We start from the raw sequence: 57,671 nt of genomic DNA on the forward strand, positions 1-57,671 counted from the left end.
ATCTCAGCCGCGAAGACCTTGAGTTGGTTTTGGCGACCGCCGCTAAACTGAAAGCGAATCCACAGCCGGAACTGCTGAAGCACAAGGTTATCGCCAGCTGCTTCTTCGAGGCCTCGACGCGCACCCGTCTGTCTTTTGAAACCTCCATGCATCGCCTGGGCGCCAGCGTGGTCGGCTTCTCCGATAGCGCCAACACGTCGCTTGGCAAAAAAGGAGAAACCCTGGCTGACACCATTTCGGTCATCAGTACCTACGTCGATGCCATCGTCATGCGTCACCCGCAGGAAGGGGCAGCACGTCTGGCAACTGAATTCTCCGGCGGTATTCCGATTCTGAATGCGGGCGACGGTGCCAACCAGCACCCAACCCAGACGTTGCTCGACCTGTTTACCATTCAGGAAACTCAAGGAACACTCGAAAACCTGAACATCGCCATGGTCGGCGACCTGAAATATGGCCGCACCGTGCATTCACTGACCCAGGCGCTGGCAAAGTTTAACGGCAACCGTTTCTACTTTATCGCTCCAGACGCGCTGGCAATGCCGCAATACATCCTCGATATGCTCGATGAGAAAGGCATTGCCTGGAGCCTGCACAGCGCCATTGATGAAGTGATGGCAGAGGTTGATATCCTGTACATGACCCGCGTGCAGAAAGAGCGCCTCGACCCGTCCGAATACGCCAACGTGAAGGCGCAGTTCGTACTGCGTGCCGCAGACCTGGAAGGCGCACGCGACAACATGAAAGTGCTGCACCCGCTGCCGCGTATTGATGAGATCACCACCGATGTCGATAAAACGCCGCACGCCTGGTACTTCCAGCAGGCCGGTAACGGCATCTTCGCGCGCCAGGCGTTACTGGCACTGGTACTCAATAGCGAACTGGCTTAAGTAAGGGAGGGAATGACGATGACACACGATAACAAATTGCAGGTAGAAGCCATTAACCGTGGCACCGTGATTGACCATATCCCGGCGCAGGTCGGCTTTAAGCTACTGACGCTGTTCAAACTGACCGAAACCGACCAGCGCATCACCATCGGCCTGAACCTGCCGTCGGGTGAAATGGGTCGTAAAGATCTGATTAAAATTGAGAATACCTTCCTGACCGACGAGCAGGTTAACCAACTGTCCCTGTACGCACCACAAGCGACGGTCAACCGTATCGACAACTATGAAGTGGTGGGAAAATCCCGCCCGAGCCTGCCAGAGCGTATTGAGCGCGTACTGGTGTGCCCAAACAGCAACTGTATCAGCCATGCTGAGCCGGTTTCGTCGAGCTTTGCAGTGAAAAAACGCGCCGATGACATTGCTCTCAAATGCAAATACTGTGAAAAAGAGTTTTCCCATTATGTGGTGCTGGCCAACTAATTGCGGTTGGTATTGGTATTACGCCTCCCTATAATGGCTAAGACCTAATTATTGCAGTTCAACTGGAGATATCATGAGCAAGACTATTGCGACGGAAAAGGCACCAGCAGCCATCGGCCCATACGTTCAGGGCGTTGACCTGGGCAGCATGGTTATCACTTCCGGTCAGATCCCGGTCGACCCGAAAACCGGTAGCGTAGCGGATGACGTATCCGCTCAGGCTCGTCAGTCACTGGAAAACGTAAAAGCTATCGTTGAAGCCGCTGGCCTGAAAGTGGGCGATATCGTTAAAACGACCGTTTTCGTGAAAGATCTGAATGACTTCGCGACCGTTAACGCTACTTACGAAGCGTTCTTCACCGAGCACAATGCCACCTTCCCAGCGCGTTCTTGCGTCGAAGTGGCGCGTCTGCCAAAAGACGTGAAGATTGAAATCGAAGCGATTGCCGTGCGTCGCTAGTTTCAAGCAGGATGAAGAAAAGGCAGCCAATGGCTGCCTTTGTTGTTTTTGTGCGGCGGGTTTCCCCGGCGGCGCTGCGCTTGGCCGGGCTACGTTCGTGCATATTTGTTGCCCGGGGTTACGTACATGTTTGTCGCCCGGGATTTCGTGCATATTTGTTGCCCGGGGTTACGTGCATATTTGTCGCCCGGGATTTCGTGCATATTTGTTGCCCGGGATTTCGTGCATGTTTGTTGCCCGGGGTTACGTGCATGTTTGTTGCCCGGGGTTACGTGCATGTTTGTCGCCCGGAATTTCGTGCATGTTTGTCGCCCGGGGTTACGTGCATGTTTGTCGCCCGGGGTTACGTGCATATTTGTTGCCCGGGGTTACGTGCATATTTGTTGCCCGGGGTTACGTGCATATTTGTCGCCCAGGATTTCGCGCTCCTTTGTAGCCCGGCCAAGCGCAGCGCCGCCGGGGTCATTGCCGATTACTGCCAGCCGTAACGACGGGTGAAGAACCCTTTCACCATCTGCGTCAGCGTCATGTAACCCACCAGAATCGCCACCAGCCATGGGAAGTAGCTCAATGGCAATGGCTGCAATTGCAGGTAGCTTGCCAACGGCGAGAACGGTAACGCAATACCCGCCGCCATCACCAACAGCGTCATGGCAAACAGCGGCCACGCGGCACGGCTTTGCACGAACGGAATACGGCGAGTACGGATCATATGCACAATCAGCGTCTGCGACAGCAGCCCTTCAATAAACCAGCCGGATTGGAACAGCGTCTGCATTTCCGGCGTATTAGCCTTAAATACCCACCACATCAGGCAGAAGGTTAGAATGTCGAATATGGAACTTATCGGCCCGAAGAACACCATAAAGCGGCCCAAATCTGCCGGATTCCAGCGCTGCGGTTTTTGGATCTGTTCGTCATCAACGTTATCAAACGGCAGCGCCACCTGGGACACATCGTACAGCAGGTTCTGAATCAGTAAGTGTAACGGTAGCATTGGCAGGAACGGCAGGAAGGCGCTGGCCACCAGCACGCTAAAGACGTTCCCGAAGTTAGAACTGGCGGTCATCTTGATGTACTTGAGCATGTTCGAGAAGGTACGACGCCCTTCAATCACGCCCTGTTCCAGCACCATCAGGCTTTTTTCCAGCAGGATGATATCGGCCGCTTCACGGGCAATATCCACCGCGCCATCCACGGAAATCCCAATATCCGCCGCCCGCAGCGCCGGAGCATCATTGATGCCGTCGCCCATAAAGCCGACCACGTGCCCTTCGCGTTTGAGCAGGGTCACTATGCGCTCTTTATGCATTGGCGTCAGGCGGGCAAACAGCGTGGTGCGCCGCGCAAGCTCAGCCAGTTCGTCATCACTCAAATGTTCAAGGTCGCTACCGACAACCACCTCACCCGCATCCAGCCCCACCTCGTGACACACTTTAGCCGCCACCAGCTCGCTGTCACCGGTGAGAATTTTCACCGTAATGCCGCTGGCTTTCAGCGCTTTCAGCGCCGGTGCGGTAGTCTCTTTTGGTGGGTCGAGGAAGGCGATATAGCCTTCAAGGATCAGGTCAGACTCATCAATACGCTGATAATCACCTTCCCGCGCCGGGAGGAATTTGCTGGCAACGGCCACCACGCGCAGCCCCTGACGGTTCAGGGTATCCGTCACGCACTTGATGCGGCGCAGCATGGTGACATCCAGTGGGACGATTTCCCCGTTGTGATATACCTTAGAACAAACGTTGAGGATCTCTTGAAGTGCACCTTTGCAAATGAGCTTATGCACATCCGGCGTTTTGCTTACCACCACCGACATGCGGCGACGCTCGAAATCAAACGGGATCTCATCCACCTTCTGCCAGTCGCTGGAGAGCCGGCGGGCCGCCACTTCATCCACGCCTTCCAGCACCGCCGTGTCGAGCAGATTTTTCAGCCTGGTCTGGTAGTGGCTGTTGAGCCATGCGGTTTGCAGCACGCGCTCGCTAACCTTACCGGAGACATCGGTGTGGTTTTCCAGCACGATTTTATCCTGGGTCAGCGTCCCGGTTTTATCAGTGCAGAGGATATCCATTGCGCCAAAGTTCTGGATAGCATCGAGGTGCTTGACGATGACTTTCTGTTTCGACAACTTCACCGCCCCGCGCGCCAGCGTTGAGGTGACAATCATCGGCAACATTTCCGGCGTCAGGCCGACGGCGACAGAGAGGGCAAACAGCGCCGCTTCCCACCAGTCTCCTTTGGTGAAGCCGTTAATCACCAGCACAATAGGCGCCATCACCAGCATAAAGCGGATCAGCAGCATGCTGACGCGGCTGATGCCTTTCTGGAAAGCGTTCGGCTCGTTCTCCTGCTCGCTCACCCGTCCCGCCAATTGGCCGAACCAGGTGTTAGCCCCAGTAGCAATCACTATTGCCTGCGCAGTCCCGCTCACCACGTTGGTGCCCATAAAGCACAGGGTGTCGCACTCAAGCGGGTTGGTTTGATGCGGTTCACGGGTTTTTGCAACCTTCTCCACCGGCAGAGATTCACCGGTCAGCGAGGCCTGGGCGACAAACAGGTCGCGCGCCTGAATCACCCGCAGATCGGCGGGGATCATGTCTCCGGCGGCAAGCTTAACAATATCGCCAGGCACCAGTTGGTCGATAGGCAATTCCACCCAACTGCTCTCGCCCTTTTCATTAATGACGCGCAGCACCGTGGCGGTGTTGCTCACCATCGCTTTCAGGGTGTCGGCGGCTTTGGTTGAGCGCGCTTCCTGGACGAAATTCAGTAGTGTGGAAATCCCCACCATCAGCACGATAACCCCCGCCGCGAACAAATCTTCCGTGGCGTAGGACACCGCTGCCAGCACGGTCAGCAGGATGTTGAACGGATTGCGGTAGCACAGCCACAAATGCACCCACCACGGCTGTGGTTGCTGCGCGGGCAGTTGGTTTTCGCCGTGAGCCGCCCGTGCCTGCTCAACTTCTGCCGCGTTAAGCCCTTCGGGATGCGTATTAAATACCTGCCACAATTCCTGCTCGCTTAACTGCGCCATGTTCAGGCAGTGTTCGCTCAGCGATGGCGGAATGGGCGTGCTGACGACACTTTGTTGAGTCGGCATCGGATCGCGCTGCACCAAACGGTGCGGCAGGTGACGGCTAAGCTGAGCAAACAGCTGCCGGGTGAAATTTTTCAGCATACAACGTCCCCCACAGCCGCGAAAAGCGACTGCAGTCTGTCCTGCAGGCACAGAAAATCTGTACCTTGAGGCACTTAATTTTTAACGCAGGGACATACTATGAGATGTCACTGCCTCACAAATCGGTAAGGCAGTGAAAACTGGCTTACCGGAAAGTTACTCTCCAGCGGGAGAGAGGGGTGGGATCGGGATCCATAACGCCTCCGGTAAGGAAATAGGGATAATTCGCCGCGAATTATACGGAGAAAATCTCAAGTTGTGTGACAATTAGAGCGATATAATAACGGCGGGCAATTCAACGGCACGTCAACCATCAGGTTTGACAATGAAAATATTCACGCGGGGCAACTATATGGAAAATCGGCTGACCATCAAAGACATCGCTCGTCTGAGCGGCGTCGGTAAATCAACCGTGTCCCGCGTACTGAATAATGAGAGCGGGGTCAGCGACCGCACGCGTGAACGCGTAGAAGCCGTCATGTTACAACAAGGCTTCTCCCCTTCCCGCTCGGCGCGCGCTATGCGGGGGCAAAGCGATAAAGTGGTCGCCATTATCGTCACCCGTCTGGACTCGCTGTCAGAAAACCTTGCCGTACAAACCATGCTGCCCGCCTTCTACGAGCAGGGCTACGACCCGATTATGATGGAAAGCCAGTTCTCGCCGGAGAAAGTGGCCGAGCATCTGGCAATGCTTAAGCGACGTAATATTGACGGCGTTGTCCTGTTTGGCTTTACCGGCGTGGTGGAAGACACGCTGGCGAACTGGCAGTCAACGCTAGTGCTGATGGCACGGGATGCTCACGGTTTTGCCTCAGTTTGCTACGACGATACCGGTGCCATTACCCAACTGATGCAGCGCCTGTACGATCAGGGCCATCTCCATATCAGTTTCCTTGGGGTTCCGACAAACGATGCCACCACCGGTCAGCGTCGTCATGATGCTTACCAGGCTTTCTGTCAGCAATACTCGCTGATGCCGGTTGCCGCATTGCCGGGTCTGGCGATGAAGCAAGGCTACGACTTTGCCCGCCAGGTGATTACCCCTGAAACCACCGCGCTCATTTGCGCCACCGACACGCTCGCATTGGGAGCCAGCAAGTATCTTCAGGAGCAGCGCATCGACAACGTGCAGCTCGCAAGCGTCGGTAATACCCCCCTGACTAAGTTCCTGCACCCGGAAATTATCACCGTCGATCCCGGTTATGCCGAGGCCGGACGCCGCGCCGCAGAACAGCTCATCGCCCAAATCAGCGGTAAAAGCGAACCGCTGCAGATAGTGATCCCCGCGATCCTGACCTAAGCTTACTATCAGCTTTAATGTGATCGTCGCGACGTTTCGGGAACGTTCCCATTTTCCCAAAAACGTAAACCCGGTACGCTTATGTTCAGCGTAATAACTACGGTTTTGATCCTGAGTCCGTCAGATGGCTAGCTCAACAGACAATCTGAAGTGGCGGGTATCGGGGAGATCTCACCTCTGTTTTAAGGCCCAATAATGAGCAAAAAAATAGAACAACAGAACATCGATAAACTTATCGAACTGGTCGGCGGGCGCGATAACATCGCCACCGTCAGCCACTGCATCACGCGCCTGCGCTTCGTGCTAAACGATCCGGCGAAAGCCAATCCAAAAGCCATCGAAGAGCTACCAATGGTAAAAGGTTGCTTTACCAATGCCGGGCAATTCCAGGTGGTTATCGGCACCGAAGTGGGCGATTACTATGAAGCCCTTCTCGCCACCACCGGCCAAAAGTCGGCGGATAAAGAGCAGGCAAAACTGGCGGCGCGCCAGAATATGAAATGGCACGAGCAGATGATTTCCCACTTTGCGGAAATCTTCTTCCCACTGCTGCCCGCGCTTATCAGCGGGGGTTTGATCTTAGGCTTCCGTAACGTTATCGGCGATCTGCCGATGAGCAACGGCCAGACGCTGGCGCAGATGCACCCGTCGCTGCAAACCGCCTATGACTTCTTATGGTTAATTGGTGAGGCGATCTTCTTCTATCTGCCGGTCGGTATCTGCTGGTCTGCGGTGAAGAAAATGGGCGGCACGCCGATTCTCGGTATCGTGCTCGGCGTGACGCTGGTTTCCCCGCAGCTAATGAACGCCTACATGCTGGGTCAGCAGGTCCCTGAAGTGTGGAACTTCGGTCTGTTCACCATCGAGAAAGTCGGCTATCAGGCGCAAGTTATCCCCGCGCTGCTGGCCGGTCTGACATTAGGCTTTATTGAAACGCGTCTGAAACGCATCGTGCCAGACTACCTGTATCTGGTTATCGTGCCGGTGTGCTCGCTGATCCTCGCCGTGTTCCTCGCCCACGCCATTATCGGCCCGTTCGGCCGCTGGATTGGCGACGGTGTGGCCTTCGCCGTGCGTCACCTGCTGACCGGCAGCTTCGCACCGATTGGCGCGGCGCTGTTCGGCTTCCTGTATGCGCCGCTGGTTATCACCGGTGTACACCAGACCACGCTGGCGATTGATATGCAGATGATCCAGAGCATGGGCGGCACCCCGGTATGGCCGATGATCGCGCTGTCGAACATCGCGCAGGCTTCTGCCGTTGTGGGCATCATCATTTGCAGCCGTAAGGCGAAAGAACGTGAAATCTCCGTTCCTGCCGCGATCTCTGCCTATCTCGGCGTCACCGAACCGGCGATGTACGGGATTAACCTGAAGTACCGCTTCCCAATGCTGTGCGCCATGATTGGCTCCGGTATTGCGGGTCTGCTGTGTGGCCTGTACGGCGTGCTGGCGAATGGTATCGGCGTTGGCGGCCTGCCGGGCATCCTGTCGATTAAACCGACCTTTTGGGGCGTTTACAGCATCGCGATGATCATCTCCATTGTGGTGCCAATCATTCTGACCATGGTGGTCTACAAGCGTAAACAGAAAATGGGCACGCTGCCGGTCATGTAAATCTCATCGTTGTTCGGGGCGCAATTGCGCCCCTTCGCCTTCTTCAAGGACAATTCTATGAATACACTTCCTCATTGGTGGCAGAACGGTGTCATCTACCAGATTTACCCAAAGAGTTTTCAGGACACCACCGGCAGCGGCACGGGAGATCTGCGCGGTGTAACCTCACGCCTTGATTACCTGCAAAAGCTCGGTATTGACGCCATCTGGCTGACGCCGTTCTACGTTTCCCCGCAGGTGGATAACGGTTATGACATTGCCGACTACACCACCATCGACCCGTCTTACGGTACGATCGATGACTTCGACCAGCTGATTACCGAGGCCCATCAACGTGGGATCCGCATCGTGCTTGATATGGTGTTGAACCATACCTCAACCCACCACGCCTGGTTTAAAGAGTCGCGCAAAAAGGACAGTCCCTACCGCCAGTTCTATATCTGGCGCGACGGCACGCCGGACACACCACCAAACAACTGGCGATCCAAGTTTGGCGGTAACGCCTGGCAGTGGGACGCCGAAAGTGGTCAGTATTATCTGCACCTGTTTGCCACCGAGCAGGCCGATCTCAACTGGGAAAACCCAACGGTTCGCGACGAGCTGAAAAAAGTTTGTGAGTTCTGGGCCGATCGTGGCGTTGACGGCCTGCGCCTCGACGTGGTGAACCTGATCTCCAAAGATCAGTCCTTCCCGGATGACCAACAAGGCGATGGTCGCCGCTTTTATACCGACGGCCCACGCGTTCACGAATACCTGCAGGAATTCAGCCGCGATGTGTTTACCCCACGCGGGCTAATGACCGTCGGCGAGATGTCGTCAACCACGCTGGATCACTGCCAGCAGTACGCGTCGCTTAACGGCAAAGAGCTGTCGATGACCTTTAACTTCCATCACCTCAAAGTGGACTACCCCGGCGGCGAGAAGTGGACGTTAGCGCGCCCGGACTTTGTGGCACTAAAAGCGCTGTTCAGCCACTGGCAGCAAGGCATGCACAACCGGGCGTGGAACGCGCTGTTCTGGTGTAACCATGACCAGCCGCGTATTGTTTCGCGCTTTGGCGACGAGGGTGAACATCGCGTCCATGCGGCGAAAATGCTGGCGATGGTGCTGCACGGGATGCAGGGCACACCGTACATCTACCAGGGTGAAGAAATCGGCATGACCAACCCACATTTCGCGAAGATCGAACAATATCGCGACGTGGAGAGCCACAATATGTATGCCGAGCGGTTAGCGCAGGGGCAGACTCCCGACGAGTTGCTGGCGATCCTCGCGACAAAATCGCGTGATAACAGCCGCACCCCGATGCAGTGGGATGCTAGCCCGAACGCGGGATTCACCGCAGGTGAACCGTGGATTGGCACTGGCGATAACTACGCCGACATTAACGTCGAGCAGGCGCTGGCCGATCCGGATTCGGTGTTCTATGCCTATCAACAGCTGATTACGCTGCGAAAATCTCAGCCGGTACTGACCTGGGGCGATTATCAGGATCTGTTACCCGAGCATCCGTCGCTGTGGTGCTATCGTCGTCAACATGAGGGACAAAGCCTGCTGGTTGTCGCCAACCTCAGCGCCGAGCCGCAGGATTGGCAACCACCGGCAGATTCCACCGATGGGCAAGTGCTGATGAGCAACTACGATACGCCAGCCGGCATGACGCTGCGTCCGTTTGAAGCTATCTGGTGGCTTCAGGGCTAAGTTAATGGCCCGGCGGCGCAACGCTGCCGGGCTTGTCGAGATTATGCAATTTTCAGTTCATTTTTGAGCAATTATTGCGCAACACAATTTACATTCTCCACAACGCCTGCCATCTGTACTCTTGCATTTTTACTTTGTCCTGAATCAATAAAACCGCAAACATCTTTGGTGCAAATCACTACATATAGAACTTAAAATGCTTCCCGGCCCAACATATGGTATTTATCGACTATCATTGCAACAACAAGAATCACGAAAAAGATAGTGGGTATGTGGATAACCTGGGCCGCGAGTGAGGGAAAGTATTGGTGACTGGCGCTATTACGCCAATTGCCCTTTTCCCACCTCTGTGGATAACCTGTTCTTATAAATAATGGAGTGATCATGACACCGCATGTGATGAAACGAGATGGCTGTAAAGTGCCATTCAAATCAGAGCGCATTAAAGAAGCCATTCTACGTGCAGCTAAAGCAGCGGGAGTCGATGACGCAGACTATTGCGCCACCGTCGCAGCAATCGTTAGCCAACAAATGCAGGACCAACCGCAGGTCGATATCAACGAAATTCAGACCGCCGTTGAGAATCAGCTGATGTCCGGGCCGTACAAGCAGTTGGCTCGTTCTTATATCGAATATCGCCATGACCGCGACAGCCAGCGCGAAAAGCGCGGCCGTCTGAATCAGGAAATTCGCGGTCTGGTTGAGCAGACCAACTCAGCGTTACTGAACGAAAACGCCAACAAAGACAGTAAAGTCATCCCAACCCAGCGCGACCTGCTGGCCGGTATCGTGGCCAAGCACTATGCGCGTCAGCACCTGCTGCCGCACGACGTAGTGATGGCGCACGAGCGTGGCATGCTTCACTACCACGACCTCGACTATTCCCCATTCTTCCCGATGTTCAACTGTATGCTTATCGATCTGAAAGGCATGCTGACTCAGGGCTTTAAGATGGGTAACGCGGAAATTGAGCCGCCAAAATCTATCTCTACTGCCACCGCGGTTACCGCACAGATCATCGCGCAGGTAGCCAGCCACATTTACGGCGGCACCACCATTAACCGTATTGATGAAGTTCTGGCACCGTTCGTGACCGAGAGCTTTAAAAAGCACAGTAAAACCGCAGAAGAGTGGCAGATCCCGAACGCCGAAGAGTATGCCCTTTCTCGCACCGAGAAAGAGTGCTACGACGCCTTCCAGTCGCTGGAGTATGAGGTGAATACGCTGCATACCGCCAACGGCCAGACACCGTTCGTCACCTTTGGTTTTGGTCTGGGAACCACCTGGGAATCACGTCTGATTCAGCAGTCTATTCTGCGCAACCGCATAGCGGGTCTGGGTAAAAACCGTAAAACGGCGGTGTTCCCGAAACTGGTCTTCGCCATTCGCGACGGTCTGAACCACAAGCCGGGCGACGCCAACTACGACATCAAACAGCTGGCGCTGGAGTGCGCAAGCAAGCGCATGTACCCAGACATTCTCAACTACGATCAGGTGGTTAAGGTTACCGGTTCATTCAAAACGCCAATGGGTTGCCGCAGCTTCCTCGGCGTGTGGGAAAACGAGGACGGCGAGCAGGTACATGATGGGCGTAACAACCTCGGCGTGATTAGCCTCAACCTGCCGCGTATTGCGCTGGAAGCTAAAGGCGATGAAGCCGCATTCTGGACGCTGCTGGACGAACGTCTGCTGCTGGCGCGTAAAGCGCTGATGACCCGCATTGCGCGTCTGGAAGGCGTGAAAGCCCGTGTCGCACCTATCCTCTACATGGAAGGCGCTTGCGGCGTTCGTCTGAAAGCCGACGACGATGTGTCTGAAATCTTCAAGAATGGCCGTGCGTCAATTTCACTGGGCTACATCGGGATCCACGAAACTATCAACGCCCTGTTCGGCAACAGCCACATGTACGACAGCGAAATGCTGCGTGAAAAAGGCGTTGCCATCGTTCAGCGTCTGCGTGATGCCGTTGACCAGTGGAAAGACGAAACCGGCTACGGTTTCAGCCTGTACAGCACGCCGAGCGAGAACCTGTGCGACCGTTTCTGCCGTCTGGATACCGCCGAGTTTGGCCTGGTAGAAGGCGTGACCGACAAAGGCTATTACACCAACAGCTTCCACCTCGACGTGGAGAAGAAGGTGAATCCGTACGACAAAATCGATTTTGAAGCGGCCTATCCGCCAATCGCTAACGGTGGTTTCATTTGCTACGGCGAGTACCCGAACATTCAGCACAACCTGAAAGCGCTGGAAGACGTGTGGGATTACAGCTACAAGCACGTGCCGTACTACGGGACCAACACGCCAATCGATGAATGCTACGAGTGCGGTTTTACCGGTGAGTTTGAATGCACCAGCAAAGGCTTCACCTGCCCGAAATGCGGTAACCACGACGCGGCGCGCGTCTCCGTTACCCGCCGCGTGTGCGGCTACCTCGGCAGCCCGGATGCGCGTCCGTTCAACGCCGGTAAGCAAGAAGAAGTGAAGCGCCGTGTGAAACATCTGGGTAACGGGCAGCTCGGTTAATTCCGCGCGATTTTCCCCTCACCCTAACCCTCTCCCCACAGGGGAGAGGGAACCGCTCACAGCGCATTGCGCCCTCGTTTTTCGCGAAGCAATTAACGTCAGAGCAAGGCGGCAAACGAAGGAATCCCTGGGAGCTTACATAAGTAAGTGACCAGGGTGAGTGAGTGCAGCCAACGCAGTTATGGCGTTAATTGAGAAGCGAAAATGAATTACCACCAGTATTACCCGGTCGATATCGTCAACGGCCCCGGCACACGCTGCACGCTGTTCGTTTCCGGCTGCGTTCATGAATGTCCCGGCTGCTACAACAAGAGCACCTGGCGCGTAAACTCCGGCCAGCCATTCACCGAAGAGATGGCTGACCGCATCATTGCCGATCTGAACGATACGCGCGTCAAACGCCAGGGGATCACCCTTTCCGGCGGCGACCCGCTGCACCCGCAGAACGTGCCGGAAATCCTGAAACTGGTGCAACGCATCCATGCCGAATGCTCTGGCAAAGATATCTGGGTGTGGACGGGCTACAAGCTGGATGAACTGAACGCGGCGCAGATGGAAGTCGTGAACCTCATCAACGTGCTGGTCGATGGCAAGTTCGTGCAGGACTTAAAAGACCCGGCGCTTATCTGGCGCGGAAGCAGCAATCAGGTAGTGCATCACCTGCGGTAATCTCCTGCGTCAGCCGTTTAAAACCGGCTGACGCACTCCATCGCCATCGTTTTAAACTCCTCAAAACTACGCGTCGCGGCAAGCCGTGTCATCGCGCGTTCACGCAAGAAAGTGACGAAGATATCGTAGATCGCCATCGCCTCTTCATACTCGCTTTTGCTAATCGCTAACAAGAAGATGATGTGCGCGGTTTCATCGCCCCAGACAATACCGTCGGGCGCGATAACGGTGTAGACCACCGTCTTTTTCGCCAGCAACCCCAATGCGTGCGGCAGTGCGATACCGTCACCCAGCATGGTGCTGACAATCGCTTCACGCTCCACCACCGAATCATAGAATTCGGCGTCAACAAAGCCTTCCGATTCAAGCTGCTGGCAGAGTTCAGCAAACAACGTTTGCTGATCCATCGATGCATCAATCACCCGGAAATGGGCCTCGTCGAAGTACTTGTTCAGCATAAACGGACGGGTGCGGTCTACCAACACCAGCTTGCCAATTTGATCCAACTGGTAGTCGGTTGGGAACGGCGCGATCGTGACGATGGGTTTATCTTTTTCGCTAATACGCGCGGTCGAAATAACAAAGTCTTCCGTTATCGCCTCCAGCTGTTCATATTCACGCTGGGAAAGCGTTGAGACAACCTCAACCTGCGGGTATTTACGCTGCAAAATCGCTTCTATCATTCGCGCCATTGCATTGCCCGCATCGCAGACCAGCAGCACCTTCGGTTGACGCTGATAGCCAATATTGTAGTGGCGCTCAAGGCCGACGCCGATGTGCAGCACCAGGAAACCGATCTCGTTTTCGCTTATCGCGTACGGGGTGTATTTGCCCCAACTCGATACCGCCGCCAGCGTCATATCCCACGCCATCGGGTAGTGCTGTTTAATGTTGTCGAGCAGCGGATTGGGGATCATTATCTGGTAGCGCACGCGGGTGATCATGGTTTTGATATGCGTCAGCAGATCGGCATGCAACTGGGCGTCTTCCAGCAGGTTGTAGTTATATTGCTGGTTGATATACCGCAGGATGTAATTGACCAGCGCTTCGTCGTCGTCGGCGCTGATGGTACCCGGATCCACATCCTGCACCTGACGTGCGGCAATGTGTACGCAGAGCCACTCTTCTTCCGCCGCAGAAAATGGTTTTCCCGCCAGTCGCTGGAGTTCACCGGCAACATCATGGGCCACATCGCGAACGTTTTGCGCCACATCTTCCGCGCGGAAATCCACCAGCGGAAAACCCTCACTGACGCGGCGTGTCACCACCGCGCCATACAAGCAGATAAAGCGCTCGCCCGCGTCGGTCAAGCGCACCTGGTGGCGCGTCAGGATATCCTGTAACCCGGCTTCCAACTGCGCTAACACGCTGGCATCAAAGGTTTCCTCGCGAATAAGCGGGTTCAGTGCGCCCTGCTGGCTAAGCTCCCACAGCAGGTCGGTCAAACAGGCGCGAATCGACACTTCACTGCCAAATAGCTTCATGCCGTGGCGTGGACGCGTCTCCAGCGTCAGTTGATAGCGCGCAAAACGCTCGCGCACATCGACCATATCGCTCTGCAAGGTTGCGCGGCTGATAAACCACTCATCTGCGAGATCCTCAAGCTTTACCGAAAAAGCCGAGGTCAGAAAACGCACCAACAAAAACGCGATACGATCCTGGCCGCTACGTGGAATGGCCTGCGGCTTAGGCGTGGCGTCTTCCAGCGTCTGATAGCGCGAAGGATCGTCGATGACCAACTGGTAGCCGCTACCGCGGGTCAGGACAAACTGGGCGCCGTAGGGGATCAACAGCGAGTTTAGTGCGGTGATATCGGCGCGCACGGTACGGGTTGAGACCGACAGCCGCTGTGCCAGTTCATCCTGGGGCAGCGTTTCGTTTTGCAGCAGGCTAAAGAGTTGCGCTAAACGTTGGTTGGGAAATCGCATGTCGGTTCCTTGATTTTACGGCTTAGGGTTTTGCAGAAATCACCATCTGGGATGGGCTGCCAACCGGGGTATAGTCCGGCGAAAACGTCAGCTTACCGCCCTTCGGCGCGACGCTAAAGCGGGTGATATTGTCACTGCGCTGGTTCATGACGTACAGCCAATGGCCTTGATTATCCAGCGTTAACGTTCTTGGGTAGTCGCCGCGCGTCCAGACATCGTCCTGACGGCTCAAGCGACCATCGGCCATCACGCTAAAGTGGGCGATGCTGTTATGCAGACGGTTCGCGACATAGAGCTGCTTTCCGTCGGGGCTTAGCACCAGGCCGGAAGCAAAGCTGGTGCCTTTGTAACCGTCGGGCAATGTGGAGACGGTTTGGCCTTCACGCAGCAAACCGCTGGTTTTATCGAGATGATAAAACGTCAGCGTAGAAGCCTCTTCGTTCACCAGCCACAGTCCGTCCCCTGTCGGGGTAAAGACGAAGTGACGCGGCCCGGCGCCTGCCGATGAAGCGGCGATAAACGGCGGATCGTTTGGCGTCAGCTTGCCGCTGGCGTTGTCGATACGATACTGATAAATCCGGTCCAGACCGAGGTCAGTGCTGTAGACAAACTGCCCGCTGGGATCGGCTGAAATCATATGTGCATGCGGGCTGCTGTGACCGCTGATGGCAAAGCTGCCTTCCACGGCAGCTTCCGGGCGCACGGCACCGGTTGGGCCACTATCCTGATGGACATCTACCGCTTCGCCGAGGCTACCATCCCCTTTCACCGGCAGCACGGCGACCGAACCGCTCACGTAGTTTGCCACCAGCAGATGGCCACCGTTCGGCGTTAGGGAAAGGAATACCGGGCCCGCACCTGCGGATGTAACCTGATTCAGGCTGGTCAACTCGCCATCATTGCCAATACTCCATGCCTGCACCACGCCCTGGTCCACCTCACTGGCGGCATAGAGCGTTTTGCCATCGTGCGAGACGGTCAGTTGCGCGACGTCCGGTAGTGAGCCTACCAGGATTTTGTCGCGCAGTTCACCCGTTTTTTCATCCACGATAAAACGATACAGGCCTTGCCCGTTAGGATTGTAGGTGCCAACCCAGGCATACTGCGGTTGTGCGATGGCGCTGGCGGCGAGCAGGGAGAGTGAGGCGGCAAGCAGGTGGTGAGCGGTGGGCATGGTGGCTCCTTGGTGGTTTGGTGCGCGTTTTTCCCCTCACCCCGGCCCTCTCCCCAAAGGGGCGAGGGAGAAGACCAGATGTTCCCCTCGGCGAGGGAGAAAAACATACGTGCCAGTTGCACGATCGGTCCCCTCTCCCCTATGGGGAGAGGGTTAGGGTGAGGGGGAACAATCGCACTACTTCACTAATTGTTTAGTCATCTCCAGCAGTTGGCGCACATCACCCGGACGAGTATTACCGCTGGCCTTATCAATAATAGAACTATAGATATGGGGGATGATTTTGCTAACTCCAGCATCCAGCGCAATTTTCAGGATCTCACTGTAATTGTCCAGATCGATCCCCCCCGTTGGTTCCAGCCAGAAATCGTGGCGCGCACAGGCTTCCGCCACCGCAATAAACTCATCGCGATACTTCAGGCCACCCATCGGGAAGTACTTAATCGAGCTGCCGCCCATATCTTTAAGCAGCGCAATGGCGGTTTCCAGCGGCACAATGCCGTCAGGCGTGGTGCTGGAGAGCGGGCCGGTGGAGATTTTGACCATGCCCACGGTACCGGTCGGGGAAACCAGACCATTCACCACCGTCTCGTTTTGCCCCAGCAACGCACGGCTGGTGGCGACACCGGTGAATACCTGATTCACGTGCTGCGGCTGTACCTGACGAGAAATCTCGCTCACCATTGCCGATTGATTCGGATCACCCGCGCCCAGCCCAACGGACAGCGCGTTATCAATGAGCTGCGCATACTCGCGCATATCGGCAACGGCACTGGCCACATCCGGGTAATTTTTGGAGAGCACGCCAACCAACACATGACCTTCCGCCGCCTCGTAAATGTCACGGGCGTTATCCTTGCTGCCTGCCAGAACGTTCAGGCAAACACGATCGCGGTAAAAATTCGGGGTCAGTTTCATGCGGTTTTCTCCTTGTTAAGAACTTCAGCAATGCGACGAGAGACAATCTCCAACTGCTGCGCATCAACGCTGCGGACGTCGGCTTCAATAATGCCCTCGTTGGCTTTATAGCCACGGAAATAGATAGCGTATTCGCCCTGCTTGAGTGCGTTAACCAACTCGCCGGTAGCGATGCCAGTCACGGCTTCATCGAATTTGATTTCGGCACGGGCAATGTCACGCCCGGCGCTGTCCCAGACCACGCGGGCAGTCACGCCATTGAGCGTGTTGAGCTGGTCAATAAACGGGGTCATTTTCGCCACCATCTCATCGCCGCTCTCTTTGCGCGCAGTCAGATAATGTTCAATGGCACAGGTCAGGCCGAGGATGCCTTCCTTGCCGACTTTCATGGCGCGGCCAATGCCCATCGACTGGCGCTTTACCCACTCAACGTACTGCGTTTTGCCAATCACCAGGCCACTGGTCGGCCCTTCAATCGCTTTCGCACCGCTGTAGATAACCAGGTCCGCGCCGACGCGGTAGTAACATTGCAGATCTTCTTCCGCTGCGGCATCAACAATCAGCGGCAGATTATGGTGACGCGCAACCACCGCAGCCTGCTCAACGCTGAGCATGCTTTTCTGCACACAGTGGTGCGATTTGATGTACAGAATCGCCGCCGTGCGCGGGGTAATCGCCGCCGCCAGCTGATCGGCGGAACATTCATTGGCATAACCCGCTTCCACCAGTTTGCCGCCACCCAGCGCCACCATGGTACCTACCGGTGCGCCAAAGTTTACGTTATGGCCTTTCGGCAGGACGATTTCGTTATTCTCCACAGGCGTAACGTGGAGGTTTTCCAGCAGCCAGTCACTGTCTTTCACCAGCACTGCCGCCACCGACTGAGCAATGCCCGCCGAGGCGCAGGAGACAACGGTTGCCCCTTCTACGTCCAGCAATTTGGCGATGTAGTCACCGGTTTTATTGACCAGGTCTTTCATCTCAAAATACTGGTTCATGCCCGCCAGCGCGGCTTCCACCACTTCCGGACGCGGCGTAGAAACGCCCAGCGCCGTCATACGACCTGACGTATTAATGACTTGTTTTAAATTGTACTTCTCAAAAATTGAAGGCATTTTCCGCGCTCCCTTGTTCGGTCAAATAGCCCTTGCCCGCGCGAATCGCGGCAAGCGGCAGCAGAATCTTGTCAGCCTGAAGGCTCTCTTTTTCGGCATCCACCAACAGCGTTGGGGTTGATGCAACGGTAAACAGCGTCAGGTCGGCGTCATAACCCACTTCCAGCCGACCTTTGTGCGTAAGACGCAACCCGTCTGCGGCGTTGGCGGTGACGCAGGCGATAACCTGTGGCAACGACATGCCGATGGCGAGGAATTTCGACATCACCAGCGCCAGCGAGCGCACCGGGCCGTCGATACGGTTGCGACAGTAAATATCTGAGCTAATGGTGTCCGGCAAAATCCCCATCGCAATCGCCCGACGCGCCACTTCAAAGCTAAAGCTTGCTGTGCCGTGACCAACATCAAGGCGCACGCCGCGCTGCAATGCCCGGGTCACCGCGCTTTTCAGCTCGCCGGATGGCGTCAGGATGCGGTTAGGTTTGCCGTTATAGCAGTGGGTGATGATGTCGCCGGAACTCAGCAGGTCGGCGATTTCGTCGAGGTTCGGCGGGTTGTTGCCAATGTGCACCATCAGCGGCAGGCCACCATTTTCCTGCTGAATGACTTTCGCCCGTTCCAGCGGCGTAATGCCGTTTTCACCCACCACGCTACTGCTCATGCGCGCTTTCAGGCCGACGATAAAATCGGGATAACGCTGCACCGCTTGCTTGACCGCATCGGCATCGATGTTGGCCATATTCGCCAGTTCGTTCTGCGCAATTAGCCCTACGCGGGAGATATTAAGCAGCGCATAGACATCGGTGGTCGCTTGCCGGGTAAGTTGATAGAAATCGTCAACGTCGTCTGCGCCCGTACTGCCTGCATCAATGACTGTGGTGACACCGGTGGCGATGCCGACGCTGTCTGGCTGGTCGTGGTAAATCGGTGAGTTCGGGTAGCAGTGGACGTGGGAATCAATCCAACCCGCGCTAACGTAGTAGTTGCCGTCCAGGTCGATGGTATTTTGCGAGGGCGCGTTAATCTCGCCCAGCGCCGCGATTGAACCGTCCTGAATGGCGATATCAGTCAGGGTATCGTCGACAAGGCGCGCACGGCGCAGGAGTAAATCGAACATATTTCTCTCCTGTAGAAAGGGGCGTGTAGGCCTGATAAGCGCAGCGCCATCAGGCCTACAACAACAAATCAGCTAATCGCTACCGGGAAGATGGAACCCAACAGCATCGCGCCGAGGATCGCACCGCCGGTAATCGGCTTCTGCCAGACATAGAAAATCAGCGCACCCACCAGCGAACCGACACCGATAGGAATCGAGGCGGTCATGGCGCTTAAGATAATCAACGGCCCAAGGAAACGGCCTGAGGCGTTACCCGCACCCATCATCACGTCGGCCCCGTAGGTCGAGTCGCTTTGGTTGATGGTGAACTTACGCGCCAGAATGATGATGTAGCCAATCGCCAGACCAATCACCAGCCCGGTAATCAGCGAGGCAATAAAGTTAGTCACCGGGAACATGATGCCCGCACCCAGCAGCAGCGCCGGAACGCCTAAACCCACGCCAGTTTGAATAGCACCACCGATGTCCAGAATCCCCACCAGCGAGCCTTCGATAATACGAGCGAACAGGAAGCTTGCACCGAATGCCGCCACTGCGCCGTAAGCACCGGTATCAATCCCCGCTTTGAGCATCGCCACAAAGGCAACCTCGTTAAACGCGCCAATACCATACAGGTAGTACATGTGTGTCCCGGCAAAGACGCCGGAAGAGAGCAGGCCCACGAAGATCGGGAACGACCAGTCGGCATACCAAAAACCTTTATTTTGTTCCATGTCAGGCTCCCGTTATTTGCCGCTGATTGAGTTGTGGATCAGATCCAGCCAATTCGGCACGGTCATGTGGAAGGATTCGATCATTTTCATATCGAAGCCGCGGAAGAAGGCGCTCAGGACAAACAGCGCAACGATCGCACCCATCATCACTTTGGTGACGCGGTGCCAGCCGCTTTCTTCTACGCCCTTACCAATCAGAATACCCAGCACCAGGCCCGGTACGGCGTTACCCATAATCAGCTGCGCAGCGCCGCCGAAGATAGTCGCCCAGAAACCTGATTTTTTACCGGCGTCGATTGCCGCCAGCCAGAAGATCACCGGCATCACGGTATTCACCAGCAGGTTTGCTGCCGGAACCAGAACCTTAACGGCGGTGACCTGCAACGCCTGAGGTACGGAAGAGGCCGTCAGGTTAAGGAAGGCAACCACAATCATGCCGATGATGCCGCAGGCAATAGCCATTTTCTTCGGATCATGCAGCGTCTCGCCGACGTTGCGATTTTTCATCATCAGCGCCGCGGCACCCCAGTTTGGGATAATGCGGTGGTCAACGTCCTGGGTGAATGCCCCTGCTGCAACGGAAGAAGCCCAGGCGTTAAAGAAGAAGCCGAGGCCAAAGGAGAAGTGGGAGGCTGGATCACCTTCACAGGAGTTCAGCTCGCCCAACGTACGAAACGCCCCCATCCCCTGGGTGGTAGGCGCATGAAACATGCGTGCCGCTCCGGCGCCCACACCGACGCCCACCAGGCCGCCGATAATGAGCGATTTTATTAAAATTATCAGGAACATAATCTAACCCTTAGGTAAAAATCAGGTTGGCGTGACGAAATCCACTTTATCGATATCAATGGCGGTCACGTTGACGGTAACGTCCAGCTCCACGCTGTACGCTCGTCGTTCACGGCGCAAAAAGAAGAACAGAAAGGCCTCTTTTCGTACCGCTTCACGCGCATAAATCACCGCCACGTCCTGTGGCTCAATACGCAATAATATGTGCGATGATGTTTTCATCACCGCAGCCTGCACATGGTTCAGGGCATCGGCGAATGCGCGTGTTTTGCTTTCGCCTTTACCCGTTACCCTCACCGTGGTGGTGAATTGCTCTTTCATGTTCACGCGCCGTACTTCTTCTTCCAGGCTTCAACCAGGCGCTCGCCCAGCTCTTCTTTATCCATAAAACCGAAGCCCAGCACGTTGTAGCCTTCATTGATGGCGGTAACGCCCTCTTCCACTGAACGCATGCCGTATTTCGCTTTGTAGCCGTATTTGTTTTGTGCCGTGATTGCACCTGCGCCACCGCTGCCGCAGAAGGAGATGCCGAAGGTGGCGTTTTCCGCTTTCATCATGTCACCAAGCTTCATGTCAGCGGCCACACCCGGTACGACAACTGCACGAGCACCGGCTTTCTCCGCGCCAGCGGCAACTTTTTGGCCTTTACCCAGACGGTCGCCAATAACTAAAGTGATCTGTTCCATGTGTTGCTCCTTACAGGTTTTCTTTTGCGACTTCGAAGTGGACGGACAGTAGCCACGCCTCTTCTTTTGGCAGATTGCCGAATTCCGCGACCACGTCGCGAGCCAGATTCATTGAGTCTTCTGAAATCTCTTCAAACAGGCTGGCGTCCACTTCCGGTAGCGGCTCGCCGCTGATTGACCGATGGGCCATCGCCCGAACGTGGGACGTCAACATTTGCTCCTGCACGTCGTTAGGGGTGATACCGCGACGGTGTAACAAGGCGAACACCTGCTGCAACATCTTGTCTGCCAGCTGTTCGGTCTGCGCCGTCTGCTCCTCTACGTCGTGTGTTACCGCTCCGTTATTCACTCGTGTTACCCCGCTAATGTCTCTGGGGATAAACCTAACGCCGGGGAGGTGGAGTTTGTAGCGAGTTGTTTTCCACTTCGAAGTGGAAAGGGAGACGGGCTGGGTGATCTGACTCACACATTCGTCACGAATCTCACGATATCGATATATTCGCGTGATGAATGTCACGATTGCAGAGGATGACGATAGGAAAAGCGAATGGCAAAACGAAGGTCAAAAGTGTGATGTCGAGGGAGTTTTGCGAAAGGAATGAGGGAAACGTCGGCTGACGCTTCCCTGAATATGGCTTAGCGGTACTTCTTATGATAGGTGTTGCGGGTGGTTTTAAACTCTTCCGCCGCAGCTTGTGCTTCTTTAATTTTGCCTTCGTTTGCAAGCTTGATTGCGCCATCAATCTGGCCAATCAGGATATCGAAACCGTGGCGATAATCTTTCATTTCTGCGCTGTCAGCAGTTTTGCTTTCCAGCTTTGGTGGGGTCTCTTTTTGCGCATCGCTCGCTGCGACGCGCATTTTACCCAGCGCATCTTTCAGCTCGCCGGCATCAGAGGTTTTCTGCACTATTTGCAGATTTTCCGCCAACGTATCCATGTCTTCGCCTAAGTCGGCAAAGGCTGAAGCCGAACCGAAGGCAAAAGCGGAGACCGCCAACATCGCTACCAGTGTTTTACGCATTGCTCACTTCCTTTTTTATTATTTAAGCAAACGGGCGCAGCAGGATGCGCCCGGTACGTGATTACTGCCCAGCGATTTTCATCTCCGGAAGCAGTACAGAACCACATTGGATATTACTGCGTGTCTCAATATCGTCAGCAATCGTGACCATATTGCGCCACATATCTTTCAGGTTGCCGGCAATGGTGATTTCACTCACCGGATACTGAATTTCGCCGTTCTCAACCCAGAAGCCGGATGCACCGCGCGAATAGTCGCCAGTGATACCACTCACACCCTGCCCCATCAGTTCGGTGACGACAAGACCCGTGCCCATCTCTTTAAGCAACTTTTCAAAACTTAGACCACGCCCGGCAATACGCCAGTTATGGATGCCACCCGCATGACCGGTGCTTTTCAGCCCCAGTTTACGTGCAGAGTAGTTGGTCAAAAGCCACTGGGTCAGCACGCCATCTTTGATGATATCGCGACGCTCAGTACGCACGCCTTCGCCATCGAACGGCGTCGACGCCAGCCCCTTCAGCAGGTGCGGATGTTCTTCAATCGTCAGCCATTCCGGCAGGATCTGCTCGCCCAGCGAGTCCAGCAGGAAAGTCGATTTCCGGTACACCGAACCACCGGCAATCGCACCGACCAGATGACCAAACAGGCCCGTTGCCACTTCATTGGCAAAAATGACCGGTGCTTTCATGGTGGAGAGTTTACGCGGCTCAAGACGCGAGAGCGTACGACGCGCGCACTCTTCACCCACCCACTCTGGCGATTGCAGGTCACTCAGCGCACGGCCAATGGTGTAGGCGTAGTCACGTTCCATATCACCGTTCACTTCGGCAATCACGCAACTGGACAGGGAATGGCGCGTTGAGCAGTAGCTTTGCAGCATGCCGTGGCTGTTACCGAAGACTTTGATGCCGTAGTGACTGTTAAAGCTGCCGCCTTCGGTATTGGTGATGCGCTTATCCGCCTTCAGCGATGCCTGCTCGGCGCGGGACGCCATTTCAATGGCTTCATCCGGGGAGACTTCCGCCGGGTGGAACAGGTCAAGATCCGGGGCATCAAAGGCCAGCAGATCTTTATCTGCCACGCCTGCACACGGATCCGGCGAGGTGTAACGGGCAATATCCAGCGCCGCCTGCACGGTACGTGCGATGGCATCTGGACTGAGGTCTGTGGAGGAGGCGCTACCTTTCTGATTCTGGTGATAGACGGTGATCCCCAGCGCCCCATCGCTATTAAATTCGACGTTTTCGACTTCACCATAACGGGTGCTGACGCCAATACCGGTGGTCTTGCTAACCGCGACTTCCGCACCATCTGATTTGCTGGCCGCCAGCTCTAGCGCCATGGAGACCGCTTTTTCCAGCGCAATACGTTGTTGTGCAACTTGTGTGATCACTTTCATCGTCTAAGCCATAATCTGAGGTAAAGTTAAATGAAGTCTAACAGAGAACCCTTTCTCAGTATGCGTTCAAGCTGTTAGTATTAGCCTCTTTTTTAAGGAGCCTGAAATGACAAAGCAGCCCGAAGACTGGCTCGACGAAGTCCCCGGTGATGATATCGAGGACGAAGATGATGAAATTATCTGGGTCAGTAAGAGTGAAATTAAACGTGATGCTGAAGAGCTGAAAAAGCTTGGCGCAGAACTGGTTGCCCTGGGTAAAAATGCCCTGGATAAAATTCCGCTGGATGCCGACCTGCGCGCCGCCATTGAACTGGCGCAGCGTATTAAGATGGAAGGCCGCCGCCGCCAGCTGCAGCTGATTGGTAAAATGCTGCGTCAGCGCGACGTGGAACCTTTCCGCCAGGCGCTGGACAAGCTGAAGAACCGTCACAACCAGCAGGTTGTACTGTTCCATAAACTGGAAATGCTGCGTGACCGCCTGATTGAAGGTAACGACGACGCAATTGAAGACGTGCTGAACCTGTGGCCTGACGCCGACCGTCAGCAACTGCGTTCATTGGTTCGCAACGCTAAGAAAGAGAAAGAAGGCAATAAGCCGCCGAAATCCGCCCGTCAGATTTACCAGTATCTGCGTGAGCTGGCTGAAAACCAGGATTAAGTCTCTGCAAAATGCCCTCCGCTGTGAGTAATGCCGATCAGTTAAGGATCGGTTGACCGATCCAGTGGCTGTGTAAGAATCCGGAAATGCTCACCCGTTTCCGGATTTTTTTATGCACATTGGACAGGCTCTTGATCTAGTATCCCGTTACGATCCCCTGCATAACCCTCTGACTTCTCTGGGCGACTATCTGGACCCGGAACTTATTTCCCGCTGTCTTGAAGAATCCGGCACCGTCACCCTGCGCAAGCGCCGTCTGCCGCTGGAAATGATGGTCTGGTGCATTGTCGGCATGGCACTCGAACGTAAAGACCCCCGCCATCAGATCGTCAATCGTCTGGACATCATGCTGTCGGGCAGCCGTCCCTTCGTGGTGCCCAGCGCCGTGATCCAGGCACAACAGCGTCTGGGAAGCGAAGCCGTCCGCCGCGTGTTCACGCAAACAGCACAGCTCTGGCATAACGCCACGCCGCACCCGAACTGGTGTGGCCTGACCCTGCTGGCTATCGATGGTGTGTTCTGGCGCACACCGGACACACCAGAGAACGATGCCGCCTTCCCCCGCCATACGCATGGCGGGGGAAGGCGGCACTCTACCCGCAGGTCAAAATGGTCTGCCAGATGGAGCTGACCAGCCATCTGCTGACGGCAGCGGCCTTCGGCACGATGAAAAACAGTGAAAATGAGCTTGCCGGGCAACTTATAGAGCAAACCGGCGATAACACCCTGACGTTAATGGATAAAGGATATTACTCACTGGGGCTGTTAAACGCCTGGAGCCAGGCGGGAAAGCACCGGCACTGGATGATCCCCTCAGAAAGGGAGCGCAGTACGAAGAGGTCAGAAAACTGGGCAAAGGCGATCATCTGGTCACGCTGAAAGCCAGCCCACAGGCACGAAAAAAGTGGCCGGGTCTGGGAAATGAGATGACAGCCCGCCTGCTGACCGTGACGCGCAAAGGAAAGGTCTGTCATCTGCTGACGTCAATGACGGATGCCATGCGTTACCCGGGGGGAGAAATGGCAGACCTGTACAGCCATCGATGGGAGATCGAACTGAGATACAGGGAGATAAAACAGACGATGCAACTGAGCAGGCTGATGCTGAGAAGTAAAAAGCCGGAGCTTGTGGAGCAGGAACTGTGGGGCGTCTTGCTGGCTTATAATCTGGTGAGGTATCAGATAATTAAGATGGTGGGACATCTGAAAGGATACTGGCCGAATCAGCTGAGCTTCTCAGGATCATGTGGAATGGTAATGAGAATGCTGATGACTCTGCAGGGTGCTTCACCGGGGCGAATCCCGGAGCTGATGCGTGATCTTGAAAGTGTGGGGCAGCTGGTAAAATTACCGACAAGAAGGGAAAGTCACCTTTAATCAGGTGGCCAAATTTACTGTGCCACTACATACCGCACCGGAGGACAAGACCGACACCAGATACCGCCAGTTAGACATCACGCTGCAAGCGGGGGGGGATCACTGGCCTGAATGAGGAGATCAGACATGTCCGAAGATGACTTGGCACAGATCCGTACTGACTTTTCTCTCCTGAAACCTTCTTTTCTGTCTGGCTGAAGGCCGGATAATTACTGTTGGGATTTACAAAGAAATGCTGGATATTTGAGACTACCAATAAGCCAATGGCTATCATTTATTCTGTATATAGATATGTATCTACCTGCCTGTTTGTCTCTGTCAAAAAAATATCGTGAGTAAATTTCATCAGGGGTATTATCACTGGCGTTAAGAGTTTCATTTACTGCTGTCAATTTCCAGATGCCGTTCCCTACAGGTGTGAACTGTATTGAAGCCTGCCTCCTGAGTATGTATTTTTTACCATTGTACTCAACGTTCCCATCTGCGGATATAATACCTGAACCATCTTTATAAAAATAAAATGAATAACTGGCATCAAAAATATAACTACTACCATTTTCTGTTTGATGAAAGAATGACTCACAACTGAACTCAGGTGAAAAAGCCCTAGTAAAAAGCTTATATAACACAGCACAAACTAAAAGCATTACTCCAAAAGCCACTAAAAAAAATTGTATTTTATTTGCTTTCATCTACTTAATACCTTTCCAGTTTCTATCCATGATGTTAATACAATTATTAATATCATCCTTACCTTCTGCACAGAATGCAATAAAGATCTTCCCACCATTATAAAAAATAGATTTTTTATCTAAATAGAAAAATACAGTACTTTTTTGTTCGCAGGATAATTTATTATCAACAATCAATTTGGCTGCATTATGCATCAATAATGCTTTATCAAGATCTAACGGTGAAATCAGAGAGTAAATGCTGCACTGCTGAATACCCCCTATGTATTCAGTAGCATTCTGGTGAGATGCGCTACTGACAGGATAAAAATATATGATAGCAGAGGCCATAATTGACAATATTAAAAAACATATTGAAATATACGATTGAAAAAATGGGTGGGGAGTTTTATCAGAAGGAATTGGGTGTTTTAATTTAACTTGTTGGATATCCAGATCACTGCTTAACATAAAACCAATACGGGGTACGGTCTGAATAGTTGTTTCAGGTAGTCCAAATATATCCAAAACTTTGCGTAATCTGGAAATAAAATGATTCAGGCTATTATTTGACCCTTCAAGACCCCAGCATTCCCAGACCCGGTGAAAGATATCATTCCTTGTTAAAACATGCCCTTGTTCTTCAAGCAATAGTAGAAAAAGACGCCGTTCCGTCAGGGTTAGCACCAGGGGCTCATTTTCGTCAGAAAGGTCGCCTACCCATATAGCCCCATCCTCCGGACGAAATTTAACTTCATTGTTAAGCATGTAGTACATCTCGTTTTCCTTGATAGAGTGTCTGACTGTGCTAACGGTCGCAAGACTTTTCTTAGAAAAAATTATAACACATACAGAAGAGTCAAGTTATTAATTAACGATGATTAACAGGATAATCATCTGTATACTTGCGTATTGGCGATACAACTATCTAACACATTTTCCCGGACCTACCATAGCGGCATACATTGTTGGTTCGGGAATAAATATTATGACGGCATCAATCGCCGGTACGGCACTTCGCTCGATATTATTTAATAGCAAGAATGACCTTTTTGATGATGATGCTAAGTCAATTAGAAAACATGAAACATTTAAAGCAGTAGCTATGTGTCTCATTGATTATGGTTCTAAAGGGGTTAGTACAAAAGAGGTTGCTCTCATATGTAATATCTCAATCTACTCAGCGAGATACTATCTTCTTAAACTACAGGATATGAATTTTGCAAATTCTGATTCATTAGGCAAGTCTCACACGTGGTTCTTAAATAATATTGGTGTGTGTGGAGTGTGACATCAGATATATTAATTTAAGCCATAACCATTCATAACAACCAGTCTCAGACAACAATCTGATCATCATCAATTATGAATTACAAGAATAATCCAAGCATATATTATAAATGAATATAGAGACCATCATGACAGACCATACTATGTTTTTCACCACATGATCCTGCGCTATTTTGGGGGGATGCGTTCAACGGGTAGTGTTAATATATACCAGATCAGGACAGGGAGTTCCGATATTATGACCACTCACAACCTCACCAAAATAGACAGTTTAAAATACCTTTTTTTCTTTTAAATCGCAGCAATAATTGAAGAATACTCTGTATCACGTGCGCAATCAGACAAGCATAATTTATAATTAAAATGAGCAAGAGATTAAGTTAAATTAACCTCTTGCTCTTTCCATTGCATTTATTACTCGTTGTCATCAAGACCGAACGATATCAAAAAAACGGGGAATTAATTTCTCAGAGGATGCTACAACCCACCGACTGATACTGTTTCAGGTAAATAAAGACATCTCCCCGCGCTATTCACAGTTGTTTTATTGTAGGGGAACTCCCCGGTATATTCGCTATTTTCGGGTGGGGTCAGTTTATTAATCAATGCAGCCTCAACCCGAACCCGACTGGCTGGAGGTATTTTTGCAACGGCATAGCATAATGTTTCACCTGACGTCAGATGTTTCTTCCAGTCTTCCAGTTTGTTATGGGTTGCCAGTCGTTGACAGACATCGGCAGATTCACCGATATAAATCAATTTCCTGACTGACACCGTTTTCTTTTCAGAATTAAACGTACTGGCATAGACACAATATATTCCCGACTGATCTGGTAAAAATTTCTTATTGACTTCACGCCAGTATCCATCAAAATCGAGTGTTACCGTAATTCCGGCCATAAACTTTATTTCTCCTGAAGAGGTCATCAACCATTCCTCTTCCATTAAAGACTTTCATGTTCCTGTACATGAAAGGGTTGAGCCTGTACTCCATCATCAAAAACATCCACAATCAGTCCGCCGCGCCAAAGTTAATGGTGTGGGTCTGGGTATTACCGCGAACATCCGCTGTAACTTTTGCGGTTCCCGCTTCCGCACTGTCCACCGTCACAAAGGTGTGCCCGCTTTTATCCGTTACGGTCACGTTATCTGACAAGGTTCCCCGGGTCGTTGTCCACCGGACCCTCTCGCCGACCAGCGGCTGCCAGTCGCGATCTTCCACCGTCAGCGTTATAATGACGGAGTCTCTGCCATTGATGGAGGCCATCGGGCTCCCTGTCAGAAACGTGCGCAGATATTCCACCACCGTCACGTCCGGAGCCCGGTGCGCTTCCTCGCCCACCGTCACCACGACTTTTGCCACTCCGGTATCCCGGCTGGTTAGCAGCACACTGGCCTGGCCCTGACCGTCAGTGACCGCAGATAATACTGACAGGGTCCCCAGGTTGCTCTCCCATCTGACCTGCTCGCCTCTCAGGGGGGTCCCGTCAGCGCGACGGACCGTGACGGTATATAACGCCGGGTCATAACCACTGGACGTTATCTGTGAGACCGACGAGGTCACAGTGACATCCATGGCCCTGAATGTTATCGATTCTGAATTCCAGGTCCCGGACGTAGTTGATGCGGAAACAGCTCCCACTCCGGGAGTCAGGCTGACCAACACCACCCGGGCCTGTCCGTTCTGGTCTGTTTTACTCAGCGGAACTGACAGCGAACCCAGAGATGTACTCCAGTTAACATCCCTGCCCGACACGCCTTTACCTCTGGCATCTTTCAGGGTTAGGGTAACCCCTACCTTGTCCTCGCCGCTTGCCAGCGCAGTCCGCTTGCTTACCGATATTTCTCCCTGCTCAGCAGCAGTAAAACGGACGCCTGAATGCACTACCTGCTGCCCACCGGACCGGGCAGTTACCTGCGCCTCTCCAGCCTGTTCACTCGTCAGCCAGACGGCAAACTGTCCGGCGGTATCCGTCACCCCTTCCTCTGCAGACAACTGACCGATTTTCGTGCCGAACCTGACCGATACACCGGCCAGAGGCTGACCGGACGGGTCTGATACCCGGGCGGTGAACATCACCGCGTCCATTCCGTTCGCCCGGGCTTCCTGTTTATCCGCATCCAGCATCAGCTGATGCTGAGCACGGGTGGTATAAATCTGAGTCACCGCCATCGCAGAGCGATTTCCCCGCTGGTCCACTGCCACACCGGTTAGACGAACCGGGTCCGGGCGCCAGAAAGGCAACCGGACGGAAACCAGCGCCGGTGATACCGATACAATGCCACCTCCGGCACGGACCAGTTCAGCCTCGTCCAGCTCCAGTCTCTTTATGGAGTATTTTGATGTAATTACAGGGGCAAACGACACCACCGTCTGTCCGACGCCGCGCAGTTCCGGTGGAAATCTCAGGCGGATGAGTTCTTGTTTACGGTATTCCAGAACCATCTCATCGTGCCGGTCGACAAAACTATACCGTGCCCCTATCAGTGAACGTTGCTGTGCGACAGTGTCAGGGGATATCTGCAGATGCCAAGGGGTGCCCGGAATATAGTTCAGGGACATACCGAATCGTGTATCCCATATGCCCGGGCCTCTTTTCTGGTCAAGCGAGGCGGTTATCAGAGGGAAGGGGGTGTAGTTTACACCGGCGGTGAACGCTAAAGGGTTATGCTGAAAGGTCTGACGGCCATGCATCGCGACACGTGAGCCGTAATATTGCTCAACGGCCAGTCTGCCGCCCAGATGAGGATAAGCGGGAAGCCAACCGCGGGTGCGAATGTCCCAGCCGCTTGCCGGTCTGGACTGATAGTCAGCCAGGTACCGGTCGTCCCGCCAGCCTGATATGCGCCGGTACAGATTGGTGGAAACCGATATAAAATCCCGGGCATACTCAATACCGCTGCCAAACCGGGAATGTGACCGGGAGAAATCATGGTCAAAAAACAGGTTAATGCCACTCATCCAGGTATCCTGAAACAGGCGAACGCCGGTACCTGCGTTCGCCTGATGAGCGTCATCAGGGTGATAATAGCCTCCCTGAGCAAATATCATCCAGCCATCGTGCTCCAGAACGGGGTACAGCAACCGGGTGCTTATTTCCCACTGAGACAGCGTACAACGCGTACTCAGCTGAAGGTCGGCCTGCCCCTGGCCATTCATCCAGTCAGTCAGCTGAGCAGCGGCCGCCTCCGATGCACTGCCGGTAACCGTCTGGGAAAGTAATGAAAGAGCGTCAGAATAATGAATCGCACCAGATTTATGTGTTTGCTTTTCTGCATCTGTCATACCATGATATGAAGCTGACAAATAAAATGGAATTAACAATAAAAACCAAAAAACACTGAGGGAGATTTTCATTCTGTGACGATTCATTTTATTTCTCTTTTATTTTATCATTATATTTAGCCCAGCAAATACACTATCCTTCTACTTACTGCACCTTCTCTTTTTATTCAATAACAAGGGCATCTCAGCAATGCCCTTACACGTTGAGTAGTTTTGAATATCAGATACTGTACTTACTTATAACATTTCAACGCGAAGTACCGACGTTCCCCGAAAAGCTCCCTCCTTGACTCCTTCTAAGGTAGCAGTAATTGTTTTACTGGTTGTTCCTGCTGCTGTTGATGACAATATTGAACCTGGTGCAACACCTGCGATTTTTATTTTGGCCACACCGCCATTTGATAATGAAACAGAACCTGAATTATTCGAAAGTTTCAGCATATACCTGGCCGCACCGGCACAATAAATATTTAGCAATGCACTTTTTTCAAGAGTCTCCGTATCTGATGGATTCACAGTACCAAAGTCAATAGAGACATTGTTTACTGGAGCACACCAAGCTGGAGGGGGGGGGACGATAGCCCCACCTGATTTGCAAGGGTCAGTATAATCATCAGCTATCCACATGCCACTTGATGGATCTGAACCAAATGCAAAGCCAGCGATAATACAATATCCATTTGGCGATAACTCCAAGAGATTAGAGGGAACGTCGATAATATACACGCCAGGCATTTTAGTCCCCATCTGTTCCAGAGCCAATTTTGCTGTCATTCTAGAACCACCCACATAAGGCATATTCAACATATGGTGTTTATTATAGTGTCCAACTAGGTATTTCATTGGTGTTACCGCAATTGCTCCTGAAGAGTCTGGGTAATTGTTATTCATCTGATTAGGGCTAATAATACTAAACAGAGAATGTAGTACGTGATAATAATTTCGGATATAATTATTATTAACCACTGTGACCCTTAAACTTGTTTCCGAAGCCCACTCAACGCTAGTTACATTCGGAGCCCCACTGAATGAAGGGGGACTCAAAATTAAAAGTATAAAGAAGACAGTTAATTTAGAATATTGCATTACTTATTTCCTAAAGCAATAAAATTAATTGAATGAGCCAGATATATTTGCATCATTAACTCTGAGCTCATACACCATCGTAGCCCCCGGCAATACCTTCGGCGGATACCCCTCATCCCCGTAAGCCAGCGCTGGCGGCACCACCATCGTCAGACTCCCGTGATTATTCAGATGTCCGATGGCCTCCCGGAATAATGGTGGGTAGTTTGATAAGGGTTGAGACATCACCTGCTGAGTCAGCTCCATATCCTGCACAACCGTCCCGTCTGTCAGCAATTCCTTCACCACAATATCCACCACCGCATCCTCCGGGATGGGGCTGTCACCAGCGTACTCCACCCGGTACCAGAACCCGGCCGTGGACCGCTTCACTCCTTTCTGTTTTTTGAAAGCGTTGACGTAAACCTCATCCCGGAGACGGTTTTCCGCCATCCGCGCTTCCCGGGTCTGCTCCAGCGACTGTTCCGAATCACTCAGTATCTGCGCCAACTCGACTGCCGGTAACACCAGTTGTCCCTGAAAAGCATCGGTCACCCCGGCCAACAGAACATCACGTTCCAGAATGACGCCGGACACCTCCCGCTCTTCCACCACCGACAGCAGGTCCGCGCCAAGTGCACTCCCTGCCGCATACGACAGCCGTTGTTCCTCCGTTGTAATGTCCTCTGCCCGCAGCACTTCCGGTCGTCTCAACTGGAGAGTTTCCAGCCGCGCCTCTGCCAGACGACTCTGCACGGCCATCTGGTTCGCCTCCTCCTCTTTAGCCTGCAGCTGTTGCTCTATTCCCTTCAGGTCGGAAGCCTGTGATACCGTCTTTTCCTCAGACGCCTTCAGTTCATTCTCGCGGCTACGGAGCATGTTCATCACTTCCTGCAGGCGGGAGGCCGCCGCTTTCTCCTGAGGTGTACCTCCCAGCGCTTCCCGGATATTCACAACCGTCCGCCGGAACAGTCCCAACTCCGGTAGTGGGCGGAGGGTATCAGGTGTCTGCTCGCGGGGTTCGTTGATTTTCGCTTTCGCTGCCGCCAGGGCCTCTTCCCCTGCCCGTAGTTTTTGTCGGAGTGCAGCAAGTTCCTGAGCCTGCTCCCGGAGCGTGATGCTCTGCTGAGACAGGCGACGCTTTTGCGCGTCAGCCTCCTGCTGTATGCGCCGGATAACGGATAAATCCGCGGGCATCTGACGTGGCAAATCCGCCTTTTTCTGCTCCTGCGCGGCGGGCTTTTCAGGCTCTCCCGCCGCTGAAGTATTCTGCCGCTGCTGATGCCACGAATCCGCAAACTGCAGCAAAGCAGGAATACCGTCATCTGCGCCGGCCGGAGGGAGCAGTAATGCGCCCCCGAGCGCTATCAGTGCCGGAGCGGGTATATGCCGATATGCCGTCATTTTGCCTGCTCTCCCCGGTCAGACAGACCGTTCAGTAAAGCCAGATGGACTTCCGCACACAGACGGTTAACCCGGTATCGGTACAGGGCATCAACCGTCTCGCGGATATCGTTTCCCGCCCCATCACGCAGGCCGGAATAATGGGAAATCTCCAGCATCAGGGTGTCAAAGCGCGACTGGTAGTCTTTCCGGGGAGAGGCTCCGCTCAGGCGTTGCAGCGCCTCAAGCTCCTTCCTGCACAACTCTAACCGTGACGCCTCCTTCATCGCAGTCCGCGCCTCCGGAATAGAGATACCCTGTTTCGATGGAACGGAGGGCATCCCGGCCTTCACAGGACTGGTTACTGCAGACCTGACGGCATTCCTCTGGCAGCCCGTCAGCATCAGCACCAGAAATATGACGGAGCAGGCCATGATTAACGTCACTGGTCTGGTCAATATCATGCGGGCTAATTCTCCTTCTAATACACAGTTACCGGAAAGCAGTCGCGGCCCTTCCAACTGTAGTCATCATTTAATGCCTGCTGCGGATGTCCATGGAAAAGCCATCTCTGGGCTCCCAAATAATCCTCAACAGAATATAAAAACAGCAGCGCTATATCGGTTAATATCCTGGAAACACAAACTATAATCAGCCATCACCTTACCCCATATACAGACCAGTAATTTTATCCGGTAAGCAACAGGTATCAATCCTGACAAATAAATACCATAAGGTGCTATGGCATTGACTCTTCAATTTTTCCCGAGCAGTATACGGACAGATTCGCCTCTCTTTCTTGGTTAGCCACATTGCCTACACTGCTCGTCCTAAAGTCCAGATTAATATCATTTTCTGGTGTACAGAAAAAACTTCCAAGTGGAAGTATTGGTGGGGAAAGAGAAGCATCTCGACAATTGAGATCTCCCTTGGAAATAACCGAGCCATAAGTTGGTGGAAAAAATGGAACTACTGTTAGCACCGCTAAAACACAAATTCGCTCTCCTGGGATCCAGCCTTCTGGCAAAGGAAGAAGTTGACCTGCACTGTAAATACCATGAACACTGGAAAATGTTCTATCCCAGGTTATGTCATTAGAAGTTATTGCAGACGTCCTACGATGGGCATGAATCAAATTAACCGCCACACCATTAACCATTCGAGAAATATAAAACCCTTCATATAACGTAACGTTTTTACTCTCCGAAGTCGTACCTTTTATTGTCCCCAGGCATGGATGCACAGTGCCATCCATGGTATTAAGATAAGTTGCTTGGTCACATACAATAGATTTCAGAAAAACAGTAAAATATCGATATTCACCATCAATCTTTATTGTGTTGGCATAATATACATATACATTAACACGAGACGTCAGCAATACTCCTAAACGGGCAATAATAATCCAGGTGTGTTTTTTTAGAAAAATAGTTAACATGATGTTCATCCGAATATCCTACTGATAAAAAGCCCTGAGCGTGGCCTTTGCCGTAAAATCTCCTTCTGTCAACTCCACTCCATCCCGCTGAACCAGCACTGCCTCAATTTCCGGCAACGTTGTGCCGTTCACCTTAATCGCTTTATCCAGTGTGAATGCCTGACCACCTGCAAATAATTTCACCCCCAGGTCCGGCTTCTCAGTGGTCACAACGGTGGCCTTGTCCGCATCAAATCCGGCATCGGTTCCGTACACGCTGAGCATCAGTTGCCAGCTGTGTGAGCTATCTCCACATTCCAGATTCAACGGAACCGGCTGCCGGTAGATACCACTCGCCACTTTCTTCACCCCGATATTGTCACCAAACGATACCTCAATCGTCTTATCATCGTTCAGTGAGCACGGAGGAGGGATAATAACCGTTCCGATAAACTCCAGGTTTTCCCCCTCCGCTGCTGTCACGACCGGGGAAATAAACAGGCAATACAATACCCATACCGCCATACTTTTTCGGCGAGCTGAGCGCATTGTTTTCATCAACATGTTTGTATCCTCATCATCCCGGTCATTACGGGTAGTCTATGGCAAAAGTGGTTCCGGCCCTGAACGCTCCCCCTGCCAGGTCAGTAGATAAAGCCACCAAGGACGCACTCATAACCACCACACCTTTACTGTACATTGAGGGGATAAGTTCAAACCATTTATTTGGTGCAATGGGCCAGGCTTCACCTTTCATATAAATACTGATACCCAGTCCATCCACCCCGGTATCAAACGTCGTATCAGCCCAGATGCCATAACCCGGTGTACCAGAAATCCGGAAGCGAAGATTTTGTTCAACAGCGCATTGCACTTTGATTTCAAAGTTTCTGGTGTAATCCGGTGTGTTTATCCCGCTCATCAGCACGTCACCAAAATCCACGGTATACATCTCTCCGTCATTGATAACACACGGGGGTGCCTCAATCAGTGTTCCCCGGAACTGAATATCGGCATCAGCCTGTACCAGACCCGGAAGACCGGTCATAGCAGAAGCCAGAATGCCTGCCAGTACTGTTCGTTTCATATCCTGCTCCTGTCACTGGTAGGCGATGACCAGAGTACCGTTACCGCTAAAATCTCCCGCCGTCAGCCTGGTTCCGTCCTGAGCCACTGGCACCGCATATAACAATGGCTCACTCCCCGGACCGTCGTAATCAAAATTAACCTGCGTGGCCGCCACTGTCGTCACGCCCGTATTCAGGGGTGTGCTGTCGTGATACAACTGAATGCCCAGCCCGGTCCGGTTGGTATAAATCAGCCCTGAGCCAAACCCCGCCTGCTGACCGGTTACGGAGACTTTCAGTTTGGGTTTAGCCAGCCCGGTGCAGACCATTTTGTACTCCAGCTTTGTCTTTTTATAACTGACCCCGTCCAGCTTATGGATTTCAACGTCATCACCAAAATTCACTGTAACCACACCATTGCCGTTCACCGTGCATTGAGGGGCATCCACAACCGTACCGGTAATAGTCAATGTTGATGTATCTCCCTGCTGTACGGCGAAAACGAATGCCGACGGTACTATCATCAATAGTAGAAAGGCAGGCAGAGTGGACAAAAGAAAGCGAGCGACCATCACTCCTCCTTCGCCCTGAACGGCGCCACGGTTGTCCGCCCGTCCGCCTGTGCCAGCGCCGGCACAATCACCTTCCCGGCTTTACAGCTGTTACCACTGCAGCTAAAGGGCAGCAGTCGCTGGCCACCAAAATCATTGACGAACATCAGTACCGGCGTATTACCGTACTGTACCGCGGGCAGCGTCAGCGTCTCTTTCGGCGCCACCATGACCGGCTCAAACCCAGCCAGTCCAGCTCCCTTCTCGATGCTGCGCCCTTCCACAAAAGTGAAATGGTACGGGGTCGAGTTATTCAGAATGTATTTCCCCCCCTGACGGCTCAGCGTGAGCGTCTCTGTTCCCGGTACTGTATCCAGCATCGGGTCGACCTTCAGCCCTTTCGGACGATAGAACAGCTTCATCCGGGTCTGCATTGCCAGCGTCAGGACGTTCGCTTTCTCCGATTTTGGCGGAATTTCACGCAGGTTGAAGTAGAACACGCTCTCCCGGTCTTTCGGCAGAGAGGCTGTTTCTGGCAACGACTGAACACGCACCTGCGTCTTCCCGTCAGCCTCCACTCGCTGCAACGGCGGCAACACCATCAGGGGACCGGTTAATTTTTTTTCCTGCTCATCTTCCAGCCACGCCTGGGCCAGATACGGATTCTGCGTACTGCGGTTGGCCACGTTAACACTGATGGCGTTCTCACCTTCGTTAAACACCAGACGTGAACGGTCCACGGTCAGTGCCGCCTGTCCGGCCGTTACTCCCGTCAGCAATAATGCCACTCCGGCAGCAATATCTCGTTTCATTCTCATCTCATTGGATCCTGTTTTCGCCTTCAGGCTACCGACCGCCGGATATTCTCGAATTCCGGCTCCTGGCACAGATATCGCCGGTCCAGCCAGAACAGCAACCGCAGCCGGACCAGTAACGAGGCGCGGTCTCCGGCCCCGACTTTTTGCATCAGCCGCAGTTTCAGCTGGCTGTCCCGCTTACTGCCCCGCTCGCCGGGCAACCCCAGTAATAATCGGCAGGCCACCGCCAGCTCATCATCAGACAAGCGGATACTGTACCGGGTCGACGGCGCATCTCCCAGGTCCCGGTGCGACAGCCATTCCAACCGGTACCGTAGGTAACTCCGAACCTGATCCAGGGACATACTGTTATCCAGAAACACCACCTGTTTCGGGCACAGCAGCCCTGACAGCGCCATCAGCTGCCGCTGTCCTCCGACCATCAGGGTGATCCCGTCAGACAGGCCGGGATTACAACTCCAGGCCAGCAGATAACGCATATCCGGGAACGACAGGATACTGACCGCGATCTGTGGCCGGATATCTTCCAGCAGTGCCCGGAGCCCGGCCTCCACGTAACCGTCGACTGCCGGGGATAGCGTCAGCATAAGCGCTTCCAGTAGCGCGTTTTTCCACGTCCACTGCTCTCACCATTCAGCGTACTGCTGTTAACCTGACCCTGCGCCTGTAAATTCAGCAGTCGCAGACGGGCCAGATACACGCTGATATCCAGACGGTCGGCCACTTCCCGGGAGCTGTTCCACTCCAGGCCACTCTGGTGCAGATGAGCCAGTAATGACAGACACTGCTGGCTCTGCTGTTGTAATACTTCACTGTTTTTACGCATTTACCCTCTCCTTTTTCCGTCAGAGGCAGAACGCCACCTCGCGCTCCGGCCACAAATAGCCCTGTCCCCACTCTGCTCCGCTTGCCCGGGCCCGGAGCAGGACGGCCTCCGTCTCAATACCTTCCACCAGAACCTGCCGCCCCAGATGCCTCGCCTGCTTTACCAGCGCCGGCAGGGTTTGTCGTTGTAGCTCATCCCGGTCGGTTTTCACCCCGTCAAACCACCAGGTCTCCGCCGCCAGGCCGGCCTGCACCGCCGGCGTCAGGTCATCCAGCCAGACTCGCCAGCCTGACATCCGCAGGCGCCGGATCTGAGTACGGAGCATCTCGCGCTGCGCGGGGTCTAGTGTCAGCAGGGTGGCCGGATCCTGCACTTCAATGACCATATTGCGTCGATAGCAGAGTCGGATCTGCTTCAACCGGCGAAAACAGGCAGCATCGTTCAGTACACGCACCGGCAGGTTCAGGAAGAACAGTCCCTTCTCCTCCCCCTTCAGCCGGTGTAACGCCTCCATCTGTCGCAGGAACAACAGCAGGTGGGCCTCCGCGCTCAGGGCCTGAAAGAAATCGTCATGCCCCTCCCCCGTGCTCAGCTTTGCCAGAACTTCATATCCCAGGCACTGGCTGGCCTGGAGATCGACCAGAGGTTGCAGACGCATCCCTTTTACTGCGGTCAGCATCCTGATATCTTCCTGCGTTTGCGTCTGTCGGATCCTCATCATCCACCTCCGGATACTTACTCATACTGCAGTGAGAACGTCACCACCGACTGGAATTCCCCTTCCGTCACCGCTTTCCCGGCGGTGGACTGAACTCGGGCCTGCCAGGTTAACTGTACGTCGCCCGGTGCCAGGGGCCGCCATGACTGCGCCCCATCCGGCGTCACCGGGTGGCCTTCACTGTCGGTGATAGCCAGCGCGATCCCCCTAGCCTGTCCCGTCACAGCAAACAACGCGGGCTCGGTGGCATCCTTTTCACCGTAAAACGTCACCGAGACTTTTTCACCCAGTGTCAGGTCACAGTCTTTCAGTAAAATGTGAAAGGTCTCCGGTGCCGACTGGTCATGATTGATAAAGGTTTTTGACGCAATGGCCCCAAAATCGACGGTCTGATCTTCAGAGTCCACATCCACCTGACAGGGATCGGCGACCAGCGTCCCGCTGAATTCCACATCGGTATCGGCCATCACCGGGATCACGCCGGCCATGCTGAGCATCGTGCCGGATACCAGGCCCTTCAACCCCTTGGCCACCCAGTCCGGGCCGGTTCGCCGCGTTTGTCGTTTTCTGCTCATCATTCATACTCCAGGTCAATATGGACCACTGAGTACCATTCTCCCGGTACCAGCGGCTGCGCTTTACGCCACAGCTGCGCCTGCAACATCAGGTCATTGCGTCCCGGTGACAGCGGTATTGCCCGCCCGGTCATATCCGGAGATAACAGCGTCCCGTCCTGCTCCGCCAAGCGGAGTGCCACCCCAAGTGCGCCTCCGCGTACCCGAAAAAACCGACGGTCATCAGGATCGGCCACCCCGGTAACCCGCATTCTCACGCCACTCTGCCCTGAGAGCCACAGAGCTCCACGCATCGACTGACGGTCCTCCAGGGCATGACGCCCTCCGGGACATCCATCTAGCTTCACCGCCACCACCACGGGTACCGTGACATCACCGGTCTGTTTCAGGTCAAACAGCGGGGTCCGGCCCAGAGAAATCTCCTGCTCCTGTGACTCCGGCATCAGGATACAGGGGGTACTGACCAAACTGCCGGTCACGTCCACCCGGCCGTTCAGCCCGTCAATCAGCGGAGGTAATTCCCGGGTGGTATGGCTGCTCACGGACAGAGCGACAAGAGGCAGGGTCGCCACCAGGGCGACCAGCCATAGCCTGCGATTCGTTTGTCTTTCCGTGCCTGCGATCATCCCCTTGTCCTCAGTCAGTTTTTGCCTCTGCCGGACTGGCCCGACAGACATCACCCTGGCAGACGAACGGCATCACCGCCCGCCCACCAAAATCGTTAAGCGTGACCAGATGCAGGCGGGTAAACTGCCCGGTACGCAGCATGTCGCTGGATTTCGGGGCTACCATCACCGGCTTAAAATCGACAGAGCTGAATTCCTTTCCGCTGGTGACCCCGACGACAGTCATGTAATAGGGTGTAGGGTTTTCCACCCGATAACCCCCTGCGGTTTTATGCAGTACCAGCTCCGTATCCTGGCGGCTGTAACGCTCCGGAATAATGGCGGCCGGGCGGTAGAAGAGTTTGATTTTGGTCTGCAGGGCGACCTGCAGTACGTTAGCCCGATCGCTCTTTGGTGGAACTTCTCTCACGCTGAACCAGAACAGGCTCTCCCGATCCTGTGGCAGGGAAGCGACTGACGGCAACGCCGTCACTCGAATGGCACTCTTTCCACCGGGCTCCACTCGCTGCAGCGGCGGGGTGGCCGTCAGGTAATCTGCCAGCTTGTTACCCTTCGCATCTTCCAGCCAAGCCTGGGCCAGGTAGGGTTTTTTCTGGCTGTCGTTGCTGATATTCAGCACCATACTTTTTTCGGAGCCCGGGAATATCGCCCGAGTCCGATCCAGGGCGATAGCCGCCTGAGCCGGCAAGCTCAGGCTGGCAGACACCATGCAGGTCGTCAGCAAACACATCGCGTACTTCATTTTTTTGTTCATCATGTCCGACTCTTGTTCTGTCTGTAAAAAAACGGTTTCGTTCCTACAGGGATATCTCGGCCCGGCACGGAAGCAGGAGCTGCCCGCTGATCCCGGTCAGGGACGATGGCAGCGTGGCCACACACTGCTGTTTGCCCCCCCAGTACACCCCCAGAGATTCGCCCGGGTTCACCCCGGTTATCCACGCTAGGCCCCCGTCACTCACCATGCCCAGCTCTCGTTCTTTTGCGTTACGCACGCTGGCGCCAAACGGAGGATGGGAGCCATCGGCCATCGCCAGAATCGCTACCACCTTGCTACCTTTCAGCACATCGAAGCGACGAAAACCAATTGCGCCCTCAGTCAGGGCGGCTTCTGCCACCGGCGTACCACCGACCTCCACATCATCCGGCAGGCGATTAACGTCGATACGGGTGGATGCGCGGTAGTAACTCGGGACAGAAGGCTCCACCGCAATCCCAAAGAAATTGTTTTTCCCGTTACGTCCCACCGGCACGCCGCTGATGCCATCGGTGCTGACCAGCATCCGGGTGCCGCCGCGGGGAGAGGCCCCGTGCAGCGCGGCCCCTTCCGCCGTTGCGGTCATGCCACCACTGAACGACAGGCCAAATGAGCTGTAGGCATTCTGCTGCCAGCCCACGTTGGCGGTGATATCCCCCATCGCGCCATAATGACTGTATAATCCACTCGCCTGGGTGGTCATGCTTTCCCCCTGGTTATTCCGGGTACCGGCACTCAGACGGTAACTGTCGCCCTCCTTCAGACGCTGATACCAGCTGGCTGACTGGGTGAAACTCTTGTTCTTGTTCCAGTTACCGTTATAGCTGGCTGTCCCGTTGCCCAGCGGCAGACTCAGGCTCAGCCACACCGCATCATCCGTACGCCCTTCGTACTCACTGCGGCTTGCCGAGAGCGACAGCGCCACATTGCGCCAGTCTCCGGCATCAAAATAGGTGCTGGCTGACAGACTGTAGCGGTCATCATTCACCCGGTCCCAGTAGGTCTGGTGTGACCAGCTCAGGCTGGTTGATATCCGTTGATCCGGGAAGCTTTTACTCGCGGTGACGGTGTACAGCTCCTTGCTGTTCCCCCGGGAACCATTGTGATAGCGACTGTTCAGATACTCAGTCATCGACAGGTAATTCCGCTCCGAGAAGCGGTAGCCGGCAAAGGTCACATCACCATTAAATTCTTCAAAACGTTTGGAATAACTGACCCGGTAGGAACGGCCACTCAGCGTCGTGTCACCCGGATACCGGGCCACTGACTGGGTGATATCTGTCGATATCGCCCCGAACTGGAACAAATCCCGCCCGATACCCAGCGCCACGCTGTTATAGTCTTGGGAAAAAATCCCGCCACCGTACAGCGACCAGGCATTGCTGACCCCCCAGGAGAGTTCGGCGGTCCCAAACATCGGACCTTCCACGTGATGGGAGTAGTCCGACGGTCGACCGACCGCCAGTTTGTAGCGCACCTGTCCCGGCCGGGTCAGGTACGGTATGGTGGCCGTGGTGGTCTGGAAGGTCTGTACCGTCCCGTCCTGCTCTTCCACCCGGACATCCAGCGTGCCGCTGGTAGCGCTGCCCAGCTCCTGAATACGAAACGGCCCTGCCGCCACCGTGGATTCATAGATGACACGCCCCTGCTGGCTGATAATAACCTTCGCATTGGTGCGGGCGATGCCGCTGACCTCCGGCGCATAGCCACGCAGCTTCGGCGGCAACTGGCTCTCATCGCTGACCAGTGACGCACCGGTGTAGCGCCAGGAATCAAACAGATCTGAGGATAGGTAATCTTCCCCGACTGTCATTTTGGCCATCAGCCCCGGCAGTGCCCGGTAGGCATAGATACGGCTCCAGTCAAACGTCCGCAGACTGCCGGGCTGCCCGGTGGTGTGGCTGTAATTCCCCTGCCAGTCTCCACGAAGACGCCAGGCGCCCAGATTGGCCCCCGTGGTCCCGCTGGCGCTGACGTTCTGGGATGGATTACCTTTATTTGGCCGGTTGTGGGTGGCATTGACGTTGTAATCCAGCAATAACCCCGGAATACCGTTTTCCCAGCGGGAAGGCGGCAGCCAACTCGCATCTTGGTACTCCAACCAGGACTGAGGAATAGCAATATGCAGAGAGGTTGTGGACAGGTCTCCCCGCAGCACCACCCCCTCAATAGCTGAAAAATCCCCGCATAATTCGTCTTTATCAAAGGCAATCTTTTCCAGCGCATCCGGCTTCAATCCCAACATATTCACCTGATCACGGGTCAGGCAGGTTTCAACAACCGCTTTTTTATCAGGTACCGTGGTTTTACGTTCCCGGAATACAATATGTTGTTCTGATATTTTCTGTCCGTTCAGTACCATGCTCAGTTGATATTCGCCGGGCATAATATAGCCGGCCTGCGAAAAGCGGGATAAATCAATATTACTGCGGTCTTCCGCATCCATTATATCGGTATTAAAATCAACCGAAGAAACCGAAAATGGAATACCCTGAATAAGCATAAAAATGCACACACTCAGGACTGAGCGCTGAAACATGCCTGATTTATTCATTTTTATACTTACCTAATTTCCCTGAAAATAAACGCACCAACTCCAGATGGTTAAAACAAAATAAAGAATGACCCGAAATCAGCAGAGTTGAATTACTGGTACACCACCATAAAGCGCAAACTGGCCGACCAAGAGCCTTCCTGCAGGGCTTCTCCGTTACGCATCACCCTCAGGTGATAATTCAGTTTCTGATCACCTTCGTTTAACGTCACCGCGCTGAAAGCCTGTCCGGGCAGAGCAATTTCACCCCGTTCATCCGTAAGCTGCAGCGCCAGCCCCTTTGCCTCACCGTGCAGGGCAAATAAACTTCGGGTCAGATAATCGGGTTCACCGTCAAAATACACCTGCGCACTTTGCCAGAGCGAGCCATCTTCTTTTTCAAGGCGACAGTTAATCAGTCGCAGTGAAAAGTCCCGGGTTGTCTGCCCGGAAAAAGACGATACCTGGTCAACAGAGACAGGGGGGAAATTCACTTCCTGCCACAAATCATCAGTGTGAATACCGCAGGCTGACGCCATGATTTCACCATTTAATCTGACAATCCCGTGCCCCTGGTCAGCCGGAGCGGCCAATACTGAGAGGCTGAGAAGCCGTATCAATACAACAGCAATAACCGGATGGTTCAGCATTCTGTTACTCCTGTATCCGGCGGATGATTCCGCCGGATATTAATCAGTTCAGGCTGAACGATTATTCGTACTGCATGGTGAAATCAGTGATGGCGTCAAACATACCTGGGACTGCGGAAACTCCGCTGATACCCTGCAGCCAGGCCGAGAATGCTAGGGTGTTGTTACCTTCGCTCATATCCTGGACAAATGTCTGCGTGTTAAGCTTAATCTGCTCACCGGTAGCAGCACCCAGCGCCACACCAGCACCGGATGCAGAACCAGTAATACCCAGCAGCTCAGTACCCTCAACCTTAGCACCGTTAAAAGTGATGTTAATGGTATTATTTTTCAGTGGCTTACCAGTAGCATCTTTACCTTCTTCCAGAACACAGTTTTCCAGTTTGATAAAGAACGGCTGAACGCTAGAGCGGCCTTCATTGTCCAGTGAATGTGCTGCAATCTGGCCAAGATCAATTTCCTGGTTGCTGCTTTCCGGGTTAATGGAGCATGGTGCATCAATGATGGTGCCGGTAAATTTAATAGAACCATGGCCCTGATCAACTACTTCAGCGGCGCTCACGCCCATTGCCGTCATACCCATTGCCAGAGCAAAAACAGACGCGATTTTATTTAATTTCATTAACTCAATCCTTATTAATAATAGTTACATCAATGATATACATCTGAAAAAAAACGATAAAAAATACTCGCCATTATGTTTACTTTGGCGAGATAACATAAATCCATTCATATGAATGGATGGCATAAGTATTTTTTATCTTTTACACCTTTTGGCGCTGAAATAATTATCAACAATTACCATGAAAACAGGAATACCATACCAATAAAGACTCATAAATCAATTTCATCGACTAAAAACAAAGACAATGGCAGCATTTATCACTAAAGAAGGTGGCTTACACAACCACAGTAGTGATAAATGCTAAAATAGAAACATAAATGTCGCCAAGAATTAAATGTAATGAAGCCTATATCGAGCAATAAAATACAAAATATAAACCCCCACAAAAAACAATAAACAATAAACAAACAATAAACGAAAGGGGGATTTTAGCTTATTGATAATAAAAACAATAAGATTGAAACTATATTCTGCGCCAGCCGATCGACAAACTAACATCTTCCTAGTTCATTACTCACACGCTTTCCCTCATGGTCATGTTGTTTGGTCAGCCTTAGTAGGGGTCCTCATTGAAAATAGTGATCATCTGGCCGTCACCAAACTTGACCTATAAGCCTAGTGGGAGCGAAGCTGCAAAAGGCTACATCTGACTTTTTTGAACTGGAACTGAGTAAAAATCACCCACCTGTGAAATGGTTATCATAGCGATTACCCATTGATAATTCGGCGAGTTGTGATGTTGTCGCAGGAGAAAGTTTTGATGACAGGGACGAGTAGCGTTTACTTGCTGAGGAGCTTTCCCTGCTACTAGGGGTCAGTTTGGATATCGAAAATTATTGTACTATAAGGACTTCCCCGGCATGTCAAAGCCGGTATTTATGGTTTCTGTCTGCTCTTCAGTAAAAATAAAGGGGAGAGACTGCGGTACTATAAACGGCCATGATGAATCGTCATCGATTCGGGCCCTGATGAAAGACGCGCGTGAGGTTCTTGTTCGTTAAGCGGATACGTATATCCTGTACAATAGCCAGATAGGCCTCACGGGGTCTAACCCTTTATCATCAACGAATTGCAGGTCAGATGGTTATACAGCTTCGAGCTTTAGTTGACTGAGTACAGCCGGAAATCATCACCGTAATGTAGTGATGCCCAACACAGCCGCGCATTTTTGGCGGCGATGGCCACAACAGCCCGCCAGTACCCTCTGCGCTCAACCAACATACAAACCCAACGGCTGAATGAGTCAGTCCTTTTCCCGGCGCCAATAAGCACTGAACGAGCCCCCTGAACCAGAAGCGTTCGCAGATACGAATCACCGGCTTTTGTGATCCTGCCGAGTTTCGACTTTCCCCCGCTGCTGTATTGTGATGGCGTCAGCCCCAGCCAGGCTGCCAGTTGACGTCCATTTTTAAAATCATGTGCATTACCGATACTGGCGACCAGTGCACAGGCCGTTGTGGGACCAACGCCCTTTAGCTCCATCAGCCGCTGACTGCGATGATCTGTTTTGGCTATGTGGGACAAAATTCGGTCATATTCAGTGATGTTAGCTTCAATGCGATCAACGTGTTCCATCAAATCATCAACACATTGCTGAACCTGAAGCGGTAAAGAGCTCTTCTGCACAGAAACCATGTGGCGCAGGGCATCAGCACTTTGTGGCGCGATGACACCGAATTCAGATATCAATCCTCGCAGACGATTATACGTTGCTGTTTTCTCTTCGATAAAACCCTGACGGGTACGATGTAAACACTGCATGGCCTGCTGGCTTTCGTCTTTCACTGGTACGAACCGCATATGCGGACGACGAACAGCTTCACAGATAGCCTGAGCATCAGCTGCATCATTTTTTCCTGATTTTCCGGCCATACGATAAGGCGATACAAACTTAGCAGCCATCAGACGTGGCTCATGACCATACTGCCGAAACAATCTTGCCCAGTAGTGAGCCCCGGAGCATGCTTCCATCCCGATAACACAGGGAGGCAAACTTGCAATTAACTCAGGAAGTGCAGCACGCGATACTTTAGGCTTAACCAGAACAGTTCTACCATTTTGATCAACACCGTGAACAGCAAACACATTTTTAGCAAGATCGATACCGACAGTCGTGATAGTCATAACGAATTCCTCCGGGACGATGTGTACCCCATGATTGCACAAGAGTTAATCAGGCGCATAATCAGGGGAAGTCCCTTCCATTCGTTAAGGTTGTTTTTTGAACTTTCTACTTTAGCGGGCCTCAGCCGACGAAACTTATCGGAAGCCGGTATCCGGTTGCTTTTCCAGATATAATCGCCTGTCAGATTGATGTGCTCCCAGCCCAACGGCGACAAATGCGACAACAGTTGCTCGTTCATCTTCAGCACCTTCCGCTTCAGGGCATCGATAGATCTTTCCATATAGACAGTATTCCACAGGGATATGGCAGCTGTCAGGAGCGTCAGTCCACTGGCACGATAACTCTGATTTTCCGGTTTTCGGTCCCTGATTTCTCCCAGCCGGTGCAGGAATACCGCCCGCGCCAGTGCGTTACGTGCCTCACCTTTATTCAGCCCCGCCGGCGCAGTGCAGGAACGGAACCAGCCGAGCCACTCAATACGGCCAATTTCTCTCAGTGCTTTGGCCAGCTCGTTTTGCTTGGGGTAGCTGGCTAGTTTTTTCAGCATCAGAGATGCTGTCACGGTTCCCTGCTTTATCAAGGTCGCCAGACGCAGCACTTCACGCCAGTGAATTTCGATCTATTTCAGATTCAGGGTGGTCGTTGATATCAGTGACTGAAGCGCCGGGTACTGGTCCGCTTTCCCTTTGATAAACTGCTTATTGTCGTGGAGATCCCTGATTCGCGGACAGAACGCAAACCCCAGCAGATGCATCAGGGCAAAAACATGATCGGTGAAACCCGCGGTATCGGTGTAATGCTCCCTGATTTCCAGGCCGCTTTCATGGTACAGCAAGCCATCTAAAGATACAGGGGGATAAAACAGACGATGCAACTGAGCAGGCTGACGCTGAGAAGTAAAAAGCCGGAGCTTGTGGAGCAGGAACTGTGGGGCGTCTTGCTGGCTTATAATCTGGTGAGATATCAGATAATTAAGATGGTGTGACATCTGAAAGGATACTGACCGAATCAGCTGAGCTTCTCAGGATCATGTGGAATGGTAATGAGAATGCTGATGACTCTGCAGGGTGATTCACCGGGGCGAATCCCGGAGCTGATGCGTGATCTTGAAAGTATAGGGCAGCTGGTAAAATTACCGACAAGAGGGGAAAGGGCCTTCCCGAGAGTGGTAAAGGAAAGGCCCTGGAGATACCCCACAGCCCCGAAAAAGGGCCAGTCAGTGTCTTAACTGACTGGCATTACTCCGCTGTGAGGGTATTTTTTTGCCCTCATCAACGTCCTGATGGCGCATCGCTTATCAGACCTACGCGTCACTTATGCCATAACGATATTGCACAAATCCTCATTAAACCGCTGATACAACGCTTCATCTATCGGCTGCGGGTAGCTCAGCACAATCAATTTATGATCGGCAATCCCTGCGTGATAGGTCGGGTGCGCATGTGACCATGGGTTAGCGAAGAAGCCCATGCCCTCATAAAAACGCAGACGCTTGTGCGCAATCTCGGTGGTCAGCGGATCGATTTCCAGAATCGTTTTTGGCGCACGCGCCAGAATCTGCCCCAGCAGTCGCTTGCCGTAGCCCTGTGAGCGCAGGCTGCTGTCAATCGCCAGGTGTTCGATGTAGACGTAGCCATCGAACGCCCATGTGCCGCTCATTCCAATAAACTGCTCGCCGTCAAACCATGCTTCGAGTGCGAAGTGCGGATCGATTAGCGCGCGTTGTTTGGCGAGAAGTTCACGCTGTTCGTGCCACGGGAAAGCTTGCGCGTAGAGCGTATCCAGCGGTGGGAACAAAGGAGAGTCGGTAGAGGTGAGTTTCCTGGAGGTTAGCATTTGATGAGTACCGGTGAAATTCAGAATTTGAGTGATGGCCCCTCACCCCGGCCCTCTCCCCTGAGGGGCGAGGGAGAAAACCAGATTGGTGCGAAATCGACCATCTGCTCTTCACATCAGGCTGTGGAAGAAACCCGATCGGCGCTGAATGTTAACCCTGCATCGAACGGTCCCCTCTCCCCTGTGGGGAGAGGGTTAGGGTGAGGGGAAAAAGGCGCAGAACAAATTACTGCTGCGCCTTCTTCGCTAACCCATCCAGCAGTTTTTGATGAATACCACCAAACCCGCCGTTGCTCATCACCAGAATATGGTCGCCAGGTTCCGCGTTTTTAATCACCATATCCGCCAGCACGTCAACGTCAGCGCTCCAGTGGGCGGGCTGCACGCAGGCTTCCGCCACTTCCGCAACCTGCCACGGAATATGCTGAGGTTGCAGCAGGAACACTTCATCAGCACGGCCTAAAGACGGTGCTAAATCATCTTTGCAGACGCCCATTTTCATGGTGTTAGAGCGAGGCTCCAGCACGGCGATGATTTTCGCGGTGCCGCCGACTTTACCGCGCAGCGCCTGCAGCGTGGCGAGGATAGCCGTTGGGTGATGCGCGAAATCGTCATACACGCAGACGCCGTTGGCTTCACCGCGTAGCTCAAGGCGACGACGAGCGTTGATAAAGCCACCCAGCGCATTAGCGGCGTCGGCTGGAAGCACGCCCACGTGACGCGCGGCAGCAATCGCCATCAGGCCATTGTGCATGTTGTGCTCGCCGACCAGGCCCCACTTCACTTCACCGACTTTTTCGCCGTCGAGCAGCACTTCCCACTCGGAGGCGTCGGTATTGAGTTTCTTCGCCTGCCAGTGGCCCTGCTCGCCGACCAGCTCCTGCTCGCTCCAGCAGCCCATCGCCATCACCTGTTTCAGGTTAGCGTCGTTCTCTGGCAGGATAATGCGGCCTTGCCCCGGCACAATACGCACCAGGTGGTGGAACTGTTTCTGAATAGCTTTCAGATCGTCGAAAATGTCCGCGTGATCGAACTCAAGGTTGTTGAGGACCAGCGTGCGCGGGCAGTAATGAACGAATTTGGAGCGCTTATCAAAGAAGGCGCAGTCGTATTCATCAGCTTCAATCACGAAGAATGGGCTGTCGCCCAGACGTGCGGAAACATCAAAGTTACCCGGCAGGCCGCCTATCACAAAGCCCGGCTTGTAGCCGCATGCTTCGAGGATCCAGGTCGCCATGCCCGCGGTGGTGGTTTTACCGTGCGTACCGGCAATCGCCACGACCCAGCGGTCGCGCAGCACGAAATCATGCAGCCACTGTGGGCCAGACATGTACGGAATGTTTTTCTCCAGCACCGCTTCAACACACGGATTACCGCGCGTCATGGCGTTGCCGATGATCACCAGATCCGGCTGAGAGTCGAGCTGACTTGCGTCATAACCTTGAATTAAATCAATACCTTGCTTTTCAAGCAGCGTGCTCATCGGGGGATACACATTGGCATCCGAACCCGTGACTTCGTGACCCAATGAGCGGGCCAGCATTGCCAGGCCGCCCATGAAGGTGCCGCAAATACCCAAAATATGAATGCGCATACGTTACTGTCCTTTTTTAATCTGCCCCGCATTTTACCCATATGTTTACCGCCAGAGAAATGCATTTCAGGATATTCCGTAGTTTGCTGGCGCGATTCACCTGTGCGTATTTTTTTTATTCTTTGTTAAGATTGTTGCAGTCGTTTTACTCAACATCCACTGTCAGGGAAAGTGTTATGAAAACGTTAGGTGAATTTATTGTCGAAAAGCAGCATGAGTTCTCTCATGCTACCGGTGAGCTTACTGCTTTGCTGTCGGCAATAAAGTTAGGTGCCAAGATCATCCACCGCGATATCAATAAGGCCGGTCTGGTCGATATCCTGGGTGCCAGCGGCGCAGAAAACGTACAGGGAGAAGTACAGCAAAAGCTCGATCTCTTCGCGAACGAGAAACTGAAAGCCGCATTACGAGCACGTGACATCGTCGCCGGTATCGCCTCTGAAGAAGAAGACGAAATCGTCGTCTTTGACGGCTGCGAGCATGCGAAATACGTGGTCTTGATGGATCCGCTGGATGGCTCATCTAATATCGACGTTAACGTTTCAGTCGGAACAATTTTCTCTATCTACCGCCGCGTAACCCCAGTAGGTACGCCGGTCACCGAGGAAGATTTCCTCCAGCCGGGTAATCGCCAGGTTGCTGCCGGTTATGTGGTTTACGGCTCTTCAACCATGCTGGTGTACACCACCGGTTGTGGCGTACATGCCTTTACCTACGACCCTTCGCTGGGTGTGTTCTGCTTAAGCCAGGAGCGTATGCGCTTCCCGGAACGCGGCAACACCTATTCCATCAACGAAGGTAACTACATCAAATTCCCGAACGGGGTGAAGAAGTACATCAAGTTCTGTCAGGAAGAAGATACCAACACGCAGCGCCCGTACACCTCGCGCTACATTGGTTCTCTGGTGGCGGATTTCCACCGCAACCTGTTGAAGGGCGGGATTTATTTGTACCCAAGCACGGCAAGCCACCCGGATGGGAAGCTGCGTTTACTGTACGAGTGCAACCCGATGGCGTTCCTCGCGGAACAGGCTGGCGGTAAGGCCAGCGATGGGAAAGAGCGTATTCTGGATATTCAGCCGGAAACGCTGCACCAGCGTCGTTCGTTCTTCGTTGGTAACAACCATATGGTTGAAGATGTTGAGCGTTTGATTCGTGAGTATCCGGACGCGTAATAGGTTTAGATTTGGGAGTCTTCCCCTCACCCTAACCCTCTCCCCATAGGGGAGAGGGGACCGATCGGCGCGGTTTTTACCGCCGGTGACAGTCTGGTTTTCTCCCTCGCCCCTCTGGGGAGAGGGGACCGATCGGCGCGGTTTTTACTGCCGGTGACGGTCTGGTTTTCTCCCTCGATCCTCTGGGGAGAGGGGACCGATCGGCGCGGTTTTTACTGCCGGTGACGGTCTGGTTTTCTCCCTCGCCCCTCTGGGGAGAGGGGACCGATCGGCGCAGTTTTTACTGCCGGTGACGGTCTGGTTTTCTCCCTCGCCCCTCTGGGGAGAGGGGACAGATCGGCGCGGTTTTTACTGCCGGTGACGGTCTGGTTTTCTCCCTCGCCCCTCTGGGGAGAGGGCCGGGGTGAGGGGAAGCTCCGGTTACGACACCTGCAACCGGAACGACGCCATCGCTGACGCCAGCGCCTGCGACTGCTCTTCCAGCGAGCGGGTTGCCGCCGAAGACTGCTGTACCAGCGCCGCATTCTGCTGCGCAGTTTCATCCATCTGACTCACCGCAATATTCACCTGCTCAATACCACGGCTCTGCTCCTGCGACGCGCTGGCAATCTCACGCATCAATTTGGTCATACGCATCACTTCGCTGGCAATCTCATCCATGGTTTCACCCGCTTGCTGCGCCAGGTCACTGCCTTCATTAACATGCGTTTGCGAGGCGGAAATCAGCTGGCGGATCTCTTTTGCCGCGTCGGCGCTGCGGCTGGCTAGATTACGCACCTCGCCCGCCACCACCGCAAAACCCCGTCCCTGCTCGCCCGCACGTGCCGCTTCTACCGAGGCATTCAGCGCCAGGATGTTGGTCTGGAAGGCAATGCCGTCAATCACGCCAAGAATATCGGCGATGCGGTTGGCGCTACCGGCAATATCCTGCATTTTTTCAATCACGTAGCAGACCATTTCGCTCCCACGGTCGGCGGTGTCGGAGACATCTTTCGCCAACTTATGCGCCTGATCGGCGTTGTCGGCGTTCTGCTTCACGGTAGCGGTCAGTTCTTCCATGCTGGCAGCGGTTTGCTCAAGCGACGTGGCCGTTGACTCGGTACGCTGCGCCAGATGGTTATTGCCAGCAGTCAGTTCACGGCTGCCAACATCAATCTGCGAACTAGCATCGCGCACGCGCATCACCGAATTCATCATCGACTCACGCATACCTTCAATAGCCATGTTCAGACGCTTAATTTCCGCGCTGCTGGCCTTAAGCGGCGAATGGGTTAAGTCACCGGCGGCCACCTGTTCAAGTTTACCAATCGCTGCCGCCAGAGGTTTCAGCAACAGATGCTGCAACTGTAGCCAGCCCAGTGCGATGGCCCCGGCGGTCAGGGCAATCGCGATAATCATCAGCACAAGCACACGATTTTTGGTGCTGTGTACCGCTGCGAGTTCAATCTGGCCGCGGGATTTTCCCCAACTCTGGAACGCATGAATGGCGTTATCAAATTGACGGGAAACGGGGATCATGGTCTTTTCCAGAAGATCGTAATAGCCGTCGACGTTTTGCTGCGCCAGCGATGCCAGCATGGGTTTGATCCCCTGCGCATTGTAGACCTCGTAGTTTTTTGCCACGTCCGCCAACAGCTTCGCCCCATCAGCATCGTCTATCGGCGATCGGCTGACGGTGGTAATAATTTTTTGCGCCTGCGTCACTTCCCCATTGAGTTGTTTAACCGCTTTTGCCGCATCGTCCAGCATACCGATTTCCATCAGCCGCACCGCTTGGCTCGCTTCATTTCGGGCGCGCAGCAGCAGCGTATAGCCTTCGTTGAGCTGGGCCATTTGGTCACTTTGCAGATGGTCAATACGCTGTAATGACGTAGAGCTTTGGGTGAGAGCGTAAATGCCGATGCCGCTGACCAGAATCAGCAACAGGGTCATCACGGCGAGCAAAGAAAGCAGGCCGGTACGGATAGAAAGCGTTTTTAGCATCATAGTGTTGTCCGGTAGCAGGGGTACGTTTGGCGTAAAAGAAAAGTATCGGCTGCTACCGGAAAAGCTTTAGCGTTTCAGCATGTTAGTTCTTTGTTACTTCGACGTTGACGCGGGTGACCGCCGCATTCTGTCGGTTCTCCCACAGCACGGTCAGACCACGCTGAAGGGCGATAAAAATAAACAGCAGAATGCCGATGGCAATTTTGGTCCACCAGGAGCTTAGCGTGCCGTCGAAGTTGATATAGGTCTGAATCAGCCCCTGAATGCCCACGCCGAACAGCGCGCCGAGGACGGTACCGACGCCCCCACTGAGCAGCGTACCGCCAATCACCACCGATGCGATAGCATCCAGCTCGACCCCAACCCCTGCCAATGCGTAACCCGCCTGGGTATAAATCGAGAACACGATCCCCGCCAGCGTCGCCAGCCCGGTCGATAACATATAGATGCGCACAATGGTGCTACGGGTCGGAATACCCATCAGATTCGCCGAGGTCGCGCTACCGCCGATGGCATACACCTGATTGCCAAAGCGAGTACGGTGAGCGAGGAAAATCCCCAGGATCACCACCAGCAGCATCAGCAGCCCCATGGCGCTTAGGCGCCCGCCGCCGGGGATGGTCCACGCCAGCCCAGAGAGCGTGTCGTAAACCGGATGATCGATAGGAATCGACTCTTCAGACACCAGATAGCTGACGCCGCGCAGGAAGAACATCCCCGCCAGCGTAATGATGAACGCGGGGATCTTCAGCGCATCAATCAGCCAGCCCATAAAGGCCCCAAAGGCGCAGCCCATCACCAGTACTAGCGGAAAAGCCACCAGCGGCGACAATCCCCAGAAGCCGATAGCCTTGGCGAGGAATACGCCGGTAAACGCGATCACTGAACCGACCGACAGATCGATCCCGCCGGAGAGGATCACAAAGGTCATCCCCACCGCGACGATCCCCAGAAACGCGTTATCGGTCAGAATGTTGCATATGACCCGGGTGGAGGCGAAGCCGGGAAACTGGGTCAGGCAGTAGAGATAGCCGAGGACAAACACGCCCAGCGTAATCATCAGCGGCAAATTACGTTTTATCATGGCCCCGTATCCTTTTCAGAATCTCAATAAAGCGCGATGACTGGACGATCAGCACGCACATCACCACCACTGCTTTCACAACCTGATTCAGTTCCGGCGGGAAGCCGGAGAGTAAAATCCCGGTGTTCATGCCCTGAATAATCAGCGCGCCCACTACCGACAGCAGCAGGTTAAAGCGCCCGCCCATCAACGAGCCACCGCCGATAACCACCGCCAGAATGGCATCCAGCTCCAGCCACAGCCCGGCGTTATTGGCGTCGGCGCCGCGAATATCCGCCGCGACGATGACCCCGGCAATCGCGGCACACACGCCGCTCAACACATACGCCAGCATCACCACGATACGGGTATTCACCCCAGCGTTTTTCGCCGCGCGGATGTTAATCCCCACCGCTTCAATAAACATGCCGAGAGCCGTTTTACGGGCCACCAGCCAGAAGATAACGAGGGTGACCAGGGCGATAATCACCGGCGTGGGAAACAGCAACATTTTACCGCTGCCAAGCCAGGCCAGCGCTGGCGAATCGAAGGTGACAATCTGCCCGGAGGTGATGAGCTGCGCCACACCGCGCCCGGCCACCATCAGGATAAGCGTCGCCACAAAGGGCTGTATTTTGAGAATGGCGACCAGGATACCGTTCCACAGTCCGGCCAGTACGCCGGAACCCAGCGCCGCCAGCAGGACAATCGGCAGGCTGTGTCCGGCAACGGTCATCGAGGCCGCGGTAGCCCCGGCAATCGCCATCACCGCCCCCACGGACAGGTCGATGCCGCCGGTGGCTATCACCAGCGTCATGCCAATCGCCAGCAACGCCACCGGGGCGGCACGGTTAAGGATGTCGATAGGGCTGCCGAACAGGCGGCCATCCTGGAGCGTTATCTGGAAGAAATGCGGCGCCACCAGGCTATCAACCAGCAACACCAGAATTAAGGCCGCAATTTGCGGCATCCCCGGCGGCCAGCGAAAGCGCCGCCCGGATGGCTTTGTTTGGGGTACGGATCGGGGCATCACGGTTAACTCCTTAGGCCGCAATAGCGTTCATGATGGCAGGAACGGAGAGCTCATCCAGTGGGATCTCGGCGATCTGCTGGCGATCACGCAAGATGATCACCCGATCGGCGTAGCCCACCAGTTCTTCCAGTTCCGACGAGATAACCAATAACGCCAGGCCGTCCGCGCACAGGGTTTCAATCAGGCGAATGATCTCCGCATGAGCCCCCACATCGATCCCGCGCGTCGGTTCGTCGAGGATCAAGAATTGGGGACGTGTCAGCAGCCAGCGCGACAGCAGCACCTTCTGCTGATTACCGCCGGAGAGAAACTCCACCGGCTGCTCGGCGCTGGGGGTGCGGATCCCAAGCTGGCGAATAAAGCGCTCGGCAATGTCGTTTTGCTCTTTGCGCGGGATCGGCCGCAGCCAGCCGCGCTGCGCCTGCAACGCGAGAATGATATTTTCACGGACGGAGGCGGCGGCAATAATACCGTCGGTTTTACGATCCTCAGGGCAAAAACCGATCCCCAGACACGATGCCTGATGCGGCGATCGCAGGGTTTGCGGTTTGCCTTTGATCGTCGCCTGCCCGCTATCGGCAGGGCGAATGCCGAAGATCACCTCGGCGGTTTCGGTGCGCCCGGATCCTAACAGTCCCGCAAGGCCGACAATTTCGCCAGGACGGACGTGGAGATCGAACGGCGCGATGGTGCCGTTTTTGCCGTAGCCTTCAAACGAGGCTACCGGTTTGTCACTCAGCAACGTGCGCCCGGCGCGCTGTAGCGCCTGGTGTTCCAGTTCGCGGCCAAGCATCATTTTGACCAGCTCAATCTGCGGCAGCTCGCGGGTTTCCCGGCAGCCGACAAAGCTGCCGTTGCGCAGGACGGTGATCCTGTCGCTGACGGCGTAGACCTGATCGAGGAAGTGGGTGACGAAGATCAGGCTGACGCCCTGGTCGCGCAGTTGGCGCATTAGGGTGAAAAGCATTTCCACCTCTTTGGTGTCGAGGCTGGCGGTCGGTTCATCGAGGATCAAAACCTTGGCGGAGAGATCGATAGCCCGACAGATAGCGACGATCTGCTGCATCGCCACCGAAAAACGGTTTAAGGGCTCGCGGACGTCAAGGGAGAAACCGTAGGAAGCCATAAGCGCGGTAGCGCGCTTTTCCATCTCTTTACGCCGCAGGAAGCCAAAGCGTTTGGGTTCGCGGCCAATAAACAGGTTATCCGCCACCGACATATTCGGCAGCAGGTTCACTTCCTGATACACCGTGCCGATCCCCAATTGTTGGGCATGAGCGGTGTTTTTCGGATTGATTTGCTGGCCTTCCAGCCAGATGGTGCCGCTGTTAGCGTGGTAGACGCCGGTCAGGGCTTTAATCAGCGTGGATTTTCCGGCCCCGTTTTCGCCCAAAAGCGCCATGATTTCGCCACGACGCAGGCTAAAATTGACATTATCCAGCGCCTTAACGCCGGGGAAGTACTGGCAGAGTCCCTCGGTACGGAGGATTTCTGGGTTGGTTTCAGTGGTCATTGTGCGCTCCCCCTCACCCTAGCCCTCCCCCCACAGGGGAGAGGGGACAGATTGTGCCCAATACGCTCACCGAACAGCTCCCTCTCCCTTTCAGGGAGAGGGTTGAGGTGAGGGTATCCGCCACTCAATAGCCCATATTTTTCTTCTTCTCTAACTCTTCTTTCGCCGTATCCGGCAGGTAGAGCGTCGATTTCGTCAGGGTCACTTTCTCAGGCAGGGTGCCGTCTTTTTTGTATTTTTCCAGCGCATCAAACGCCGGGCCAGCCATGTTTGGCGTCAGTTCAACGCTGGCGTTAGCGTCTCCGGCAATCATCGCTTTGTAGATGTCCGGTACACCGTCAATTGAGCCGGTCAGGATATCTTTGCCTGGCTTCAGCCCCGCTTCTTTGATCGCCTGAATCGCACCGATTACCATGTCGTCGTTGTGCGCGTAAACCATGCAGATGTTCTTGCCGTTGTTTTCGGCTTTGATAAAGCTTTCCATGACCTCTTTACCTTTGCTGCGGGTAAAGTCGCCGGACTGGGAGCGGATGATCTTGATATTGGAGGCTTTAGAGATGGCATCAGCGAAGCCTTTCTTACGGTCAATCGCCACGCTCGCCCCTACCGTACCTTGCAGTTCAACCACGTTACACGGCTTACCGTCGGCGGTTTTAATTAGCCATTCACCGATAAGTTGGCCTTCCAGCACGTTGTTGGCGGTGACGGTGGTCATGTACAGCGATTTGTCCTTCACGTCGATAGAGCGGTCAAGCAGGAATACCGGGATGT

General features: G+C 53.8%; 54 protein-coding genes and 3 pseudogenes (2 of these 57 running past the window's edge). 13 read left to right on the top strand and 44 right to left on the bottom strand.

The window, feature by feature from the left end:
• The 3 genes from pyrB to ridA form a co-directional block, all read left to right on the top strand.
• Positions 1-890, top strand: the 3' portion of a protein-coding gene (pyrB, locus tag U0026_RS19925) for an aspartate carbamoyltransferase (protein WP_062777805.1). 43 nt of this gene lie to the left of the window's left edge; only the last 890 of its 933 coding nucleotides appear in the window; its start codon lies beyond the left edge, outside the window; its stop codon occupies positions 888-890.
• Between the two features lie 18 nt (positions 891-908).
• Entirely contained in the window at positions 909-1,370 is a 462-nt protein-coding gene (pyrI, locus tag U0026_RS19930) for an aspartate carbamoyltransferase regulatory subunit (RefSeq protein WP_062777849.1), read from the top strand.
• Positions 1,371-1,443: 73 nt separating this feature from the next.
• Positions 1,444-1,830: a 2-iminobutanoate/2-iminopropanoate deaminase gene (gene ridA / locus U0026_RS19935; protein WP_062777803.1), complete on the top strand. Its 387-nt coding sequence runs from the start codon at positions 1,444-1,446 to the stop codon at positions 1,828-1,830.
• Between the two features lie 472 nt (positions 1,831-2,302).
• Here ridA and mgtA read toward each other — a convergent pair whose 3' ends face one another.
• Positions 2,303-5,011 (bottom strand): magnesium-translocating P-type ATPase, encoded by a 2,709-nt coding sequence (gene mgtA, locus U0026_RS19940; RefSeq protein WP_062777801.1) that lies wholly within the window; start codon positions 5,009-5,011, stop codon positions 2,303-2,305.
• A gap of 145 nt (positions 5,012-5,156) precedes the next feature.
• Positions 5,157-5,207, bottom strand: a complete 51-nt coding sequence (mgtL, locus tag U0026_RS22810) for a mgtA regulatory leader peptide MgtL (RefSeq protein WP_122983162.1) — start codon at positions 5,205-5,207, stop codon at positions 5,157-5,159.
• A gap of 156 nt (positions 5,208-5,363) precedes the next feature.
• Here mgtL and treR point away from each other — a divergent pair, with 156 nt between their 5' ends.
• The 5 genes from treR (at position 5,364) to nrdG (ending at position 12,821) form a co-directional block, all read left to right on the top strand.
• Positions 5,364-6,311 (top strand): trehalose operon repressor TreR, encoded by a 948-nt coding sequence (gene treR / locus U0026_RS19945; protein ID WP_062777847.1) that lies wholly within the window; start codon positions 5,364-5,366, stop codon positions 6,309-6,311.
• A 195-nt stretch (positions 6,312-6,506) separates the two neighbouring features.
• Positions 6,507-7,928: a PTS trehalose transporter subunit IIBC gene (treB, locus tag U0026_RS19950; RefSeq protein WP_062777799.1), complete on the top strand. Its 1,422-nt coding sequence runs from the start codon at positions 6,507-6,509 to the stop codon at positions 7,926-7,928.
• A 57-nt stretch (positions 7,929-7,985) separates the two neighbouring features.
• On the top strand, positions 7,986-9,629 hold the full coding sequence (gene treC / locus U0026_RS19955) for an alpha,alpha-phosphotrehalase (protein WP_062777797.1): 1,644 nt from the start codon (positions 7,986-7,988) through the stop codon (positions 9,627-9,629).
• Between the two features lie 384 nt (positions 9,630-10,013).
• Positions 10,014-12,152, top strand: coding sequence for an anaerobic ribonucleoside-triphosphate reductase (gene nrdD, locus U0026_RS19960; RefSeq protein ID WP_062777793.1), 2,139 nt, complete (start codon positions 10,014-10,016; stop codon positions 12,150-12,152).
• Between the two features lie 204 nt (positions 12,153-12,356).
• The gene (nrdG, locus tag U0026_RS19965) at positions 12,357-12,821 is read left to right on the top strand and encodes an anaerobic ribonucleoside-triphosphate reductase-activating protein (protein WP_062777791.1); all 465 of its coding nucleotides are present in this window, start codon (positions 12,357-12,359) and stop codon (positions 12,819-12,821) included.
• Between the two features lie 17 nt (positions 12,822-12,838).
• On the opposite strand, the gene U0026_RS19970 is transcribed toward nrdG, so the two are convergent.
• The 12 genes from U0026_RS19970 to pmbA form a co-directional block, all read right to left on the bottom strand.
• A complete protein-coding gene (locus U0026_RS19970) occupies positions 12,839-14,749 on the bottom strand; it encodes a BglG family transcription antiterminator (protein ID WP_062777789.1) in 1,911 nt (636 codons plus the stop codon).
• A gap of 22 nt (positions 14,750-14,771) precedes the next feature.
• Positions 14,772-15,923, bottom strand: a complete 1,152-nt coding sequence (locus U0026_RS19975; protein ID WP_062777788.1) for a lactonase family protein — start codon at positions 15,921-15,923, stop codon at positions 14,772-14,774.
• Positions 15,924-16,100: 177 nt separating this feature from the next.
• Entirely contained in the window at positions 16,101-16,841 is a 741-nt protein-coding gene (gene dagF / locus U0026_RS19980; RefSeq protein ID WP_062777786.1) for a 2-dehydro-3-deoxy-phosphogluconate aldolase, read from the bottom strand.
• Complete coding sequence (locus U0026_RS19985; RefSeq protein WP_062777784.1) at positions 16,838-17,956, bottom strand: DgaE family pyridoxal phosphate-dependent ammonia lyase; 1,119 nt, start codon at positions 17,954-17,956, stop codon at positions 16,838-16,840. Before U0026_RS19985 ends, dagF begins: the two co-directional genes overlap by 4 nt.
• On the bottom strand, positions 17,940-19,073 hold the full coding sequence (locus tag U0026_RS19990) for an amidohydrolase/deacetylase family metallohydrolase (protein ID WP_062777782.1): 1,134 nt from the start codon (positions 19,071-19,073) through the stop codon (positions 17,940-17,942). Before U0026_RS19990 ends, U0026_RS19985 begins: the two co-directional genes overlap by 17 nt.
• Positions 19,074-19,141: 68 nt before the next feature.
• On the bottom strand, positions 19,142-19,786 hold the full coding sequence (locus tag U0026_RS19995) for a DUF4310 family protein (RefSeq protein ID WP_062777780.1): 645 nt from the start codon (positions 19,784-19,786) through the stop codon (positions 19,142-19,144).
• A gap of 12 nt (positions 19,787-19,798) precedes the next feature.
• Positions 19,799-20,575 carry a DUF4311 domain-containing protein gene (locus tag U0026_RS20000; RefSeq protein ID WP_062777778.1) on the bottom strand — a complete coding sequence of 259 codons (777 nt, stop codon included), beginning with the start codon at positions 20,573-20,575 and terminating at the stop codon, positions 19,799-19,801.
• A 21-nt stretch (positions 20,576-20,596) separates the two neighbouring features.
• Positions 20,597-20,896 (bottom strand): DUF4312 family protein, encoded by a 300-nt coding sequence (locus U0026_RS20005; protein WP_062777776.1) that lies wholly within the window; start codon positions 20,894-20,896, stop codon positions 20,597-20,599.
• Positions 20,897-20,898: 2 nt separating this feature from the next.
• Positions 20,899-21,261, bottom strand: a complete 363-nt coding sequence (locus U0026_RS20010) for an SFCGS family glycine-rich protein (protein WP_062777774.1) — start codon at positions 21,259-21,261, stop codon at positions 20,899-20,901.
• Between the two features lie 10 nt (positions 21,262-21,271).
• Complete coding sequence (locus tag U0026_RS20015) at positions 21,272-21,610, bottom strand: glycine dehydrogenase (protein WP_062777773.1); 339 nt, start codon at positions 21,608-21,610, stop codon at positions 21,272-21,274.
• Between the two features lie 287 nt (positions 21,611-21,897).
• Positions 21,898-22,284, bottom strand: coding sequence for a cytochrome b562 (gene cybC / locus U0026_RS20020; RefSeq protein WP_062777771.1), 387 nt, complete (start codon positions 22,282-22,284; stop codon positions 21,898-21,900).
• 61 nt (positions 22,285-22,345) lie between these two features.
• Positions 22,346-23,686 (bottom strand): metalloprotease PmbA, encoded by a 1,341-nt coding sequence (gene pmbA, locus U0026_RS20025; protein WP_062777769.1) that lies wholly within the window; start codon positions 23,684-23,686, stop codon positions 22,346-22,348.
• Between the two features lie 106 nt (positions 23,687-23,792).
• Between pmbA and yjgA the strand changes: the two genes are divergently transcribed.
• Positions 23,793-24,344 carry a ribosome biogenesis factor YjgA gene (gene yjgA / locus U0026_RS20030; protein WP_062777768.1) on the top strand — a complete coding sequence of 184 codons (552 nt, stop codon included), beginning with the start codon at positions 23,793-23,795 and terminating at the stop codon, positions 24,342-24,344.
• A gap of 112 nt (positions 24,345-24,456) precedes the next feature.
• Positions 24,457-25,705 (top strand): annotated as a pseudogene (locus U0026_RS20035) (IS4 family transposase); the annotation flags it as partial.
• 224 nt (positions 25,706-25,929) lie between these two features.
• Here U0026_RS20035 and U0026_RS20040 read toward each other — a convergent pair.
• Together U0026_RS20040 and U0026_RS20045 are read right to left on the bottom strand one after the other, a co-directional pair.
• A complete protein-coding gene (locus U0026_RS20040) occupies positions 25,930-26,412 on the bottom strand; it encodes a hypothetical protein (RefSeq protein ID WP_062777764.1) in 483 nt (160 codons plus the stop codon).
• Positions 26,413-27,168 (bottom strand): winged helix-turn-helix domain-containing protein, encoded by a 756-nt coding sequence (locus U0026_RS20045; RefSeq protein ID WP_062777762.1) that lies wholly within the window; start codon positions 27,166-27,168, stop codon positions 26,413-26,415.
• Positions 27,169-27,379: 211 nt separating this feature from the next.
• On the opposite strand from U0026_RS20045, the gene U0026_RS20050 reads away from it, so the two are divergent.
• Positions 27,380-27,682, top strand: coding sequence for a FaeA/PapI family transcriptional regulator (locus tag U0026_RS20050; RefSeq protein WP_164717420.1), 303 nt, complete (start codon positions 27,380-27,382; stop codon positions 27,680-27,682).
• 476 nt (positions 27,683-28,158) lie between these two features.
• On the opposite strand, the gene U0026_RS20055 is transcribed toward U0026_RS20050, so the two are convergent.
• From U0026_RS20055 to U0026_RS20155, 21 genes and pseudogenes are all read right to left on the bottom strand, one after another.
• Positions 28,159-28,626 carry a GIY-YIG nuclease family protein gene (locus U0026_RS20055; RefSeq protein ID WP_062777761.1) on the bottom strand — a complete coding sequence of 156 codons (468 nt, stop codon included), beginning with the start codon at positions 28,624-28,626 and terminating at the stop codon, positions 28,159-28,161.
• A gap of 67 nt (positions 28,627-28,693) precedes the next feature.
• Positions 28,694-31,054, bottom strand: coding sequence for an inverse autotransporter beta domain-containing protein (locus tag U0026_RS20060; RefSeq protein WP_073971194.1), 2,361 nt, complete (start codon positions 31,052-31,054; stop codon positions 28,694-28,696).
• 150 nt (positions 31,055-31,204) lie between these two features.
• On the bottom strand, positions 31,205-32,053 hold the full coding sequence (locus tag U0026_RS20065) for a hypothetical protein (protein ID WP_126440893.1): 849 nt from the start codon (positions 32,051-32,053) through the stop codon (positions 31,205-31,207).
• Positions 32,054-32,077: 24 nt separating this feature from the next.
• Entirely contained in the window at positions 32,078-33,436 is a 1,359-nt protein-coding gene (locus tag U0026_RS20070) for an FKBP-type peptidyl-prolyl cis-trans isomerase N-terminal domain-containing protein (RefSeq protein ID WP_062777756.1), read from the bottom strand.
• The gene (locus tag U0026_RS20075; protein ID WP_062777755.1) at positions 33,433-33,879 is read right to left on the bottom strand and encodes a hypothetical protein; all 447 of its coding nucleotides are present in this window, start codon (positions 33,877-33,879) and stop codon (positions 33,433-33,435) included. The genes U0026_RS20070 and U0026_RS20075 overlap by 4 nt, the downstream gene beginning before the upstream one ends.
• Before the next feature lie 275 nt (positions 33,880-34,154).
• Positions 34,155-34,862, bottom strand: a complete 708-nt coding sequence (locus U0026_RS20080; RefSeq protein WP_126440895.1) for a hypothetical protein — start codon at positions 34,860-34,862, stop codon at positions 34,155-34,157.
• A 9-nt stretch (positions 34,863-34,871) separates the two neighbouring features.
• Positions 34,872-35,396 (bottom strand): fimbrial protein, encoded by a 525-nt coding sequence (locus U0026_RS20085; protein ID WP_126440897.1) that lies wholly within the window; start codon positions 35,394-35,396, stop codon positions 34,872-34,874.
• A gap of 25 nt (positions 35,397-35,421) precedes the next feature.
• Positions 35,422-35,919, bottom strand: a complete 498-nt coding sequence (locus U0026_RS20090; protein ID WP_062777753.1) for a fimbrial protein — start codon at positions 35,917-35,919, stop codon at positions 35,422-35,424.
• Positions 35,920-35,931: 12 nt separating this feature from the next.
• Positions 35,932-36,471, bottom strand: a complete 540-nt coding sequence (locus U0026_RS20095) for a fimbrial protein (protein ID WP_062777752.1) — start codon at positions 36,469-36,471, stop codon at positions 35,932-35,934.
• Positions 36,471-37,268: a fimbria/pilus periplasmic chaperone gene (locus U0026_RS20100; protein ID WP_062777750.1), complete on the bottom strand. Its 798-nt coding sequence runs from the start codon at positions 37,266-37,268 to the stop codon at positions 36,471-36,473. Before U0026_RS20100 ends, U0026_RS20095 begins: the two co-directional genes overlap by 1 nt.
• A gap of 23 nt (positions 37,269-37,291) precedes the next feature.
• A complete protein-coding gene (locus tag U0026_RS20105) occupies positions 37,292-37,855 on the bottom strand; it encodes a hypothetical protein (RefSeq protein WP_062777749.1) in 564 nt (187 codons plus the stop codon).
• A complete protein-coding gene (locus U0026_RS20110) occupies positions 37,849-38,094 on the bottom strand; it encodes a FaeA/PapI family transcriptional regulator (RefSeq protein WP_062777748.1) in 246 nt (81 codons plus the stop codon). Before U0026_RS20110 ends, U0026_RS20105 begins: the two co-directional genes overlap by 7 nt.
• Before the next feature lie 19 nt (positions 38,095-38,113).
• On the bottom strand, positions 38,114-38,773 hold the full coding sequence (locus U0026_RS20115) for an EAL domain-containing protein (RefSeq protein WP_164717422.1): 660 nt from the start codon (positions 38,771-38,773) through the stop codon (positions 38,114-38,116).
• Positions 38,774-38,829: 56 nt separating this feature from the next.
• A complete protein-coding gene (locus U0026_RS20120) occupies positions 38,830-39,390 on the bottom strand; it encodes a fimbrial protein (RefSeq protein ID WP_062777744.1) in 561 nt (186 codons plus the stop codon).
• Positions 39,387-40,013, bottom strand: coding sequence for a fimbrial protein (locus U0026_RS20125; protein ID WP_062777743.1), 627 nt, complete (start codon positions 40,011-40,013; stop codon positions 39,387-39,389). Before U0026_RS20125 ends, U0026_RS20120 begins: the two co-directional genes overlap by 4 nt.
• Before the next feature lie 10 nt (positions 40,014-40,023).
• Positions 40,024-40,770, bottom strand: coding sequence for a fimbrial biogenesis chaperone (locus U0026_RS20130; protein ID WP_373859564.1), 747 nt, complete (start codon positions 40,768-40,770; stop codon positions 40,024-40,026).
• Positions 40,771-40,810: 40 nt separating this feature from the next.
• On the bottom strand, positions 40,811-43,306 hold the full coding sequence (locus U0026_RS20135; protein ID WP_373859563.1) for a fimbria/pilus outer membrane usher protein: 2,496 nt from the start codon (positions 43,304-43,306) through the stop codon (positions 40,811-40,813).
• A 107-nt stretch (positions 43,307-43,413) separates the two neighbouring features.
• Positions 43,414-43,950 carry a fimbrial protein gene (locus tag U0026_RS20140; RefSeq protein WP_062777741.1) on the bottom strand — a complete coding sequence of 179 codons (537 nt, stop codon included), beginning with the start codon at positions 43,948-43,950 and terminating at the stop codon, positions 43,414-43,416.
• A 61-nt stretch (positions 43,951-44,011) separates the two neighbouring features.
• A complete protein-coding gene (locus U0026_RS20145; protein ID WP_062777740.1) occupies positions 44,012-44,572 on the bottom strand; it encodes a fimbrial protein in 561 nt (186 codons plus the stop codon).
• A gap of 1,104 nt (positions 44,573-45,676) precedes the next feature.
• The gene (locus U0026_RS20150) at positions 45,677-46,699 is read right to left on the bottom strand and encodes an IS110 family RNA-guided transposase (RefSeq protein ID WP_000156887.1); all 1,023 of its coding nucleotides are present in this window, start codon (positions 46,697-46,699) and stop codon (positions 45,677-45,679) included.
• A gap of 84 nt (positions 46,700-46,783) precedes the next feature.
• A pseudogene (locus U0026_RS20155) lies at positions 46,784-47,544 on the bottom strand (Tn3 family transposase); the annotation flags it as partial.
• A 3-nt stretch (positions 47,545-47,547) separates the two neighbouring features.
• On the opposite strand from U0026_RS20155, the pseudogene U0026_RS20160 reads away from it, so the two are divergent.
• Positions 47,548-47,928 (top strand): annotated as a pseudogene (locus U0026_RS20160) (IS4 family transposase); the annotation flags it as partial.
• Between the two features lie 86 nt (positions 47,929-48,014).
• Here the strand turns inward: U0026_RS20160 and U0026_RS20165 are convergent.
• Positions 48,015-48,536, bottom strand: a complete 522-nt coding sequence (locus tag U0026_RS20165) for a GNAT family N-acetyltransferase (protein WP_062777734.1) — start codon at positions 48,534-48,536, stop codon at positions 48,015-48,017.
• A gap of 226 nt (positions 48,537-48,762) precedes the next feature.
• Positions 48,763-50,130 carry a UDP-N-acetylmuramate:L-alanyl-gamma-D-glutamyl-meso-diaminopimelate ligase gene (gene mpl, locus U0026_RS20170; protein ID WP_062777733.1) on the bottom strand — a complete coding sequence of 456 codons (1,368 nt, stop codon included), beginning with the start codon at positions 50,128-50,130 and terminating at the stop codon, positions 48,763-48,765.
• A gap of 176 nt (positions 50,131-50,306) precedes the next feature.
• On the opposite strand from mpl, the gene fbp reads away from it, so the two are divergent.
• Positions 50,307-51,305 carry a class 1 fructose-bisphosphatase gene (gene fbp / locus U0026_RS20175; protein ID WP_062777731.1) on the top strand — a complete coding sequence of 333 codons (999 nt, stop codon included), beginning with the start codon at positions 50,307-50,309 and terminating at the stop codon, positions 51,303-51,305.
• 420 nt (positions 51,306-51,725) lie between these two features.
• Here fbp and U0026_RS20180 read toward each other — a convergent pair whose 3' ends face one another.
• The 5 genes from U0026_RS20180 to ytfQ form a co-directional block, all read right to left on the bottom strand.
• On the bottom strand, positions 51,726-53,288 hold the full coding sequence (locus U0026_RS20180) for a methyl-accepting chemotaxis protein (RefSeq protein WP_062776126.1): 1,563 nt from the start codon (positions 53,286-53,288) through the stop codon (positions 51,726-51,728).
• 85 nt (positions 53,289-53,373) lie between these two features.
• Positions 53,374-54,375: a galactofuranose ABC transporter, permease protein YjfF gene (gene yjfF, locus U0026_RS20185; RefSeq protein WP_062776121.1), complete on the bottom strand. Its 1,002-nt coding sequence runs from the start codon at positions 54,373-54,375 to the stop codon at positions 53,374-53,376.
• Positions 54,362-55,387 carry a galactofuranose ABC transporter, ATP-binding protein YtfT gene (gene ytfT, locus U0026_RS20190; protein WP_126440901.1) on the bottom strand — a complete coding sequence of 342 codons (1,026 nt, stop codon included), beginning with the start codon at positions 55,385-55,387 and terminating at the stop codon, positions 54,362-54,364. The genes yjfF and ytfT overlap by 14 nt, the downstream gene beginning before the upstream one ends.
• Positions 55,388-55,397: 10 nt before the next feature.
• Complete coding sequence (gene ytfR, locus U0026_RS20195) at positions 55,398-56,900, bottom strand: galactofuranose ABC transporter, ATP-binding protein YtfR (protein WP_062776117.1); 1,503 nt, start codon at positions 56,898-56,900, stop codon at positions 55,398-55,400.
• Positions 56,901-57,024: 124 nt separating this feature from the next.
• Positions 57,025-57,671, bottom strand: the 3' portion of a protein-coding gene (gene ytfQ / locus U0026_RS20200) for a galactofuranose ABC transporter, galactofuranose-binding protein YtfQ (RefSeq protein ID WP_062776115.1). Its footprint extends 310 nt past the window's final position; 647 of the gene's 957 nt are visible here — the last part of the coding sequence; the start codon falls outside the window, past its right edge; it ends in the stop codon at positions 57,025-57,027.

The sequence above is a fragment of the Kluyvera intermedia genome, assembly GCF_034424175.1.
Lineage (GTDB): Bacteria > Pseudomonadota > Gammaproteobacteria > Enterobacterales > Enterobacteriaceae > Kluyvera > Kluyvera intermedia.

What these genes read in the sequence shown, in the direction of transcription:
- U0026_RS20050 (WP_164717420.1), top strand. Translation starts at nt 27,380, where the DNA reads ATGACGGCATCAATCGCCGGTACGGCACTTCGCTCGATATTATTTAAT.
- U0026_RS20010 (WP_062777774.1), bottom strand. Translation starts at nt 21,261, where the DNA reads ATGGAACAGATCACTTTAGTTATTGGCGACCGTCTGGGTAAAGGCCAA.
- pyrI (WP_062777849.1), top strand. Translation starts at nt 909, where the DNA reads ATGACACACGATAACAAATTGCAGGTAGAAGCCATTAACCGTGGCACC.
- U0026_RS19985 (WP_062777784.1), bottom strand. Translation starts at nt 17,956, where the DNA reads ATGCCTTCAATTTTTGAGAAGTACAATTTAAAACAAGTCATTAATACG.
- fbp (WP_062777731.1), top strand. Translation starts at nt 50,307, where the DNA reads ATGAAAACGTTAGGTGAATTTATTGTCGAAAAGCAGCATGAGTTCTCT.
- treC (WP_062777797.1), top strand. Translation starts at nt 7,986, where the DNA reads ATGAATACACTTCCTCATTGGTGGCAGAACGGTGTCATCTACCAGATT.
- U0026_RS20070 (WP_062777756.1), bottom strand. Translation starts at nt 33,436, where the DNA reads ATGACGGCATATCGGCATATACCCGCTCCGGCACTGATAGCGCTCGGG.
- ytfR (WP_062776117.1), bottom strand. Translation starts at nt 56,900, where the DNA reads ATGACCACTGAAACCAACCCAGAAATCCTCCGTACCGAGGGACTCTGC.
- dagF (WP_062777786.1), bottom strand. Translation starts at nt 16,841, where the DNA reads ATGAAACTGACCCCGAATTTTTACCGCGATCGTGTTTGCCTGAACGTT.
- pmbA (WP_062777769.1), bottom strand. Translation starts at nt 23,686, where the DNA reads ATGAAAGTGATCACACAAGTTGCACAACAACGTATTGCGCTGGAAAAA.
- yjgA (WP_062777768.1), top strand. Translation starts at nt 23,793, where the DNA reads ATGACAAAGCAGCCCGAAGACTGGCTCGACGAAGTCCCCGGTGATGAT.
- U0026_RS20135 (WP_373859563.1), bottom strand. Translation starts at nt 43,306, where the DNA reads ATGTTTCAGCGCTCAGTCCTGAGTGTGTGCATTTTTATGCTTATTCAG.
- U0026_RS20040 (WP_062777764.1), bottom strand. Translation starts at nt 26,412, where the DNA reads ATGAAAGCAAATAAAATACAATTTTTTTTAGTGGCTTTTGGAGTAATG.
- yjfF (WP_062776121.1), bottom strand. Translation starts at nt 54,375, where the DNA reads ATGATAAAACGTAATTTGCCGCTGATGATTACGCTGGGCGTGTTTGTC.
- nrdD (WP_062777793.1), top strand. Translation starts at nt 10,014, where the DNA reads ATGACACCGCATGTGATGAAACGAGATGGCTGTAAAGTGCCATTCAAA.
- U0026_RS19995 (WP_062777780.1), bottom strand. Translation starts at nt 19,786, where the DNA reads ATGGAACAAAATAAAGGTTTTTGGTATGCCGACTGGTCGTTCCCGATC.
- U0026_RS20080 (WP_126440895.1), bottom strand. Translation starts at nt 34,862, where the DNA reads ATGAACATCATGTTAACTATTTTTCTAAAAAAACACACCTGGATTATT.
- U0026_RS20005 (WP_062777776.1), bottom strand. Translation starts at nt 20,896, where the DNA reads ATGAAAGAGCAATTCACCACCACGGTGAGGGTAACGGGTAAAGGCGAA.
- nrdG (WP_062777791.1), top strand. Translation starts at nt 12,357, where the DNA reads ATGAATTACCACCAGTATTACCCGGTCGATATCGTCAACGGCCCCGGC.
- U0026_RS20000 (WP_062777778.1), bottom strand. Translation starts at nt 20,575, where the DNA reads ATGTTCCTGATAATTTTAATAAAATCGCTCATTATCGGCGGCCTGGTG.
- U0026_RS20165 (WP_062777734.1), bottom strand. Translation starts at nt 48,536, where the DNA reads ATGCTAACCTCCAGGAAACTCACCTCTACCGACTCTCCTTTGTTCCCA.
- U0026_RS20150 (WP_000156887.1), bottom strand. Translation starts at nt 46,699, where the DNA reads ATGACTATCACGACTGTCGGTATCGATCTTGCTAAAAATGTGTTTGCT.
- U0026_RS20125 (WP_062777743.1), bottom strand. Translation starts at nt 40,013, where the DNA reads ATGATCGCAGGCACGGAAAGACAAACGAATCGCAGGCTATGGCTGGTC.
- treR (WP_062777847.1), top strand. Translation starts at nt 5,364, where the DNA reads ATGGAAAATCGGCTGACCATCAAAGACATCGCTCGTCTGAGCGGCGTC.
- U0026_RS19970 (WP_062777789.1), bottom strand. Translation starts at nt 14,749, where the DNA reads ATGCGATTTCCCAACCAACGTTTAGCGCAACTCTTTAGCCTGCTGCAA.
- mgtA (WP_062777801.1), bottom strand. Translation starts at nt 5,011, where the DNA reads ATGCTGAAAAATTTCACCCGGCAGCTGTTTGCTCAGCTTAGCCGTCAC.
- U0026_RS19975 (WP_062777788.1), bottom strand. Translation starts at nt 15,923, where the DNA reads ATGCCCACCGCTCACCACCTGCTTGCCGCCTCACTCTCCCTGCTCGCC.
- U0026_RS20055 (WP_062777761.1), bottom strand. Translation starts at nt 28,626, where the DNA reads ATGGAAGAGGAATGGTTGATGACCTCTTCAGGAGAAATAAAGTTTATG.
- U0026_RS20045 (WP_062777762.1), bottom strand. Translation starts at nt 27,168, where the DNA reads ATGTACTACATGCTTAACAATGAAGTTAAATTTCGTCCGGAGGATGGG.
- U0026_RS20090 (WP_062777753.1), bottom strand. Translation starts at nt 35,919, where the DNA reads ATGAAACGAACAGTACTGGCAGGCATTCTGGCTTCTGCTATGACCGGT.
- U0026_RS20095 (WP_062777752.1), bottom strand. Translation starts at nt 36,471, where the DNA reads ATGGTCGCTCGCTTTCTTTTGTCCACTCTGCCTGCCTTTCTACTATTG.
- U0026_RS20075 (WP_062777755.1), bottom strand. Translation starts at nt 33,879, where the DNA reads ATGATATTGACCAGACCAGTGACGTTAATCATGGCCTGCTCCGTCATA.
- cybC (WP_062777771.1), bottom strand. Translation starts at nt 22,284, where the DNA reads ATGCGTAAAACACTGGTAGCGATGTTGGCGGTCTCCGCTTTTGCCTTC.
- U0026_RS20065 (WP_126440893.1), bottom strand. Translation starts at nt 32,053, where the DNA reads ATGCAATATTCTAAATTAACTGTCTTCTTTATACTTTTAATTTTGAGT.
- U0026_RS20130 (WP_373859564.1), bottom strand. Translation starts at nt 40,770, where the DNA reads ATGATGAACAAAAAAATGAAGTACGCGATGTGTTTGCTGACGACCTGC.
- U0026_RS20115 (WP_164717422.1), bottom strand. Translation starts at nt 38,773, where the DNA reads ATGCTGACCGCAGTAAAAGGGATGCGTCTGCAACCTCTGGTCGATCTC.
- U0026_RS20100 (WP_062777750.1), bottom strand. Translation starts at nt 37,268, where the DNA reads ATGAGAATGAAACGAGATATTGCTGCCGGAGTGGCATTATTGCTGACG.
- U0026_RS20120 (WP_062777744.1), bottom strand. Translation starts at nt 39,390, where the DNA reads ATGATGAGCAGAAAACGACAAACGCGGCGAACCGGCCCGGACTGGGTG.
- U0026_RS20180 (WP_062776126.1), bottom strand. Translation starts at nt 53,288, where the DNA reads ATGCTAAAAACGCTTTCTATCCGTACCGGCCTGCTTTCTTTGCTCGCC.
- U0026_RS20110 (WP_062777748.1), bottom strand. Translation starts at nt 38,094, where the DNA reads ATGCGTAAAAACAGTGAAGTATTACAACAGCAGAGCCAGCAGTGTCTG.
- U0026_RS20105 (WP_062777749.1), bottom strand. Translation starts at nt 37,855, where the DNA reads ATGCTGACGCTATCCCCGGCAGTCGACGGTTACGTGGAGGCCGGGCTC.
- treB (WP_062777799.1), top strand. Translation starts at nt 6,507, where the DNA reads ATGAGCAAAAAAATAGAACAACAGAACATCGATAAACTTATCGAACTG.
- U0026_RS20140 (WP_062777741.1), bottom strand. Translation starts at nt 43,950, where the DNA reads ATGCTGAACCATCCGGTTATTGCTGTTGTATTGATACGGCTTCTCAGC.
- U0026_RS20085 (WP_126440897.1), bottom strand. Translation starts at nt 35,396, where the DNA reads ATGTTGATGAAAACAATGCGCTCAGCTCGCCGAAAAAGTATGGCGGTA.
- U0026_RS20060 (WP_073971194.1), bottom strand. Translation starts at nt 31,054, where the DNA reads ATGAATCGTCACAGAATGAAAATCTCCCTCAGTGTTTTTTGGTTTTTA.
- ridA (WP_062777803.1), top strand. Translation starts at nt 1,444, where the DNA reads ATGAGCAAGACTATTGCGACGGAAAAGGCACCAGCAGCCATCGGCCCA.
- U0026_RS20145 (WP_062777740.1), bottom strand. Translation starts at nt 44,572, where the DNA reads ATGAAATTAAATAAAATCGCGTCTGTTTTTGCTCTGGCAATGGGTATG.
- U0026_RS19990 (WP_062777782.1), bottom strand. Translation starts at nt 19,073, where the DNA reads ATGTTCGATTTACTCCTGCGCCGTGCGCGCCTTGTCGACGATACCCTG.
- mpl (WP_062777733.1), bottom strand. Translation starts at nt 50,130, where the DNA reads ATGCGCATTCATATTTTGGGTATTTGCGGCACCTTCATGGGCGGCCTG.